52 protein-coding genes, 1 tRNA gene and 1 CRISPR repeat array (2 of these 54 cut by a window edge) are annotated in these 57,671 nt (G+C 63.1%); of the genes, 20 read left to right on the top strand and 33 right to left on the bottom strand.

Annotated elements, in window-relative coordinates; genetic code table 11:
* The 4 genes in view from Clow_RS01315 to Clow_RS01305 are tightly spaced (at most 40 nt apart) and all read right to left on the bottom strand, a layout consistent with a single transcriptional unit that may run on beyond the window.
* A protein-coding gene (locus Clow_RS01315) for an MBL fold metallo-hydrolase (protein ID WP_055175205.1) crosses the window boundary here: on the bottom strand, positions 1-555 show its 5' portion. 258 nt of this gene lie to the left of the window's left edge; the window shows 555 of its 813 coding nt (coding positions 1-555); its start codon is at positions 553-555; its stop codon lies off the left edge, out of view.
* 40 nt (positions 556-595) lie between these two features.
* Positions 596-1,051, bottom strand: coding sequence for a RidA family protein (locus tag Clow_RS01310; RefSeq protein WP_055175202.1), 456 nt, complete (start codon positions 1,049-1,051; stop codon positions 596-598).
* Entirely contained in the window at positions 1,052-1,207 is a 156-nt protein-coding gene (gene sp36, locus Clow_RS11610; RefSeq protein WP_156334520.1) for a Sp36 family protein, read from the bottom strand.
* Between the two features lie 34 nt (positions 1,208-1,241).
* Positions 1,242-1,496, bottom strand: a complete 255-nt coding sequence (locus Clow_RS01305) for a WhiB family transcriptional regulator (protein ID WP_245625681.1) — start codon at positions 1,494-1,496, stop codon at positions 1,242-1,244.
* A 234-nt stretch (positions 1,497-1,730) separates the two neighbouring features.
* Between Clow_RS01305 and Clow_RS01300 the strand changes: the two genes are divergently transcribed.
* A complete protein-coding gene (locus Clow_RS01300) occupies positions 1,731-4,142 on the top strand; it encodes a transglycosylase domain-containing protein (RefSeq protein WP_055176224.1) in 2,412 nt (803 codons plus the stop codon).
* Here Clow_RS01300 and Clow_RS01295 read toward each other — a convergent pair.
* Positions 4,108-4,575 (bottom strand): GatB/YqeY domain-containing protein, encoded by a 468-nt coding sequence (locus tag Clow_RS01295; RefSeq protein ID WP_055175197.1) that lies wholly within the window; start codon positions 4,573-4,575, stop codon positions 4,108-4,110. The genes Clow_RS01300 and Clow_RS01295 overlap by 35 nt on opposite strands.
* A 46-nt stretch (positions 4,576-4,621) precedes the next feature.
* On the opposite strand from Clow_RS01295, the gene Clow_RS01290 reads away from it, so the two are divergent.
* Positions 4,622-5,509, top strand: coding sequence for a metallophosphoesterase (locus tag Clow_RS01290; protein WP_082418453.1), 888 nt, complete (start codon positions 4,622-4,624; stop codon positions 5,507-5,509).
* A 149-nt stretch (positions 5,510-5,658) separates the two neighbouring features.
* A tRNA-Pro gene (locus tag Clow_RS01285) sits at positions 5,659-5,735 on the top strand.
* Positions 5,736-5,819: 84 nt separating this feature from the next.
* On the opposite strand, the gene Clow_RS01280 is transcribed toward Clow_RS01285, so the two are convergent.
* Genes Clow_RS01280 through Clow_RS01265 form a run of 4 tightly spaced genes read right to left on the bottom strand, consistent with a single transcriptional unit; the run spans position 5,820 to position 8,650 of the window.
* A complete protein-coding gene (locus tag Clow_RS01280) occupies positions 5,820-6,845 on the bottom strand; it encodes a tyrosine-type recombinase/integrase (protein WP_055175193.1) in 1,026 nt (341 codons plus the stop codon).
* A 2-nt stretch (positions 6,846-6,847) separates the two neighbouring features.
* The gene (locus Clow_RS12200) at positions 6,848-7,045 is read right to left on the bottom strand and encodes a helix-turn-helix domain-containing protein (protein WP_169786557.1); all 198 of its coding nucleotides are present in this window, start codon (positions 7,043-7,045) and stop codon (positions 6,848-6,850) included.
* Between the two features lie 4 nt (positions 7,046-7,049).
* Positions 7,050-8,306, bottom strand: coding sequence for an FtsK/SpoIIIE domain-containing protein (locus Clow_RS01270; protein WP_055175187.1), 1,257 nt, complete (start codon positions 8,304-8,306; stop codon positions 7,050-7,052).
* On the bottom strand, positions 8,306-8,650 hold the full coding sequence (locus Clow_RS01265) for a hypothetical protein (protein WP_055175183.1): 345 nt from the start codon (positions 8,648-8,650) through the stop codon (positions 8,306-8,308). The genes Clow_RS01270 and Clow_RS01265 overlap by 1 nt, the downstream gene beginning before the upstream one ends.
* A gap of 100 nt (positions 8,651-8,750) precedes the next feature.
* On the opposite strand from Clow_RS01265, the gene Clow_RS01260 reads away from it, so the two are divergent.
* On the top strand, positions 8,751-9,641 hold the full coding sequence (locus Clow_RS01260) for a helix-turn-helix domain-containing protein (RefSeq protein ID WP_082418450.1): 891 nt from the start codon (positions 8,751-8,753) through the stop codon (positions 9,639-9,641).
* Between the two features lie 479 nt (positions 9,642-10,120).
* Here the strand turns inward: Clow_RS01260 and Clow_RS01255 are convergent, their stop codons facing one another.
* The 3 genes from Clow_RS01255 to Clow_RS01245 form a co-directional block, all read right to left on the bottom strand.
* The gene (locus tag Clow_RS01255; RefSeq protein ID WP_307303201.1) at positions 10,121-11,218 is read right to left on the bottom strand and encodes a replication initiator; all 1,098 of its coding nucleotides are present in this window, start codon (positions 11,216-11,218) and stop codon (positions 10,121-10,123) included.
* 492 nt (positions 11,219-11,710) lie between these two features.
* A complete protein-coding gene (locus Clow_RS01250) occupies positions 11,711-12,682 on the bottom strand; it encodes an endonuclease/exonuclease/phosphatase family protein (protein ID WP_156334518.1) in 972 nt (323 codons plus the stop codon).
* A gap of 9 nt (positions 12,683-12,691) precedes the next feature.
* Positions 12,692-14,071, bottom strand: coding sequence for a hypothetical protein (locus tag Clow_RS01245; protein WP_069724545.1), 1,380 nt, complete (start codon positions 14,069-14,071; stop codon positions 12,692-12,694).
* A gap of 109 nt (positions 14,072-14,180) precedes the next feature.
* Here Clow_RS01245 and Clow_RS01240 point away from each other — a divergent pair, with 109 nt between their 5' ends.
* The 6 genes from Clow_RS01240 to Clow_RS01215 are packed head-to-tail and all read left to right on the top strand — an operon-like array spanning position 14,181 to position 20,203.
* Positions 14,181-17,264, top strand: coding sequence for a DUF4040 family protein (locus Clow_RS01240; protein WP_082418448.1), 3,084 nt, complete (start codon positions 14,181-14,183; stop codon positions 17,262-17,264).
* A complete protein-coding gene (locus Clow_RS01235; protein ID WP_055175167.1) occupies positions 17,261-17,731 on the top strand; it encodes a cation:proton antiporter subunit C in 471 nt (156 codons plus the stop codon). The genes Clow_RS01240 and Clow_RS01235 overlap by 4 nt, the downstream gene beginning before the upstream one ends.
* Positions 17,731-19,215: a monovalent cation/H+ antiporter subunit D family protein gene (locus Clow_RS01230; RefSeq protein WP_055175165.1), complete on the top strand. Its 1,485-nt coding sequence runs from the start codon at positions 17,731-17,733 to the stop codon at positions 19,213-19,215. Before Clow_RS01235 ends, Clow_RS01230 begins: the two co-directional genes overlap by 1 nt.
* Positions 19,212-19,583 (top strand): monovalent cation/H+ antiporter subunit E, encoded by a 372-nt coding sequence (locus Clow_RS01225; RefSeq protein WP_055175162.1) that lies wholly within the window; start codon positions 19,212-19,214, stop codon positions 19,581-19,583. The genes Clow_RS01230 and Clow_RS01225 overlap by 4 nt, the downstream gene beginning before the upstream one ends.
* Positions 19,584-19,850: a cation:proton antiporter gene (locus tag Clow_RS01220; RefSeq protein ID WP_055175159.1), complete on the top strand. Its 267-nt coding sequence runs from the start codon at positions 19,584-19,586 to the stop codon at positions 19,848-19,850. It abuts the gene before it with no gap.
* A gap of 5 nt (positions 19,851-19,855) precedes the next feature.
* The gene (locus Clow_RS01215; RefSeq protein WP_055175156.1) at positions 19,856-20,203 is read left to right on the top strand and encodes a Na+/H+ antiporter subunit G; all 348 of its coding nucleotides are present in this window, start codon (positions 19,856-19,858) and stop codon (positions 20,201-20,203) included.
* 46 nt (positions 20,204-20,249) lie between these two features.
* Here Clow_RS01215 and Clow_RS01210 read toward each other — a convergent pair whose 3' ends face one another.
* Both Clow_RS01210 and Clow_RS01205 read right to left on the bottom strand, forming a co-directional pair.
* On the bottom strand, positions 20,250-20,675 hold the full coding sequence (locus Clow_RS01210; protein WP_055175153.1) for an Ohr family peroxiredoxin: 426 nt from the start codon (positions 20,673-20,675) through the stop codon (positions 20,250-20,252).
* 154 nt (positions 20,676-20,829) lie between these two features.
* Entirely contained in the window at positions 20,830-22,386 is a 1,557-nt protein-coding gene (locus Clow_RS01205) for a catalase (protein WP_055175150.1), read from the bottom strand.
* A 173-nt stretch (positions 22,387-22,559) separates the two neighbouring features.
* On the opposite strand from Clow_RS01205, the gene Clow_RS01200 reads away from it, so the two are divergent.
* The gene (locus Clow_RS01200; RefSeq protein WP_055175147.1) at positions 22,560-23,108 is read left to right on the top strand and encodes an RNA polymerase sigma factor; all 549 of its coding nucleotides are present in this window, start codon (positions 22,560-22,562) and stop codon (positions 23,106-23,108) included.
* A 163-nt stretch (positions 23,109-23,271) separates the two neighbouring features.
* Positions 23,272-24,558, top strand: coding sequence for a YkvI family membrane protein (locus Clow_RS01195; protein ID WP_055175144.1), 1,287 nt, complete (start codon positions 23,272-23,274; stop codon positions 24,556-24,558).
* 483 nt (positions 24,559-25,041) lie between these two features.
* On the opposite strand, the gene Clow_RS01190 is transcribed toward Clow_RS01195, so the two are convergent.
* Positions 25,042-26,073, bottom strand: a complete 1,032-nt coding sequence (locus Clow_RS01190; protein WP_055175141.1) for an aspartate-semialdehyde dehydrogenase — start codon at positions 26,071-26,073, stop codon at positions 25,042-25,044.
* An 11-nt stretch (positions 26,074-26,084) separates the two neighbouring features.
* Positions 26,085-27,350, bottom strand: coding sequence for an aspartate kinase (locus Clow_RS01185; RefSeq protein ID WP_055175139.1), 1,266 nt, complete (start codon positions 27,348-27,350; stop codon positions 26,085-26,087).
* Between the two features lie 190 nt (positions 27,351-27,540).
* Here Clow_RS01185 and Clow_RS01180 point away from each other — a divergent pair, with 190 nt between their 5' ends.
* Entirely contained in the window at positions 27,541-28,395 is an 855-nt protein-coding gene (locus Clow_RS01180; protein WP_055175134.1) for a DMT family transporter, read from the top strand.
* Between the two features lie 14 nt (positions 28,396-28,409).
* On the opposite strand, the gene Clow_RS01175 is transcribed toward Clow_RS01180, so the two are convergent.
* Entirely contained in the window at positions 28,410-29,534 is a 1,125-nt protein-coding gene (locus Clow_RS01175; protein WP_245625659.1) for a hypothetical protein, read from the bottom strand.
* 134 nt (positions 29,535-29,668) lie between these two features.
* On the opposite strand from Clow_RS01175, the gene leuA reads away from it, so the two are divergent.
* From leuA to Clow_RS01150, 5 genes are all read left to right on the top strand, one after another.
* Positions 29,669-31,465, top strand: a complete 1,797-nt coding sequence (gene leuA, locus Clow_RS01170; RefSeq protein WP_055175131.1) for a 2-isopropylmalate synthase — start codon at positions 29,669-29,671, stop codon at positions 31,463-31,465.
* A gap of 86 nt (positions 31,466-31,551) precedes the next feature.
* Complete coding sequence (locus tag Clow_RS01165; protein ID WP_055175128.1) at positions 31,552-33,306, top strand: hypothetical protein; 1,755 nt, start codon at positions 31,552-31,554, stop codon at positions 33,304-33,306.
* A 6-nt stretch (positions 33,307-33,312) separates the two neighbouring features.
* Complete coding sequence (locus Clow_RS01160; RefSeq protein ID WP_055175125.1) at positions 33,313-34,338, top strand: exonuclease domain-containing protein; 1,026 nt, start codon at positions 33,313-33,315, stop codon at positions 34,336-34,338.
* Between the two features lie 27 nt (positions 34,339-34,365).
* On the top strand, positions 34,366-35,721 hold the full coding sequence (locus Clow_RS01155) for a Mur ligase family protein (RefSeq protein WP_082418444.1): 1,356 nt from the start codon (positions 34,366-34,368) through the stop codon (positions 35,719-35,721).
* A complete protein-coding gene (locus Clow_RS01150; RefSeq protein ID WP_055175122.1) occupies positions 35,722-36,474 on the top strand; it encodes a type 1 glutamine amidotransferase in 753 nt (250 codons plus the stop codon).
* A 235-nt stretch (positions 36,475-36,709) separates the two neighbouring features.
* Here the strand turns inward: Clow_RS01150 and Clow_RS01145 are convergent, their stop codons facing one another.
* The 11 genes from Clow_RS01145 to cas3 all read right to left on the bottom strand — a co-directional run bounded on the left by Clow_RS01145 (position 36,710) and on the right by cas3 (position 50,115).
* On the bottom strand, positions 36,710-37,966 hold the full coding sequence (locus tag Clow_RS01145; RefSeq protein WP_245625658.1) for an MFS transporter: 1,257 nt from the start codon (positions 37,964-37,966) through the stop codon (positions 36,710-36,712).
* Between the two features lie 42 nt (positions 37,967-38,008).
* Entirely contained in the window at positions 38,009-38,596 is a 588-nt protein-coding gene (locus Clow_RS01140; RefSeq protein ID WP_055175120.1) for a hypothetical protein, read from the bottom strand.
* 84 nt (positions 38,597-38,680) lie between these two features.
* Entirely contained in the window at positions 38,681-39,403 is a 723-nt protein-coding gene (locus Clow_RS11605; RefSeq protein WP_211256907.1) for a hypothetical protein, read from the bottom strand.
* A gap of 406 nt (positions 39,404-39,809) precedes the next feature.
* Positions 39,810-41,179: direct repeats of the CRISPR family, unit length 28 nt; unit sequence GGCTCATCCCCGCTTACGCGGGGAACAC.
* Between the two features lie 123 nt (positions 41,180-41,302).
* The gene (gene cas2e, locus Clow_RS01130) at positions 41,303-41,644 is read right to left on the bottom strand and encodes a type I-E CRISPR-associated endoribonuclease Cas2e (RefSeq protein WP_055175116.1); all 342 of its coding nucleotides are present in this window, start codon (positions 41,642-41,644) and stop codon (positions 41,303-41,305) included.
* Complete coding sequence (gene cas1e, locus Clow_RS01125; protein ID WP_055175114.1) at positions 41,641-42,612, bottom strand: type I-E CRISPR-associated endonuclease Cas1e; 972 nt, start codon at positions 42,610-42,612, stop codon at positions 41,641-41,643. The genes cas2e and cas1e overlap by 4 nt, the downstream gene beginning before the upstream one ends.
* Positions 42,609-43,241, bottom strand: a complete 633-nt coding sequence (cas6e, locus tag Clow_RS01120) for a type I-E CRISPR-associated protein Cas6/Cse3/CasE (protein ID WP_055175110.1) — start codon at positions 43,239-43,241, stop codon at positions 42,609-42,611. The genes cas1e and cas6e overlap by 4 nt, the downstream gene beginning before the upstream one ends.
* On the bottom strand, positions 43,238-43,939 hold the full coding sequence (gene cas5e, locus Clow_RS01115) for a type I-E CRISPR-associated protein Cas5/CasD (protein ID WP_055175107.1): 702 nt from the start codon (positions 43,937-43,939) through the stop codon (positions 43,238-43,240). Before cas5e ends, cas6e begins: the two co-directional genes overlap by 4 nt.
* The gene (gene cas7e / locus Clow_RS01110; RefSeq protein ID WP_055175104.1) at positions 43,939-45,129 is read right to left on the bottom strand and encodes a type I-E CRISPR-associated protein Cas7/Cse4/CasC; all 1,191 of its coding nucleotides are present in this window, start codon (positions 45,127-45,129) and stop codon (positions 43,939-43,941) included. Before cas7e ends, cas5e begins: the two co-directional genes overlap by 1 nt.
* A gap of 12 nt (positions 45,130-45,141) precedes the next feature.
* Positions 45,142-45,753 (bottom strand): type I-E CRISPR-associated protein Cse2/CasB, encoded by a 612-nt coding sequence (gene casB / locus Clow_RS01105; RefSeq protein ID WP_055175101.1) that lies wholly within the window; start codon positions 45,751-45,753, stop codon positions 45,142-45,144.
* Positions 45,743-47,395 (bottom strand): type I-E CRISPR-associated protein Cse1/CasA, encoded by a 1,653-nt coding sequence (casA, locus tag Clow_RS01100; protein WP_055175099.1) that lies wholly within the window; start codon positions 47,393-47,395, stop codon positions 45,743-45,745. The genes casB and casA overlap by 11 nt, the downstream gene beginning before the upstream one ends.
* Positions 47,392-50,115 carry a CRISPR-associated helicase Cas3' gene (cas3, locus tag Clow_RS01095; protein WP_211256906.1) on the bottom strand — a complete coding sequence of 908 codons (2,724 nt, stop codon included), beginning with the start codon at positions 50,113-50,115 and terminating at the stop codon, positions 47,392-47,394. The genes casA and cas3 overlap by 4 nt, the downstream gene beginning before the upstream one ends.
* A 274-nt stretch (positions 50,116-50,389) precedes the next feature.
* Here cas3 and Clow_RS01090 point away from each other — a divergent pair, with 274 nt between their 5' ends.
* Entirely contained in the window at positions 50,390-50,749 is a 360-nt protein-coding gene (locus tag Clow_RS01090; RefSeq protein ID WP_055175096.1) for a hypothetical protein, read from the top strand.
* Here the strand turns inward: Clow_RS01090 and gluQRS are convergent.
* On the bottom strand, positions 50,746-51,693 hold the full coding sequence (gene gluQRS, locus Clow_RS01085) for a tRNA glutamyl-Q(34) synthetase GluQRS (protein ID WP_055175093.1): 948 nt from the start codon (positions 51,691-51,693) through the stop codon (positions 50,746-50,748). The two genes, Clow_RS01090 and gluQRS, sit on opposite strands and share 4 nt — an antisense overlap.
* 270 nt (positions 51,694-51,963) lie before the next feature.
* On the bottom strand, positions 51,964-52,710 hold the full coding sequence (locus Clow_RS01080; RefSeq protein ID WP_055176213.1) for an amidohydrolase family protein: 747 nt from the start codon (positions 52,708-52,710) through the stop codon (positions 51,964-51,966).
* 276 nt (positions 52,711-52,986) lie between these two features.
* On the opposite strand from Clow_RS01080, the gene Clow_RS01075 reads away from it, so the two are divergent.
* Positions 52,987-53,646, top strand: coding sequence for a queuosine precursor transporter (locus tag Clow_RS01075; protein WP_370871884.1), 660 nt, complete (start codon positions 52,987-52,989; stop codon positions 53,644-53,646).
* Here Clow_RS01075 and Clow_RS01070 read toward each other — a convergent pair.
* The 3 genes in view from Clow_RS01070 to Clow_RS01060 are tightly spaced (at most 27 nt apart) and all read right to left on the bottom strand, a layout consistent with a single transcriptional unit that may run on beyond the window.
* Positions 53,624-55,327, bottom strand: a complete 1,704-nt coding sequence (locus Clow_RS01070; RefSeq protein WP_245625657.1) for an MFS transporter — start codon at positions 55,325-55,327, stop codon at positions 53,624-53,626. The genes Clow_RS01075 and Clow_RS01070 overlap by 23 nt on opposite strands.
* A 27-nt stretch (positions 55,328-55,354) precedes the next feature.
* The gene (gene tgt, locus Clow_RS01065) at positions 55,355-56,614 is read right to left on the bottom strand and encodes a tRNA guanosine(34) transglycosylase Tgt (protein ID WP_055175091.1); all 1,260 of its coding nucleotides are present in this window, start codon (positions 56,612-56,614) and stop codon (positions 55,355-55,357) included.
* On the bottom strand, positions 56,607-57,671 hold the final stretch of the coding sequence (locus Clow_RS01060) for an MMPL family transporter (RefSeq protein WP_055175090.1). 1,461 nt of this gene lie beyond the right edge of the window; 1,065 of the gene's 2,526 nt are visible here — the last part of the coding sequence; its start codon lies off the right edge, out of view — the gene reads right to left on this strand; the stop codon is at positions 56,607-56,609. Before Clow_RS01060 ends, tgt begins: the two co-directional genes overlap by 8 nt.

Here is a 57,671-nt window from a genome sequence, read left to right as displayed (position 1 = left end):
TAGGAGTTCCAACGAGGCGAGGTAATCGCGCAGGTTACCGTCGGTCTCGGAGATCATCGTGGTGTGGCGGCCCGCGATGGTGTCGCCGGTGATGATGCCTTCCAAGGTGGATTCACCGGGGGTTCCCGACCACACAAAAAAAGAGGTGGAATCACCCGTGTGACCGGGGGTGTGCACCACCTCCACCTGGGGGGTTACCCCTTCCAGGGAAAGAATCTCACCGTCGCGGAAAGGCTCGCCGCCGTGGCACTGCGCGGGGTCCATCGCCCGGATGGGAGCGCCCGTGAGTTGCCGGAATCGCGGGGCGCCATCGGCGTGATCGTGATGGCGGTGCGTCAGGGCGATGAGCGCCACCTCCCCGGCCTTGGAGTGCACCACATTCAGGTGCCCCTCATCTTCCGGGCCGGGATCCACGATGAGGCAACGCTCATCGTCTGGGCCCTTGATAACCCACGTATTTGTGCCTTCCAGTGCGGCGTAACTGGGATTGGGGCACAGGACAACAGAGGCCGAGGCGGTAACCGGCCGAAGCTGGCTATAGGCGGGATGCTGCATATCTTTTAGCTTAGCGCCCTACGGGTGCGGGTGCCCATACTTAAGCGTGAAGTTCTACGATCACTTCCACCTCAACCGGGGAATCCAGCGGCAATTCCGCCACTCCCACGGCGGAACGCGCATGCACGCCGGCCTCGCCAAAGATCTCGCCTACCAGCTCGGAAGCCCCATTAATCACTTGCGGCTGACCGTGGAAATCCGGGGCGGAGGCAACAAAGCCCACCACCTTCACCACGCGCTTGATCGAGTCGATGCCCACGAGGGCGTCGATAGCCGCAAGTGCATTAAGCGCGCACAACCGGGCGTGACCAGCGGCCTCCTCGGGGGTGACCTCCGCACCCACCTGGCCGGTGGCGGGCAGCGCCCCCTCGACGAAGGGGAGCTGCCCGGAGGTCCATACCTGGTTGCCCACCTGCACGGCGGGAACATAGGCGGCCACCGGGGCGGCCACGGCGGGCAGGGTGATGCCGAGTTCGGCAAGTCGCTCGGAGATCATTTACTGCACCTCACGCTTGAGGTAGGCCACCACATTTTCCGGGTTCGGCCCCGGCATGACGGTGACGAGTTCCCAGCCGTCCTCACCCCAAGTATCGAGGATCTGCTTGGTGGCGTGAGTGAGCAAAGGCACGGTTGCGTATTCCCAAGTTGTCATGCACAACACTGTAGCCGGGACTGTGGCCGGGCGATTACCACCCCGGAAGATCCCCACCGGCCGCAAAGTAATCGGCCCAGCTGGTGATCTCGGGGTTCTTGCGCAAGATCGCGCGACGCTGGCGCTCGGTGAGGCCACCCCATACGCCGAACTCCACCCTGTTATCCAGGGCGTCGGCACGGCAAATGCTCATCACGGGGCAGCCCTGGCAGATATATACGGCCTTGCGCTGCTCGGCCCCCTGTACGAAGAGGGCGTCGGGGTCCACGTGGCGGCACTGCGCTCGCATGACCCATTCATCGCGGTCACGCACGATGTCCGTGGGGCATTTTTCCGCCCCGTAATCGAGGAAAGCATTGTCGCATTCATAGACAAGGGAAGCGGTCATTACTGCACTCCTTTGGTATACCTATGCTTTTCGTTGGGTAAGTGTAGTCACATGGGTGTACCCATGTCGAATGAGTCACACAAAAGGGGGAGGTTGGGGTTCCTGTTTGAGGCCAAAATGCGTAGGGTTGAGCACGTGTCTATCGCTAAATCGCTGACGACGATCCTCAGCACCACCGTGAGCATCGGGGTGGTCTCCGCCATCGCGCTGTCCCCCGCTGCGGGCGTCGCCGGAATCGCCGTACAGCGCACTAGTTCAACGATGGAATCCAACCTCGCGGACCTCACCGATGGTCACGCCCCCGGCGTCACCACCATCACCGATGTCACCGGCGAGCCGATGGCGTGGATCTACGATCAGCGCCGCTACGAGGTCCCCTCGGAGGGAATCTCGCAGTCGATGAAGGACGCCATCGTCGCCATCGAGGATCGTCGTTTCTACGAGCACGAGGGCGTGGATATGCAGGGCACCATGCGCGCCCTGGTCACCAACCTGACCTCCGGCGGCGTCTCCCAGGGTGCCTCCACCCTCAACCAGCAGTACGTGAAGAACTACCTGCTCTTCGTCGCGGCCGACGACGACGCCGAGCGCAGCGCCGCCACCGAAACCTCCATCCCGCGCAAGCTCCGCGAGATGCGTATGGCCTCGGACCTGGACAAACTACTCACCAAGGACGAGGTGCTCACCCGCTACCTCAACCTCGTGCCCTTCGGCAACAACAGCTTCGGCGTGGAGGCCGCCGCCCGCACGTACTTCGGCATCAGCGCCGCCGAACTCACCGTGCCGCAGGCCGCCATGCTCGCCGGAATCGTGCAATCCTCCTCGGTGCTCGACCCCTACTCCAACCCCGAGGGCGTCACCGCCCGCCGCAATACCGTGCTCGATGCGATGGTCTCCTATGGGGCTCTCGACGCCGCCCAGGCCGAGCAATACAAGCTCCGCCCCCTGGGCGTACAGGAGCAGCCGGAATCTCTGCCCAACGGGTGCATTACCGCCGGCGACCGCGGCTTCATGTGTGATTACGCCCTGAACTACCTAGAGGCCAAGGGCCTGCCCAAGGACGTGCTCACCAAGGGCGGCTACACCATCCGCACCACCCTGGACCCGCAGGTGCAAGACGCCGCGCGCAATACCGTGACCGCCAACGTCAACCCCGGCACCCCAGGGGTGGCCGAGGTGCTTAACGTGGTGCGCCCCGGTGAGGACTCCCGCGATATTCTCGCCATGACCTCCTCCCGCAACTACGGCCTGGACCCGGAAAACGGAGAAACGCTCATGCCCCAACCCACCTCGATGGTGGGCAACGGAGCGGGATCGGTGTTCAAGGTCTTTACCGCAGCCGCGGCCATCAATAACGGCATGGGGCTGGAAACCATGCTGAACGTGCCCGAACGCTTCGAGGCCGTGGGCATGGGCGAGGGCGGCGCCGAAAACTGCCCGGCCATGACCTACTGCGTGGAAAACGCGGGCACCTACGCCCCCCAAATGACGCTCAAGGACGCCCTGGCCCAATCCCCCAACACCACCTTCGTGGAACTCATCCAGCAAGTAGGGGTGGCCCCCGTGGTGGACCTCGCCGTGGGACTGGGACTGCGCTCCTACGCCGTGCCCGGCAGCTTTGATGGAGAGGCCTCCATCGCGGACTACATGAAGGATCACAACCTGGGTTCCTTCACGCTAGGCCCCACGGCCGTCAACGCACTGGAGCTCTCCAACGTGGGGGCCAGCATCGCCTCCGGTGGGCGCTGGTGCGAACCCAACCCCATCGCCTCCATCACGGATAGCGACGGCAACGAGATTCCCCTTGAACGTCCCGAATGTGAGGACGTCCTAGATACCCAAACCGCCAATGCCCTCATGCATGGGCTTTCCGAGGACGCTGTTTCCGGCACCGCCTCCCGCGCCGCGCAGGCCGTGGGGTGGGGTTCCCCCGTCGCCGCCAAGACGGGTACCACGGAATCGCATATGTCCTCCGCGTTCCTGGGCTTTAACAGCAATATCGCCGCCGCGCCGTACATCTACAACGACGGCACGCAGAACCTGCCCCTGTGCAGCGGGCCGGTGCAGCAGTGCGGCACCGGCAACCTCTTCGGCGGCAATGAACCCGCCGATACCTGGTTCCAATGGGCCAACGCCGTGCCACAGGCCGTGGGCGGCTATCTGCCCGATTACAACCGCGACCTCGACCGCGGACGCCTACAAAGCGCCCTCGATGAAGCCACCGGGAAAAACGAGAATGAGGCCCGCGCCCTCCTCGAAGAGGCGGGCCTGACCGTGAACACCCAGAGCGTGCCCGGGGAGGGAACTCCGCGCGGCATCGTCAGGGCGGCGCGCACGGAAAACCCCGAGGGGCTGCGGCCCGGCAGCCTGGTCACCCTGGACGTCTCGGATGGTTCCCGACCCACCAGGCAGCCCGAGCCCACTTCCCAGGCCCCCACCGCCTCGGTCACCCCTCAGACTTCCGAGCGCCCGGCTCTGCCCACGGTGGATACCTCGGATCTAGAGGAACTAACTAATCGCCTGCGGGAGCGCTTAGGGCAGCTTTAACCGCCCCAGAAAGGCGCTTACCATCGGCGCGGCCCGCGGCCTCGGCGGTGGCGGCCTTCATCACCTGGCCCATGTCCTTCATAGTCGGGGCCGGGTCCATGCCCGCGATGACCTTGGCTACGAGGTCTTGCAGGGCGGCGTCGTCAAGCTGCTCCGGCTGGTAGCTCTGGAGCACCTCTACCTCGGCCAGCTCGGCGTCGGCAAGCTCCTGGCGGCCATTGGTGGCGTAGACCTCGGCGGACTCGCGGCGCTTTTTGATTTCGCGGGCGATCACCTTGAGCACGTCCTCATCGGTGAGTTCGTGCTTGGTGCCCTTGGTTTCCTCCTCCTGGATGGCGGCCAGCAACATGCGGATGGTGCCGGTGCGGTTTTTATCCTTGGCCTTCATGGCTTCCTTGAGATCCCCGCGCAGGGTCGTTTTCATATCACTCATGCCTTCCGAACCTACCCCTACAGGTAGGCTCAGGTGGGTGCACACGATGAGAAAACTTGCAGCCATCCTCGGCGGCACCGGCCTGGCCACCGCCGCCTGGGGGTATACCGAACTCAACCGTTTTCAACTGCACCAGTACACCCTCCCCCTGCTTCCCCCCGGCACCCTGCGCGGGGCCGAGGAGTTCCGGCTGCTGCACGTCTCTGACCTCCACATGATCCCCGGCCAGCGCGCCAAAATCGCCTGGGTCAGCGCGCTCGACGCCCTCAACCCCGACCTCGTGGTGAACACCGGCGATAACCTCTCTGACCAGCGCGGCGTCCCCTCCGTGCTCGCCGCTCTCGGCCCGCTGCTGCAACGCCCGGGGCTCTTCGTCTTTGGCACCAACGATTACTGGGCGCCGCGCCCCGTCAATCCGCTGCACTACCTCATCGGCGGCAAGCGCACCCCCTCCTACATTGATCTGCCCTGGAAAGGCATGCGCGCCGCCTTCCTTGAACACGGCTGGCGCGACGCCAACCAGGCCCGCCACGAGTTCCAGGTGGGGCACGTGCGCATCGCCGCCGCCGGGGTGGACGACCCCCACCATGACCTCGACGACTACGAAGAAATCGCCGGGCCACCCAACCCCGAGGCCGACCTCACCCTCGCGCTCACCCACTCCCCCGAGCCCCGCGTGCTCAGCAGCTTTGCCCGCGATGGCTACCAACTCAGCCTCTCCGGGCATACCCACGGCGGCCAGATCTGCCTGCCGGGGGGCCGCGCACTGGTGACCAACTGCGGTATCGACGCCGCCCGCGTCTCCGGCCTCCACGACTTCGAGGGCATGGCCATGCACGTCTCCAACGGCCTGGGCACCTCCAAATACGCGCCGGTGCGGCTCTTCTGTCGCCCCTCGGCCACGCTGCTGCGTATTACCGAGCGCGGTGCTTAGTGGGGTACTGGGTGCGGTGCTGATCGTGGTGCCGAGTATGTTGCCCGAGCATGCTACCTGAGTATGTTGCCGAAAATGCGGGGTGGCCGGGCTTTTTCCTGGTGTTTTGCCGAATCTCGTGGGGCTGCACTAGAGTGTTGTGAGCACCGCGGGATATGGCGCAGCTTGGTAGCGCGCCTCGTTCGGGACGAGGAGGTCGCAGGTTCAAATCCTGTTATCCCGACCAATTCGATTAGACCAATGACCAGCAGCTTTCTAGTTTGCAGGTTGTTGGTCTTTTAGCATTCCCGGGCACCTTGTCACCCGCTTGTCACCCGTTGTTCATTTTCTCGTACGCCCCGAGGTCGATCCCCATCCCCAGGTAGGTCGTGTAGATCGCCGTAGTTTCGAGGTCTGCGTGTCCAAGCCATGCCTGGACGGTATTCACAGGAACACCCCTTCGCAACCAGTTGCACGCCGCACTATGCCGAAGGTCATGGATGGTGCGACCGGCTGAAATCTGTGGCCAGCTCGTGGACCTCACGAACCTCCCGCGCCAAATCTGACTACGTCCATCGCGAGAAATCAGGTACGCATCGCGTCCCCGACCAACTGCCAGTTTCTCGACTATCGGCAGCAGTCTCTGGGCAATGGGCACGATCCGCATACGTCCCGACTTCGGCGATTTCTCCTTCGCTCCCTCAGGCTGCGACCGACGCACCTGAATCCGCGGAGGTTGTTCCTTCAACTGGACATCACCAACACGCAGCGCACGGGCTTCGCCCCAACGCAATCCGGTGTACGCAAGAAACAGCACAACCTCCGCATTGAACCCGCCGATCTCCAGAGCGATTTCTTCGACTTCGGCCTCGGTGAGTGGACTGATCTGGTGCACCTTGTGCTTCCGTTTCGGTGCCTCCACCCCATCCATAGGGTTCATTGGCACATAGCCGCGTTGAGCAGCCCAGCGAAAGAAGGCACCCAGGGTATCGCAATACCTACGAACAGTCGCTGGGGACTTACTCCGCCGCCAACCATCCAGGATAAGCTGCACATCTTGAGGCTTAATGCCCCGCATCTGTCGATTCAATAACCGCGAAGGCAACTGCCCGATGACCATTTTGTCCGTGGAATGGGTGGATTCAGCGACCTCGTCCTTGCGGATCTCCAGCCACAACTCCGCCACCGTGTTAACCTTCGACACACCAAGCTTCCTAGAGAACGTAGTGTCTGCATACTTCAAACGCTCTCGTTCTTCCCAAGCTTTGGCCTCCTTCTCGGTGTCAAAGGTGGCGGAAAACTGCTGGCCACGAACCTTGACCAACCCTTGCCACTTATCACCCCGCTTTCGAGACATGGCTACCTACTCTCAAGCAGGCGGCGCACATCCGCCCGGGAATACCTCACGACACGCCCCTGAGCGATGACCGGCTCCAGAGGAGGGAACGCTAGCCGCCGCCACGAGGAGAGTGTCGAGCGGGAGATCGATAGAATCTCCGCGACCTCTCGAGGAGTCAACACCGGACCGTAGTCTGCCCAGCGAATCGGCACCTTCATTGCGCTAGCACCCATGAGATGTCCCTTTCTTAGCTTCGATACCCTCCACCCAGTGGAGGATGTCTTCATCACTGACATAGGGCGCACGCACCCGCACAGGAGCAGGCTCACCGTCAGTGCGCACATACGCCAACCCCGCAGTTGAATAACCATTGGACTCAGTTGCCGGAGCAATCTGATGTGCGACCGCTCCCATCTCAACAGCACCCACCCCGAGCACCATGTCGACCTCCTGTGCGGACTCCACACGCAAACAAATGCGGTTCATGAAATGCGGCCGATAAGCACCCAGAAGCTCCTTCTGAGGCTGCTGTGCCGCAGCCAGCACATACACCCCCGCCGAGCGCCCCTGGGACAAGATCTGCTGCAACGCGGACTTCACCGCCGCTTGCCACTTCCGGTCTTCCATGACACCCAGCGCATTGAACTCATCAATAACCAACAGCACCAAGGGGTGCTCTTCATCATGGACAAAAGAACGCCGTCCCTCCTGCTGGCGCTGCTTCATCACCCCGAGCACATCCTCGAGAACCTCTAGGATGTCCTGCCCATCAAAAGCCACCCGCTCGAAAGCCCCGTCAACACCTGCAAGCTCTGCGCGCTTCGGATCAATACCGAACAGGCGTACTCCCCCACCAGATGCAGCGAAGACATCCACAGCACTCATGACGTAACGCCACAGCACCGACCCCTTGCCAGATCCAGTTGCACCGACCACCAACGTGTGGCCGAGATTGATCCACCGCAAGGCACCCGAATCATCACGCCCCAAAAGCAACCGTCCCGAATGCACTCCAGCAGCTACCCCAGAATCGAGTCCCCCATAAGCACCCGACAGATCCGCTAGACCGAACTTCTCGGGCTCGGCACCCCGTCGATAAACCTCCACCCGAACGCGACCGCCACCCAACGGCACAGCCTTGACCTCTTGAACGCGCAACGCATCACGAATGGCATCAGCACACCCCACAATATCCTCAACGGTCATCCCTGGATTCGGGCGGACGATAAACGACAGCGCCTGTCCATCTAGCTTCTTCAGCCCCGAGACGCTGGGACGATGCCGCACCGTGCGGCGCTTGTCACCGACACCGACAACCTCAGACTTCGTGACACCAGCCCCATCCCATACGGGACGCAACCGTCGTACCAGACGTTGCGTGGGCGACATCTGAAACACCACCATCAGCACAGCCATCACAGCCAACAATGCCCATACCGCGAGCAGTGGTGCCGGCATCGAAACCCCAGCGCCGGACATTACTTACTCCCCGCAACCTTCAGACCGTCAACAACCACCACGGCCCGGACGCTGTACTGATCTTTGGGAGACACACGGAGCCGCGCTTCACCCTCACCGAGCAAAACAGTGCCAAAGGGAACCTCCGGCAGGGACTCCAGAGGCGACTCGACCTGAACCGAATCCAGGCGTTCGCCATCGATTGCGACAGCAGCCGTGAACCCGAACACCGGACGACCATCATCAAAGCGCACCGCCTGATCAGTTCGCTCACCGTTCTCGTATTTGAACTTCGGACGAGTCTCCCCCGTGGGAACCATCTGCACACGCTGGGCGTTACCCAACTTCACCATCAAACCGGCCATCACAACCTCCTTTTAATCGTTTCCGTTACCTGTAACAGGTACCTGTTACAGACATTACATGCCGGTCCCCGTTCTGGCAATAGTTCGGTAAAATAGCCCCATGTCTCCAGCTAGACGCACCGAACGATACGAAGCAGAGCACACGACCACACAGGCCTATCGCACTAACTTGCGCCGCATTAGAGAAATGCTCGGACTCACTCGTGACGAAGCCACCGCCCGCATCGAACCCCCCAAGCTCACATCCGCGATGCTTGCGCGTATAGAGACTGGCGAGCGTGGCCTATCCGTTGAAGAACTAGTGCAGCTAGCAGTGGCGTACCAAGTCCCCCCAGCAACTATCCTGATCCCCTGGTCACAGGAAGATATAGCCAAGCCCCCAGCTCTCTCCGGCGCGGATTACAAGCTCCCCCTCGAAGGTGCTCAGAACTGGACACTGAGTTACGAGTACCCCCCATACCCGAGCGCCATCACCCGCTTCGGTTCCGCCATCCAGGGCGCAATCAATGCACGCCTCTACGCGAACCCGGCCACACTCCTAGCACTCTCGAACGACCCCACACCCGACAACTACATAGCTCGCACAACGAAGGAACTTGACGCCTTCCTTGAGCCACTCACACAAGCCATCGAGAACTTCTATACGGAGGTCGCCGACTTCTGCCGATTCGACCCACGCCCCCACTTCGAAGGCTTCGAAGAGAGCGAGCAGAACGGCTCCTGGCCAGCAAGCCTCGACCCCCTCCTGCTAAAAGCGATCACCGAAGATCCCACCACAGCATTAGCCAAACTCGAGGAGAAGAGAGCTAAGGTCGCCGAGCTAAAACACGCCTACTTGAGCGGTTACGGAAAAGACGCGGTTTACTCTACCATCGGCCCTTTAAGGAACTTTCCCGAAACCGTAGAACAGCGATGTGCAGCTCTCATCTACTACCCCAAAATCTCAACGGCAATTACGTACGCCTATAACCAGCAGACAAAAACACGGTAAGGGGATCAACCCATGAACGCACTTGCCCCAACCAACCGAAGCGCAGCGTAAAGTGCCGAAGACCATCAAGCAGCAGCCTGCTAACACAGCATCACTCTTCGAGGACTAGCTCTACCGACGTAAAACCATAGCCCCTCGAAGGGGGAACTATGGAACGAACACCGTGCTGGCTGGCCCACAGCTACAGGAGCGTCTCCTGGCTATCCAGATATGTGTCAGCCCCATAGCTGCCTGGGGCACTGACCGGCGCCTGCTTGTTTGAGATTTTCTCTACTTAATCAAGGCGACACCCGCGCTGCGGGTGTCGCTGGAGGTACCGCCTGGCTTTTGTCTGACGACAAAGCCGTCGGCACCTCCCGAAGGCGCGGAGGTGGTGCCGGATCCGCTGCGAAAACAGCCCCATCGGGCATCGTTGCAATACCTGGGCATGCAAGAGAGGCGGAGCACCCCTCTCCGCCTGTGTAACGTTCCGCGCCGCACTACAACAGCATGACCTCGCTCCTTGATTGCTCCGATGCGCTACAGCTGTCTTCCCCTATGAACGCCTCCTTTAGGTGACGTTCTGCCATCTCAGCTCGTTCCATCAACTGAGCGTACCAGCGCCGCCCCGCTTGAAGATCCATACGGCGAAGCTTGCACCAACCCCACCTTTTCTTTCCCCCTCGGCTTTTTGACATTGTACTGCTCCTGGCACCCCACCGACGGTGGCACAAACTCCCGCAGGCCATCGCACCCCCTTCGCAGTGGTTACACACCATATCGCGAGCAGCGCAGTCCAAACGCTCGACGTGATCACGAGCCTCCGGACGAACAGGATGTTCGCGATCATGCATCACGTCCTTGGTCACGTATTGCAGAGCCTTCGCCAAGTAATGAGCGGTCTTCGTTTGGTCTTCCCCCGGCTTAATCTGGCGAACATCAATGGCTTTGTCACCCCAACGCCATTTGTTGCCTACAACAATGCCGGTAACGACATCGGCAATGACCTCCTCAAAACTTCTACCATGAGCCTGTGCGCTGGCCACCTGCGCCAGCCATTCCTTCCGAGAAATTCGCAGGATGACGTGGAGGTGCAGGGAGCCACGCATCTGCCACTCCGCGACCTTCACATAGTCCATCCCCGGCAGCAGCTTAGAGAGCCGCACATTGGTAGCGTTCCAGAGCTTGCCAAGGTGGTAGTTCCACTCAACGACCTCCTCATAACGGTAAGAGTCCATATCGACCGGCACCCCACGAAGACCCGTGTCCTTCACCGCATCGTGGTAGGCACCGCAAGCGCACCTGCGAGCCTGTCCCGGCTTCTTGGGCACAAAATGCACCTTCCCGAACGAGGGTGCTGTCAACGTCATGAGAAAAAAGACGCAGTCCCCTATCTCAGCCAGCTCCTTACATCCCTCCAGCAGCAGACGCTTGTAATCCCGGTAGGCAATCTGAGCACAGCCCTCACACTGAGCCTTTCGCCGAGTGCCACACCGAACGTGTTGGACACCCTCCGAAGTCAGCACCCGCACCGGACGCTGGCACACGCTCCACCGAGAAGGATCTGCGGGCTTCTCGCCCTGTTCCGAGGAGGTCATTCTTTGTCACCCGCTTGTCACCCAGTGGGGACTAAACGAGGCGTACACGGTGCACGGAACTGCACTAGTTGGACGCAAAAGAGCAGGTTAACACCTCGCTGCACCTCTTCGACTTCATTCGGGACGAGGAGGTCGCAGGTTCAAATCCTGTTATCCCGACCAGTTTTAGCAGTCTCCCCCTCACCAGGTTTTTGGTGAGGGGGAGGTTTTTGCGTGGGGGTGAGGTGGGCGGCGCGACAGCACTTAGGGGTGCCACTGGCGGGTTGGTGCGGCCTGGTGATGTGGAGGTGTCACCCCTTGGGGTTGGTGCAGCACGGTGGCGGCGCTTTGGGGTGCCGCCGTGGGGCTTATCGACGCCCCCACCCCTCCTATTGGCACCCCTTGGGGTGGGCGGCCACCCCACCCACCACACCCCGCGGCGCTAAAGGGTGCCGCTGGCGGGGCGTCGATAAGCAACCACCCGGAACTGGCACCCCTTAGCGCACGCAGCCCTCACCCCGGCAGGCGGAGAGTGGCCACGTAGGCGCGGTGGTCACCGGCGCCCACTCGTCGCACGGCGCAGTCGAGCACCTGAATATCAGGGGTCACAAACACGTGGTCAATGGGGGTGCGCAGCAGCGAGGATCGAGAAGCGGGCCAGGTGCCCTCGGGGGCGGCGGCACATTCTTGGGCGGTGTCCACCAGGCGCGTACGCGCCGCGAGCGGGCCGTGGCGCAGGGTGGCGTTGAAGTCCCCGGCGAGAATGAGCGGGCCGCGGGTGGGGTCCTCGCCAAAGGCCAGCACGCTATCGAGGTCTGCGCGCCAGCCCTCCATCGCCTCGGGCACCGGGGGCAGGGTGTGAATACCGATGATGTCCACCCCCGCAGGCAGGGCCAGGCTCGGTGTGTTCAGCGTGGTGGTTGGGCCATCAGCAGGAGTGAGTTCCCCCAACCTCGGGTGTAGGAGCATGGTGGTGGGCTCCGCGTGAATCTCTCCCAGCTCACCGGCGTAGGCAGTGCCCTCGTACTCCGTACCCTGCGCCGCGCGGGCGGCCCTGTCCGGGGAGGCATCGGGGAGCACGATCACGTCGGGGGAATAGTGCTGCGCTAATTCCTCGATGTCGCTCTGGGCCAGCGTGGCCTGGCTGTTCAGGGTGGCCACGGTGAGGGTATCTCCGCTGGCTTCCGACGCCCCCGTGGGCACCCCCACCCACGGCACCGTGGAGGGGAAGGCCGCGAATATCACCCCGGCGGCCACGAGGAACGCCCCACCGATCCTGGCGGAGCGGAAGAAAAGAGCCGTGACCAGCCCAAAGAGTACTATCCCCAGGCCCAGGAGGCGGGGAAAGGCAATGATCTGGGCGCCGAAGAGCAGAGTGCTCGCCCAGCGCGAAAACCCCGTGGAAGGCAGGGCCGCAATGGTGAGGGCAACCACGCCCACCGCGCAGAGGAGCCAACCCACGAGATTCCTGAGTGCAGCAGCCATATGGCCACTCTAATCGGCTTGAGATACCCGCGTGTTCCTCCACAGCGGTGCGCTCAGCACCGTCACGGCCCCCAACACGGCCACGGCGGTCCACAGGAATACCGCGCTGCCTCCGTTGCCCAGGGTGCTCAGCGCCCCGGTGGCATAGTGCAACGGCAGGAGTCCCGCGCCGATATTCCAGGCGGCGGGCAAGTCGGCGGTCATGGCGCTGTGCCAGACCCAACCCACCACACCGATCTGGACGAGGAAGTATACGGCCACCATCACTATGCCCCCGCGGGAGCCACCGAGCGTGCGCAGTCCCACGGTGATTCCCGCCGAGGCCGCTGCCAGAAGCGCAATGATTCCGATGCCTCCGAGGAGAACGGCTGCGTCAAACCCGGAACTCAGCAACCAGAGGAGCATCCCTCCGGCGGCCACCACACCCACGTAGGCCACGGCGCGGTCGAGCCAGCGGCGCAGCAGGCCCACCCCGGTGCCGCCGATGAGTGCCAGCGCGGCGATCAGCAGGGCATAGGTGGGTAACAATTCGCGGGCGGTGGTCGCCTCTCCCTCCGCGTTCGCCTGTACCACGGGCAGCGCGCGTTGAATGGCCTGCACCTGCGTGCGGTTTTCCTGGGCCATGTCGTTGAGCTGGCGCGCACCGTCGCTGAGGTTCCCCATGCCATCGAGGGCGCCGCCTACTTTTCCGTTCATCTCTTCCATGCCGCTGGCCAGGCGCTTGGCCCCATCGGTGGCGCTATAAATACCGTCGTGAAAACCATAGCCGGGCACGGCCAGTTGGTTGGCAAGGTCCCGGGAGCCATCGCGCAGGCGGGTGAGTTGCGTGGTGGTTTCCTCTCCAAGGCCCGCGTTACCAAGTTGGGCCTTAAAATCCGCGAGTTGGCCGCACAGGTCGGCGGCCCGCGGGTCGGTGGACTTTTCTAATTCCTTCTCTAGGGTGGTGGCGGCCTCGTTGAGCTGCCCCTGAATCACGCCCAGGGCCAGCACGCGGTCAATGGCGCCGCCCACGCCATCGGCCAGTTCAGTGGCTCCCTGGCCCATTTGTCCGGTGGCGGCCTGGAGCTGAATCATGCCCTCACGCAACTGTACGGCACCGTCGGTGAGCTGCGCGGCCCCCTCCGTCACCCCGCCGGATTCAAACTTTTCCACGCCGCTGAGCAGCTGGGCGGTGCCGTTGGCGAGGAAGCTGGCGTTGCTTCCGGCGTCGATAGCGGCGCGGCGGGCGTCGGCAAGCTGTGTGCTTTGCGCGGCGGGGGCGGCGTGAGGTTCCTCTCCGCTGGACCACGTGGACTCCGGCCCCTGGGCGCTCACGCCGAGGTACACCGCACCCGCGAGCAGCGGCAACAGAGCGAGGGAGATAAGGAGAAGGGAACGCACAGACCTCATACCCTGCCAATTTATCCTGTTAGCGGGCTGATACCGCGCAGACTCACCGTGTCACCCCCTGCTGGTAACCTTGGTTCGGACTTACAAGCTACGAAAGAGTGTGTCACACGTGACGTTAGCTATTGTTATTGCCTTGGCGGTGGGGGCCGTGATTCTTGCTCCTCCGTTGGTGAGCGTGGCTGATCGCGGCGCCGGTTGGGGCCTCGCCGCGCTCTTCCTCACCGCGGCCGCAGCCCTCGGGATCAACCTACCCGGCATCTTCGACGGCGAGCCGCTCACCTGGAGCGTAGTGTGGGCCCGGGACTTCCTCGCCCCCGGCGTGGACGTCACCTTCGCCCTGCGTGCCGACGCCCTCAGTGCCTTCTTTGCCCTCCTCGCTCTGTGTATCGGTGCGGTGGTGTTCATCTACTCCGCAGCGTACCTGCCCAAGAAGCAGGGCAACACCAGTTTTTACACCATCATGACGGCCTTCACCCTCGCGGTGCTACTACTCGTGCTTGCCGATGACGTCGTGGTGCTGTTCATCGGCTGGGAACTGGTGTCCATCGCCTCCTTCCTGCTCATCGCGCGCTCGGGTTCCAGCGGCGAGGCGGGCGCACAGCGCACCCTGCTTTTGACCTTTATCGGCGGGCTCACCCTGCTCGCAGCCATCGTGGTGGCGGCCACGCGCACCGGCACCACCAGCGTGCAGGGGATTCTCGATTCCTCGGTGTGGGCCGATAATCCCGGCCTGACCTCCACGGTGGCAGTGCTCGTGGCGGCCTCTGCCTTTACCAAGGCCGCGCAATTGCCCTTCCACTTCTGGCTCCCCGAGGCGATGGCGGCGGCCACGCCGGTATCCGCCTTCCTCCACGCGGCCGCCGTGGTCAAGGCCGGTGTGTACCTGCTCATGCGGTTCTCCGCGATCTTCCACGACGTAGCAGTGTGGAACTGGCTGCTCATCGGTGTGGGCCTGACCACCGCCGTGGTCTCCGCGCTCTTTGCCGTGCAAAAGACGGATTTGAAGAAGCTCACAGCTTATTCCACCGTGAGCCACCTGGGCTGGATCGTGGCCACCATCGGTGTGGGTACTCCCCTGGCCCTCTCGGCTGCGCTGGTGCACACCCTGGCGCACGCCCTCTTTAAGTCCTCCATCTTCATGCTCATCGGCGTGGTGGACCACGAGGCCGGCACCCGCGATACCCGCCGCCTCGGCGTGCTGTGGCGCTCCATGCCCTTTACCTGCACCGGCATGGTGGTGGGCGCGCTTTCTATGGCTGCCATTCCTCCCACCTTTGGTTTTATCTCCAAGGAGGGAATGCTCGGCGCCCTCTATGAGGTGGAGGGCTACGGCACTTTGCTGCTGGCGGTGGCCGGTATCGGTGCGCTGCTCACCTTTACTTATTCCGCCAAACTCGTCTTTGGTGCCTTCTTCGACCCCGCCACGGAGCACCCCACCCGCCACATGGAGGGCGTGCACGAGGCCCCCGTGGCCCTGTGGCTGCCTGCGGCGCTGCCGGGATTACTTTCCCTGCCGCTGGGTTTGGTCCCGATGTTCCTGAATCACCCGATGGATTCCATCGTGGCGGCCATCGGACTCAGCGAGGTTGCTGGCTCGGGCGCGGCTGCCGATTCCGCCGAAACCACGGCGATTTCCGAGGCCGTTGAGGCCCACACGCACCTGGCGCTGTGGCACGGAATCAACGCCCCCTTCATCGTTTCCATACTGGTCATCGCCCTGGGTATCCTCGGCGTCACCCAGCGCCATCGCATTTGGCCCGCCCTGGAATCCCGATTCTTCCTGCCTTTCAACGGCAACGGCCTGCTGGCCGCCCTGCAACAGGGCGCCACCCGCCTGGGGCACTTCTTTGGCCACATGGCCAATTCTCAAAGCCCCTCGCGTCACCTGGTGTGGCCGGTGCTCAGCGTTATCGCGCTCATGCTCTTTACCCTGTTGGGGAGCACTGGTATCGACGGCACCCCCCTGGCTCCGCGCGCCGAGGGTCTGGATAACTGGCTCGACCTCGCGCCCTTCCTTATTATTCTGCTCTCGGTGGTGGGCCTCATGCGCAGCACCCACCGGCTCACCAGCGCCGTCCTGGCGGGAACCGTGGGCGTGGGAATCACCTTCCAAATGCTGATTCTGGGTGCCCCCGATGTGGCTCTCACCCAGTTCCTCGTGGAAGCCTTGGTGGTGGTCATCATCATGATGGTGCTGCGCTACCAGCCCGCGCGATTCCCGCGCTCTGACCGTAAACGCACCATCCGCTCCCTGGTGATCGCGCTGCTGGCGGGCCTGGCGGCCTTCCTCGGCGTATTCACTCTCATGGGCCGCAATGACCGCTCCGACCTCGCGGAATGGTATATCACCAACGCCCCGGAGATCACCGGCGGCAAGAACATCGTGGCCACCATCATCGTGGAGTTCCGCGCCCTGGATACCCTGGGTGAGCTTTCCGTATTGGGCATGGCGGCCATCGTGATCGGCTCCGTGGCGGCCTCCTTCCCCCGGCACCCCTTCGCCAAGGGCACCCGCCCCGCACCCTTTGGGCAATCTCAGCTGAACTCGCTTCCGCTGCGGGCGGCCCTGCGTCTGGTGGCGCCGTTGCTGGCAGTGCTCTCCGTGGTGGTGTTTATGCGTGGTCACATGGACCCCGGCGGCGGCTTCGTGGCCGCCCTCATCGCGGGCACCGGAATCATGCTCTTCTATCTCTCCCGAGGCCGCGATTCCATCGTGGCGCACCCCTCCACCCCGTATTGGCTCACGGGCATCGGTATCGTCACCGCCCTGGCCGCGGGCCTCGTGGGGCTGGTGGAGGGTTCCTTCCTGGCTCCCCTCCACGCGGAGATTCTGGGCCAGCACTTGAGCACGTCCCTGATCTTTGACGGCGGTATTTACCTGGCGGTGCTGGGCATGCTCATGGCGGCGGTGAATTATCTGGGTAATTATGAAAAGCCCGGTACTGCCACCACGCAGGAGCTTCCCTTTGCCCGCACGGAGGAGGGGCCGCTGGCGCCTACCCCGGGGGTTGGTGCCTCGGGGGGTGAGGCTCACGCTGTTGGCGCGTCTGCTGCCTCGGGGACCACTGAGGCGGCCCAGGCTCAGGACGTCGAGCCCCAAGCCGACGCCACCAGAACCCGCGCTCAGGCTCCAGCCCACGCCGCCGGAACCCGCGAAAACGCTGCCACCCGAACTCAGGAGGAAGCACGATGATTATGGCTCTGACGATCGCCGTTCTGGTCACCGGAGGCGTATATCTGGTGCAGCAGCGCGGCATGGTGCGCATCGTTTTTGGGATGCAGCTCATCAGCCATGCCGCCAACCTCATGCTCCTGGCCTCGGGGGTGGGTGCATGGCGCGGCGAGGTATTCCTTGACCGCGTGGATGCCGCCGATGTGGCCGATCCCCTCCCCCAGGCTTTCGTGCTCACGGCCATCGTGATCTCGATGGCCACCACCACGATTCTGCTCACCCTGGCGGCCCTGGGCCGTTCCGATGACACCGCGAATGTCGATCCCGTGAGCACCGGGGAGGAGCCGCTTTTGTCTCCGGTTTCCACCCTGGGGCGAGCCACCCAAAGTCACGAGGAGTTCCGCTCCGGGGAAGAAGCACGCCAGCGCGCCCACGCCTTCCTGCTCGCTGAGAAGGATACGCAGAAGAAAAAGGAGGGCCAGCGCTAATGGATATTGTGCTCCCGTTCTTTGTTGTTATTCCCCTCTTTTCCTCCGCCCTAGCGGTGATGGCCCCGTGGAAGTGGGGCCGCGATCTGCTGCACCTTCTCATCCCGGCGCTGAGCCTGGTGGGCGGTGCCTGGTTGTTCTGGTACACCACCGAGCACGGCACCCTGGGGCATAACGTGGGTCTCTTCCCCGGTGGCGTGGCCATTCCCTTCGTGGCGGATGCCTTTTCTGCCGTGATGATGGTGACCACCTCGCTGGTCATGCTGTGCGCCAATTGGTTTGCCACCGTTTCGGGAGAAACCCGCGCCCGGTATTACCCGGCGCTCACTTTGGTGCTGCTCACCGGCGTTAATGGTGTTCTGCTCACGGCGGATCTCTTTAACTTCTTCGTTTTCATCGAGGTCATGCTGCTGCCCTCCTACGGGCTCATCGCCATGACGGGCACTTGGTCGCGCCTGGCCGCCGGGCGCACCTTCGTTCTGGTTAACCTCACCGCCTCCACATTGCTGGTGGTGGGCGTGGGCTTTGTGTACGCCACCACCGGCACGGTCAATATGGCCGCGCTGCGCGGTGCAGCCGAGGGCAACGGCCCCGCCGTCGTAGCGATGGGCCTGGTGCTCATCGCCATCTCCGCCAAGGCCGGTATCGTTCCGGTGCATACGTGGCTGCCGCGCACCTATCCCGGTACCTCGGCGGCGGTGATGGGTCTCTTCTCCGGCCTGCACACCAAGGTGGCCGTGTACATGCTCTACCGCATCTACGTGGTGATCTTTGATCTCACCGACCGCTGGAACACCCTGATCGTGGCACTCATGGTGATCTCCATGCTCATCGGCGGGTTCTCGGGCCTGGCGGAGAACTCCATCCGCCGCGTGCTGGCCTATCAGATGGTCAATGGCATGCCGTTTATCCTGGTCATGCTGGCCTTTACCACTGGCGACGCCCAGCGCGCCCTCGCCGCCGGTCTGCTCTACGCCCTGCACCACATGGTCACCGTGGGCTCCCTGGTGCTCACCTCGGGCGCAATTGAGGAAACCTACGGTACGGGGCTGCTCACCAAGCTCTCCGGCCTGGCTCGCCGCGATCCCTGGGTGGCGGCGGTCTTTGCCGCGGGTGCCTTCTCCGTGGTGGGTTTTCCGCCCTTCTCTGGCCTGTGGGGCAAGGTGGCCGTGGTGATGAGCGTGGCGCGGGGTGGCGACTGGGCCTCCTGGCTCGTCATCGCCACCATCATCGTGGCGAGCTTTGCCGCCCTGCTCGCCATGTTCCGCGTGTGGCGCTCGGTATTCTGGGGCCGCCCCATGCAGCAGGTGCCCAGCGATCTGCGTATCCGTGGCCGCCTGCTCGCCCCGGCGGCCACGCTGTTGGCCTGCTCGGTCCTGATGTTCTTCGCCGCGGGCCCGCTTATCGACGCCCTCCAGACCGCCACCGGCGCGCTCCTGGACGTCGATAGCTACCAAGAATCCGTGCTAGGAGTGACCCGATGAACGCACTGATCTATATTCCCTGGCTCATCAAGGAAATCGTGGTGAGCTCGGTGAGCCTCGCGGCCTCGGCGCTGCGGCCGCGCACCGGCTTCGATCCCGTGGTGGTGGCCTATCCGCTGCGGGTGAGCAGCCAGTGGCAGATGTTCTGGTTTTCCACCTCGATTACCGTCACCCCAGGTACCCTCTCCCTGGGATTCCGCGCACCGGTGGAACCGGGTGCGCCCACGACGTTGTTGGTGCAGGCGGTCCACGGTTCCGACCAGCGCGAGGTCATCGAGGGCCTGGCCGATATGGAAGCCCGCCTGGCGCCGAGCGTGAAGGGACAGGAATTGGAGTTGGCCGAGAACTATTACTGGAGGGTGAAGTAGATGTTTCAGACAATACTCTGGGGTGCCGGGGCCATCATCGCGGCCTGCCTGCTGGCCGGGCTGGTGCTGATTCTGAGCACCCGCGATGTGCTCACCCGCGTGGTGCTTTCTGACCTCGCCTTTTACGCCATGATCGCGCTGTATCTGGTGTGGTCGCTGGATAATCAAACGTCCATTAATTACGAGATTGCCCTACTCGCGGCACTGGTGGGCGGAGTGCTGCCCACGCTGTCTATGTCCCGCATGGTTTCCCGAGGCCGGAGGTAAAAGCGATGTCCCTTGCAGAATACGTGGTGTGTGCCCTGGTGATTGCCGCGGTGCTGCTCATCGTGGCTACCACCGTGGCGCTGTGGCGCGCCCCCGGCGCGCTCACCCGAGTGAATCTCCTTGGCCCCACCGTCTCCCTGGCGATCCCCCTGCTGATCGTGGCGAATCTGCTGCGGGATTGGAGCACCACGGGCTTTGACCCTAATAATGCGGTGCGCGGGGTGCTGGCTATTGCCGGACTGTGGATCATTGGCTCAGTGGGGAGTTTCTATATGGCTCGTTCCGTGTATGGGGTGACTCTCGAACAGCAAGCAGACCAGCAGCAACAAGAAAGCGAGGCCTCCCCGCGATAACGCGGGAGCCTCGCTTTTGGCGGCCTAGCAGCAGGCCGATAAAGAATTAGCCCAGCACGGCCTCGGCGTCAAACTGGCCAGCCAGAGCCTTGGAGAAGGGGCAGAACTGGTGAGCCTTCTCCACGAGCTCCTGGGCGCCTTCCAAGGAATCCTGATCCTTGAAACGGGCCGTGATGCGCCCGGAGAGGCGGAAGCCGCCATCGGAGGGATCGCGGTTGAGGGCAACCTCGGCGTCCACCTCGGGGGCGTGAGCGGCGGTGTCCACGCCGGCCTCACCCATCATCTTCTGGAGGGCACCGTTAAAGCAGGCGGACCATGCGGCGGCCAGCAGAGACTCCGGGTTCACTCCGGCGGAGGGGCCGTTGAGCTTGGGCGGGCGCACGTCAAAGTCGATGCCGCCATCGCCCTGGACGCGGCCATCGCGGCCCGCGCCGGTGGCGGTGACTTTCTGGGTATAGATCGTGTCAGCCATAGGGGTATTCCTTTCTACAAACCTGGTGCAGTACCTCACCCACGGTAGCCATATTTTCCGGTGTGGGTATGAAAAAACTCCTGAACAGCGATAATGCCGTTCAGGAGCCGGGGAGTTCTACCAAGAACTCGATCGGTGGGAAACCGTAAAGATACTAGGCGTTCTTCTTCTGAGTGAAGAGCTCCTTGACGCGGGCGCCGAGGTTCTCATCCACCTGGGACCAGTACCAGTAGCAACGCTCCTCGGTCTCGGGGGAGACACCGGCCATTGCGTCGGTGATGTTCTCTACCAGGCGCTGCTTTTCCTCATCGTTGTACACGTCACGGTAGAGGGTGCCGGCCTGGCCGAAGTCGTCGTCCTCGGGGTGCTTCACATAAGCGGAGCGGGTGAGGTCGGTACCGTGCGGGTCCGGGTTCACAAACACGTCCCCGGCCTGGCCGTAGGAGGTGTGGTTGGAGGAGGAGGTCTCGCCGTCATCCAGGTAGCCCGCCTTCAACGCCGTCTTGTTGGGCGAGTACACGGGGTGGCTGGCCTCGTTGAAGAGATAAGCCATGTTGCCCTCGTGCTGGTAGGTGTGACGGGGGGTCAGCGGCTGGTTCACCGGCAGGTGACGGTAGTTCGGCCCAATGCGGTAACGGTGAGCATCCGCGTAAGCGAACACGCGGCCCATGAGCATCTTGTCCGGGGAGAGGCCCACGCCGGGGACGATGTTCGAGGGGTCCAGAGCCATCTGCTCGATCTGAGCAAAGAAGTTCTCCGGGTTCCGGTTGAGCACGAAGTAGCCCACGTCAATGCGCGGGTAATCCTTCTTGGACCAGGTCTTGGTGAGGTCGAAGGGGTTGAAGCGGTAGTTCTCCGCCTCCGCGAACGGCATGATCTGCACCTTGACGTCCCAGATCGGGTAGTCGCCGCGCTCGATGGCGTTGTAAAGGTCCTCGCGCAGGTAGTCGGCGTTCTTGCCGGCCATCTCCTCGGCCTCGGCGGCGGTGAAGTTGTGCACGCCCTGGCGAGAGATGAAGTGGTACTTGATCCAGAAGGCCTCGCCCTCCTCGTTCACCCACTGGAAGGTGTGGGAGCCGTAGCCGTTCATCTCGCGCTCGGAGCGCGGGGTGCCGCGGTCACCCATGAGGTAGGTCACCTGGTGGGCGGACTCGGGGGTGCGGGTCCAGAAGTCCCACTGCATATCCGCATCGCGCAGGCCGGAGCCGCCGACGCGCTTCTGGGAGTGGATGAAGTCCGGGAACTTCATCGCATCGCGCAGGAAGAAGGTGGGGGTGTTGTTACCCACGATGTCGTAGTTGCCCTCGCTGGTGTAGAAGCGCAGGGCGAAGCCGTGCACGTCGCGCCAGGTATCCGGGGAGCCCTGCTCGCCGGCCACGGTGGAAAAGCGCACGGCCATCGGGGTCACGGTGCCCTTCTGGAACAGCGCGGCCTTGGTGTACTTGGATACGTCCTCGGTGATGTGCAGTTCACCGAAGGCGCCGTTGCCCTTAGCGTGGGGGTTGCGCTCCGGAACGCGCTCGCGGTTAAAGTGCGAGAGCTTCTCGATGAGGTGAATGTCATTGAGCACGGTGGGGCCCTGCGGGCCAGCCGTCACCGAAAGGTTTTCGCTGGGAACCGGAGCGCCGTTCTCGCGGCGGGTGTATCCATCGTGATTCTTCACGCGGCCCTTAGCCAGAACGTCGTCGGCCGCCGACTTCTCGATAGCCATAGTAATAACCTCCATGAAATAGTGGCCATGTCATTGATAGCCTTCAATTGCCGAGCCTAACGCCGCTCCGAGAAGCCCGGCAACCACAAGGGGGTAAAATCAATCTTTTGTACGACTCGCCCAAATCCCGCCCTGAGCAGGGATAATCATTCCTGCTGGTAACGTATATCCGCGTGAAGTATCACTCCGACAGCGACGACGCTCGCGTCACCGACCTCGCCCTGCGCGCGGGCCGGGGCGACCGCGCCGCCCTGACGGACTTCATCCGCGCCACCCAAACCGACGTGTGGCGCCTGCTGGCCCACCTCGGCGGCCGTGATAACGCCGATGACCTCACCCAAGAGACCTACCTCCGCGTCATGCGGGCGCTACCCCGCTTCGCCGCCACCGCCCCGGCGCGCACCTGGCTCCTCTCCATCGCGCGCAGGGTCTGGGTGGATAGCGTGCGTCACGACATGGCCCGCCCCCGCACCGCCGCCACCTACGAGGAACTTGGCACCACCACCGAACCCGCCGAAGCCACCTGGTCCGAGTGGATCGACACCCGCGCGCTTATCGACGCCCTGCCTCCCGAACGCCGCGAGGCCCTCATTCTCACCCAGGTGCTCGGGTACACCTACGAGGAGGCCGCCAAGATCGCAGGGGTGCGCGTGGGCACGATTCGCTCTCGGGTAGCCAGGGCCCGGCGCTACCTCATTGCGGCCACCGATAGCGCCCTTTAGGTCACAAAAAGGTCACAAATTGGCCACAGAAAACAACCTTGCACCCTGCGTATATAACGATTAGCGGGGCGTCGATAAGCAAAAAATACCCCGTGCGCAGTCTCCTTCTCAGATTCCTGGTGTTCAATAGTTAACCGAATCGAGTTCATAGGAGATCATTATTGTGTTTAAAAGAGCTATTGGAATCGCTCTTGCCCTCATCGGATTGATCGTGGGCGCCGGCTTTGCATCCGGCCAAGAAATGCTGCAATACTTCGTCGCCTTTGGCACCAACGGCCTCTGGGGCGTGGCCCTGGCTGCCATCATCATGATTATCGGCTCCATTTCCATGCTCCAGCTCAGCAGCCACCTTCAGGCGCGCGAGCACACCGTGGTTTTTGATCGCGTGACGCACCCCATCGTGGCGCGCTTCCTCGACATCGCCACCCTGGTCACGCTCTTTGGCATCGGCTTTGTGATGTTCGCCGGTGGCGGCGCCAACCTCAACCAGCAGTTCGGTTGGGCGCCCTGGATCGGCACCGCCATCATGATGCTGATGGTGCTGGCCGTGGGCATGCTCGATGTGGATAAGGTCTCCGCCATCATCGGAGCGATCACACCCTTCATCATTCTCATGATCCTGGGTACCGCCACCTACACGCTGTTGACCGCGGACTTTGACCTCACCGCGCTGAGCGAAACCGCGATGGCGGAAGCCAGCAGCAGCCTGCCCAACTGGTGGCTCTCCGCCTTCAACTACGTGGGCCTTTCCCTCATCGTGGCCGTATCTATGGCTATGGTGATCGGCGGCAACAACCTCGATAGCCGCGCCGCCGGAATCGGCGGACTGCTCGGCGGACTCTGCTTTGCCCTCTTGCTGGCCGCCGCCACCATCACCATCTTCCTGCGCGTGGGCGACGTCGCCCACGACGACATGCCCATGCTCAGCGTGGTCACCGACATCCACCCCACCCTCGGCATCGTGATGACCTTCACCATCTTCATGATGATCTTCAACACCGCCCTGGGACTCTTCTACGCCCTGGCCAAGCGCCTGACCCGCAACAACCCCGAGCGTTTCCGCCAGGTGTACATCATCAGCGTGCTCGTGGGCTTCGTCCTCGGATTCCTCCCCTTCAAGGACCTGGTGGCCTACGTCTACCCCGCCCTCGGTTACGCCGGCATCATCCTCGCCATCACCCTTTCGGTTGCCTGGGTGCGCGGACGCTCCACGATCCGCAAGGAATACCGCCGCCGTTCCCGCATCCGCGAGCTACTGACCCGCAAGCTCGACCCCACACAGCGATTCAGCCGCAAGGATGCCGCGGCCCTCTCCAAAGCCACGGCGGCCTCCAACCTGCCCGATGACGAACTCACCGAGGCCATGACCCAGGAGGTCACCGAGGAGCTCGAAAACAACTCCGAGGAGTCCGAGGAAGAAGGCGCTGGTTCTTCTGGGGTTGGTGCGTAGGCGCTACGTAAGCGCTGCCACCCCAAGGGGTGCCACTTCGGGGAGCAACGGCTGCCAACGCCCCCTAGTGACACCCTTTGCGGTTGTTGAGGGGGGAGTTGGTGGCCGGGTGGCAGGAGTCCTCTCTCGGCTGTCCACCTGTGGTTCTTCGGGGGCACCCTAATGGGTGCCATCTCCGTCCGTTTTCACCCACCACCGCACTCAGTGGCACCCCAAAGGAAACTCATCACGCCCCCACAACACGATGGGGTGACACTGGGGGCGTCGGGAGCCGCCCCAATAGCCCACTGGCACCCCTTGGCGCGCCCAGGCACACAACCCAAGACACGGATGGAACAACCCCAAGGGGTGCCACCACGGCACATTCCAAACCCCGACCCGCCCCACTGGCACCCCTAAGTGTTGCCCCGCCCCCCCCCCAAAAAAAGAAGAGCGCGCGAGCCCAAAGCCCGCGCGCTCCTCCCCAAAAGCCAGAGCAGAAACTTACACCAGCAACTCCGCAATCTGGATCGTGTTCAGGGCCGCGCCCTTGCGCAGGTTATCACCGGAGACCACAAGGACGAGGCCGCGTTGGTCGTCCACGGTTTGGTCTTGGCGGATGCGGCCAACGAGGGAGTCGTCAATGCCGGCGGCCTGTAAGGGGGTGGGCACCTCCACCAGGGTCACGCCAGGGGCCGCATCCAGAATCTCCGCGGCGCGCTCGGGGGTGATGGCCTGGGAGAACTCGGCGTGCACCACCATCGTGTGCCCGGTGAATACGGGGATACGCACGCAGGTTCCGGCCACCTTGAGGTCGGGGAGGCCCAGAATCTTGCGGGATTCGTTGCGCAGCTTTTGTTCTTCGTCGGTTTCCCCGGTCCCGTCGTCCACGAGGTTGCCCGCCAGGGGCAGGGCGTTGTAGGCGATGGGGGCCACGTAGGGGCCGAGGTCCTCGGGGGCCAGGGCGGAGCCGTCGTCGACGAGTTCCACGTTGCGGTCGCCTACCTCGGCTACCTGCTTGACCAGGGCCTCTACACCAGCCAGGCCAGACCCGGATACCGCCTGGTAGGAGGCTACGTGGAGGCGTTGGAGCCCGGCGGCGTCGTGAAGCGCCTTGAGCACGGGCATGGCGGCCATCGTGGTGCAGTTGGGGTTGGCGATGATGCCCTTGGGGGTCTGGCGGGCGGCCTCGGGATTGACCTCGGAGACGATGAGCGGCACCTCATCGTCGCGGCGCCAGGCCGAGGAGTTATCCACCACGGTGGCTCCGGCGGCGGCGAATACGGGGGCCCACTGCTTAGAGGTGCCGCCACCGGCGGAGAAGAGGGCGATGTCCACGTCGGCCACCGATTCCTCGGTGACCTGGGTGAGATCCTCTACCTCGATCTCCTCGCCCCGGAAGGTCAGCGTGGTTCCCGCGGAGCGGGGGGAGGCGAAAAACCGCACGCGCTCGGCGGGGAAGTCGCGTTCCTCAAGCAGGGTACGCATGACGCGGCCCACCTGGCCGGTGGCGCCGACGATGGCGATGGTTGTCATGGGGATTCTCCTTAGCGTCCGGTTCCGGCGTACACCACGGCCTCGGTCTCGCCGCCGAGCTGGAACTTATCGTGCAGGGCGCGGGCGGCCTTATCCAGGTCGCCCTCGCGGATGAGCACGGAAATGCGGATTTCGGAGGTGGAGATGAGTTCGATGTTCACGTCCACGTCGCGCAGGGCCTCCATGAAGTGCGCGGTCACGCCGGGGTGAGATTTCATGCCGGCACCGACGAGGGATACCTTGCCCACCTGGTCGTCGTAAAGCACGTTGGACCAGTTGCCCTCCTGCTGCATCTTTTTCATCATCTCGGTGGCGCGGGGGCCGTCGGAACGCGGGCAGGTGAAGGTGATGTCCGTGGTGTTGTCCTCTAGGGAGGAGACGTTTTGGAGCACCATGTCGATGTTGATTTCGGCGTCGGCCAGGGCGCGGAATACCTTAGCGGCCTCCCCCGGCTTATCGGGGATGCCCAGGACGGTGATCTTGGCCTCGGACTTATCGGTTGCCACTCCGGTGAGTACTGCTTCTTCCACGGGAATATCCTCCATCGAACCGGCCACCAGGGTGCCGGCGTCATTGCTGTACGAAGAACGCACCCGCAGGGGTACGCCAAAGGCGCGCGCGTATTCCACGCTGCGCAGAACTAGGATCTTGGAGCCCACGGCCGCCATTTCCAGCATTTCCTCAAAGGAAATCTTGTCGAGCTTCTGGGCATTGGGCACGATGCGGGGATCGGCGGTGTACACGCCGTCCACGTCGGAGTAAATCTCGCAGACGTCCGCGTCGAGGGCGGCGGCCAGCGCCACGGCGGTGGTATCGGAACCGCCGCGGCCCAGGGTGGTCACGTCTCGGGTGTCCTTGTTCACACCCTGGAAGCCCGCCACAATGCAGATCTTGCCCTCGTCCAGGGCCTCGCGCACGCGGGCGGGGGTCACGTCCACGATGCGCGCGTTGCCGTGGCGCTCCGTGGTGAGCACCCCCGCTTGGGAGCCGGTAAAGGACTGCGCCTTAGCCCCCAGGGAGTCAATGGCCATCGCCACCAGGGCGTTGGAGATGCGCTCGCCCGCGGTAAGCAGCATGTCCATCTCGCGGGCGGGCGGCACCGGAGAGACCTGCGCTGCGAGGTCAAGGAGCTCATCGGTGGTATCGCCCATCGCGGAGCACACCACCACCACGTCGTTGCCCTGCTTTTTGGTGGCCACGATGCGCTCTGCCACATGCCTAATGCGCTCGGCGCTCTCCAGCGAGGAACCACCGTATTTTTGAACGATTAACGCCACCGGGACTGTCCACCTTTCACGTCTCTGGTCACGCCTTGAGTGATCTCGCTGCCCAACAATACCTGTCGCCAGGCACGGGTTGAAAGGTTTGCGTTCATCGCCACGCTGCGGCGACACGCCCGCCGCCGTTCACCACGCCCGTGCCACCGCTCCCACCATCACAACCGCCACACAAGTACAATGCAGCCCCGTGCATAACAACCTCCTAGCCATCCTCTTCGCGCTCGCCTCGGCCCTCACGATCGCGTGGGGCACCGTGGTGCGTCACCGGATCGCAGAGGAGGCCCCCGCCGATGGCTCCCTCAAGGGCTCCCCCTTCTGGAACGCCATCTCCCGCCCCCTGTGGTGGGCCGGTACCGGCACCGCGCTGCTGGGCTACGGCCTCCAGGTGGTAGCGCTCGGCTTCGGCACCCTGCTGGTGGTGCAGCCGATCCTGGTGCTCTCCCTCATGTTCACCCTTCCGCTCTCCGCGCGTTACGACGGCCGCCGTCTCTCCACCGCGGAGATGGGCTGGGCCGGGCTCCTTACCGCCGCCGTGGCCGTGCTGGTGATTCTGGGCAAACCCCAGGCCGGTAACCCTCATCCGCCCCTGGAACGGTGGATTCCCGCCTTCCTCGTCGGCGCGGTGGTGCTCATCCTCATCGAGCGCCTGGCGCAACGCCAGATTCGCCGCGAAAAGGCCCTGCTGCTCGGCATCGTCACCGGGGCGCTCTTTGGCTACGTGGCCGTGCTCTCCAAGGCCGTGGTGGACGTTTTTCTTCAGGGCTCCTTCCTCGGGCTGCTCACCAGCTGGGAGACCTACGGCCTCATCGCCGGGGCCACGCTGGGCACCATCGTGCAGCAGTACTCCTTTAACGCGGGCGCCCTGAAAAACTCGCTGCCCGCCATGACCATCACGGAACCCATCGTGGCCTTTAGCCTGGGCTACGCGGTGCTGGGCGAGCACTTCCAGGTGAATACTCCCCTGGGTTGGTCGCTGATGGGTCTGGCCCTACTCGCCATGATCGTTTCCACCGTGGTGCTCTCCCGGCGCGGGGTGGCCTGAGCCCCAAGCAAACCTCAAATCGCCCAGGGGAACACCGCCAGCATGTACCCGGAAAACCACGCCCCCACCAGCACCCACGCCCCCAGGCTGAGGGCGTAGCCACGCCCGCTGGCGTTCTTCTCCCAGTGCAGCACCAAAGGAACCAAGGCGATGGCGGCCGGAAGGAGGAGGCGGGGGCGGGAGTGCATGATGCCGTCGGAAAGCAAAATATTGGCGCTGAGCGCGGCGGCAAAAAGCCACACCGGCAGCGGTGTCTTACCCCAGGTGAGCAGCAGGGCCACCACGGCGGCGATCATCACGGCCACGCTGAGGAAGTAGCCGAGCTCCTGGCTGGTCATCAGCGTTTTCCAGGCAAAGCGCACGCTGGCCACGCCGAAGTCCAGGCCGGTGTGCCAGCCCTCTTTTTGCAGGCCGAAGTAGCCGCCCACCTCGCGGGTATGCGAGGAAGCCCACCACACGTACCCCAGCGCGGAGAGCGGGCTGAGCACCAGCGCCACCCAGGCGCGCCATTGGGTGCGCCCGTAAAGCAGCACCATCACGGCTAGCACGGCCACCAGGTCCACCGCTGTGAGCCGCACGAATCCGCAGGCAAAGATCAGCGCGCCCGCGAGCAGCCAGCGCCGATCCATCAGGGCCACCAGCGCCCAAAAGGCCAGCGCCCCAAAAAGCGCCTCCGTGTACGGCATGGAGAAGGTCACGGCCATCGGCGCGGAGGTCACCACTATCGACGCCCCCACCATCGCCTTCCAGCCCGCCCCCATGCGGGCGGCAATCGCCGCCACACCCGCGGCCATTATCACACCAAAGACCAGGTTAAACACATACCCCACGGTGGTGTAGTCCAGCCCTGTGAGCGCGTGCCCGACGCGCATGAGCATGGGGATGGCGGGGAAGAAGGCCAGCAGGCGCTGTTCGGGAGGCACGCCGTCGATAAGCGGCCCCTCGAAGTAACCGCGCTCCGCGATACGTGTGTAATGCGCGGTGTCCCACTGGGTCATGAGTCCGCCCACGGAGTCGTCGTTGGCGTGGGCGAAAAGCGCCATGACGATCATGCGCACCACCGCCCCGATTCCGAAGGCGAGGGCTCCGCAGAGCCAAACGAGGCGGGTGGGGGTGGAACTGGGACGCAAGGAAGTCACGCGCACATGCTAGATCACCGCCCTCCCCCGCCGCCTGGTGGAAGCAAATGTGATGCGCTACACTCATGGCATGTTCACGCGAGCGAACCTCCTCCTTATTCGCCGCGGCGGGAATCCACCCTGGTCTTAAGCGCATGGCCGGCAGCCCGTCGCGGAGTGTGATCGTGCCGACCGTGCCGCAGCACCCTCCCAAGGAGATTCCCGTGAATACCCAGCAGCCCTCCTCCATGCCCGCCCACCGCTACCTGCCCTATGCGCAGGAGGTGGAAGATTTCACCCTGCCGGACCGCACCTGGCCGGATAAGAAGATCACCAAGGCCCCGCAGTGGTGCGCCGTGGACCTGCGCGATGGCAACCAGGCCCTCATCAATCCCATGAGCCCCGAGCGCAAGCGCCGCATGTTCGAGCTACTGGTGCGCATGGGCTACAAGGAAATTGAGGTGGGTTTCCCCTCCGCCTCGCAGACGGACTTCGCCTTCGTGCGCGAGATCATCGAGCAAGACCTCATCCCCGAGGACGTCACCATCCAGGTGCTGGTTCAAGCCCGCGAGCACCTGATTCGCCGCACCTTCGAGGCCTGCGAGGGGGCCAAGAACGTGATCGTGCACTTCTACAATTCCACCTCGATCCTGCAACGCCGGGTGGTGTTCCGCAAGGACAAGGCGGCCATTAAGAAGCTGGCTACCGACGCCGCCACGCTCATCAAGACCATCGCCGCCGACTACCCCGATACGAACTGGCGCTGGGAGTATTCGCCGGAGTCCTATACCGGCACCGAGGTGGACTACGCCCGCGAGGTCTGCGATGCCGTCACCGAGATCATGGAGCCCACCCCGGAGAACCCCATGATTATCAACCTGCCCTCCACCGTGGAGATGATTACCCCCAACGTCTACGCGGACTCCGTGGAGTGGATGCACCGCAACCTGGCCCGCCGCGACAGCCTCATCATCTCCCTGCACCCGCACAATGACCGCGGCACTGGCATCGCCACCGCCGAGCTGGGTTACATGGCCGGGGCCGATCGCATTGAGGGCTGCCTCTTCGGCAATGGCGAGCGCACCGGCAACGTGGACCTGGTGACCCTGGGGCTGAATATGCTCTCCCAGGGCGTCGATCCGCAGATCGACTTCTCCGATCTGCCCTCCATCCGCGCCACGGTGGAATACTGCAACCAACTGCGCGTACCCGAGCGCCACCCCTACGCCGGCGATCTAGTGTTCACGGCCTTCTCCGGCTCGCACCAGGACGCCATCAACAAGGGCCTGGACGCCCTGGCTGCCACCGTGCGCCCCGGCGCCCGCAATACCGAGGTGGCCTGGGAGGAACTGCGCAATACCACCTGGGAGGTGCCCTACCTGCCGATTGACCCCAAGGATCTGGGCCGCGATTACGAGGCCGTGATCCGCGTGAACTCCCAGTCCGGCAAGGGCGGGGTGGCCTACATCATGAAAACCGACCACGGCCTGCACCTGCCGCGCGCCCTCCAGGTGGAGTTCTCCCAGGTGGTTCAGGCCGTGACCGATACCGAGGGCGGCGAGGTGAACTCCAAGAACATGTGGGACATCTTTGCCGCCGAGTACCTGGAACGCGAAACCCCCTTGGCGCTGGAATCCCTGCACTTTGACGGCGACGAGGAGGTTCGGGCCGCCGCCACAGTGCGCTACCGCGGCACCGAGCACGAGGTGCACGGCTCCGGTAATGGTCCAGTGGCCGCCTTTGCCGCCGCCCTGGAACAAGTGGGCATCGAGGTAGAGGTGGAGGATTACTCCCAGCAATCCCGCTCGGCGGGCGACGACGCCGAGGCCGCCTGCTACGTGCTCGCTCAGGTAGACAGCGAATCCACCTGGGGCGTGGGCGTGGCGGGTTCCACTACGGCGGCGTCGATACGCGCCATCGTTTCCGCCGTCAATAGGGCGCATAAAGACTAGCCCGTGATGTAGCCCCGCGGTCCTTGCCTTACCCTCATGGGTGAATAAAATAGTAGGGACCCTGACGCACGCGAGGAGATTCGTTGATGAGCCAAACCCCCTATCTGCTGCCTTTCTTTGCCGGCGGTGGTGGAGCCACAGTACCGGTGGAGGGCAGCAGCCAGGCGATCCTCTTCTCGCTTCTGGGCTCCCAGGTGGCCCAGGACGGCTATACGCGCACCACCTTCACGCTCCTCCCGGATCGCGTCTCCGGGGGGTTCCTGGTGAACCACGAAAAAACGATTCTCGGGCGGCTGCCGCGTAATCTGCGCGATACCTACCCGCAGCTGGATCACATCATCACCAGGGGCGGCATCCCCGAGGTCCACGCCACTATCTCGCTCACCCAGGGCTCGGGAAAGATCAGCGGCAACCTGTACTTCCCCGCCCCCGTGTTCGTGATGCCCACCAACTTCCCGCCCAAGGAAAAGTGGGCCATGCTCCCCGAGGGCACCCCGCGACCCGTGGATATTTCCCGCGGGGACGCCCAGCGCCTCGTGGATCTCAATATCCCCTCGCACTGGCTTGCCACTCTTAGCATCGTTGATGACCTCGTGGTTTCCGTGATTGATAGCCACGTACTCGGCGTGCTCAGCCCGGAGGATTCCGCCGATATTCGCCCCCTGGTGGAACACTACGACATGCTGGGGCTCGTCCCCGTGGCGCGCGTGTTCTGCTACGACAAGGACGGCGAGCGCTACGTGGTGCTCAACGCGATGGCGGTGCAGGAGATGAGCGACGAGGAGCTTGAACCCATCGTCTCTCCCCTGGCTCCCATCGACCCCTATCAGCCCGCCACGGGCGAGTTCCCGGTGATTAGCGACGCCCCCATGAATCACGCCTGGGCCGTTACCGTCTCCGGGGATCAGGTGGTGGAATCCCTCAAGACCAACCCGGATAAGCAACTGCGGCCCATCACCTCCCCGGCCATGTTCGCCCTCAATCCCGACGGCACCAAAGTGTTAGAGGCCGGGCGCAAAGAGTCCACCGACAATGCCCTGCCCGAGGTGCAAAAGGTGCCCGCGCTCGAATCCGCCGCGCAGCGGAAGCAGGAACCGGAGCCCGATTTTGCCCCGGCGGCGGAGGTTCCTACCGGGAAAGCGGAGGCTCCCACAGCAGAGGCCCCGGTAGTGGAAGTCCCGGCCGCAGAGGTGGTTGAGGTGACAGAGGTTACTGAGGTAGTTGAGGCTGCCGACGTAACCAAGGCCCCAGAACCGGAGCCCCTACCCGAGCTGCCCGAACCCGAGCCAGCAGCGGCAGCGGAGCCCGAGGATTTCCCGCCCCTGCCCTACCCCCACGCCCGCCTGGGCGAACAGTTCCAGGAGGAGCCCGAGGACACTCCACGCCCGGAACCTGCGCGCCCGAACCCTGCTCTCCCGAACTCTCCACGACCCGAGCCGGAACCCGACTTCGCCCCGATGGCAGGCACCTTCGAGGGAGTCGAGGGCTTTGGCGATGCTCCATGGCCCGAGGTGCAAAAGGTTCCGGTTGCCACGAGTGCCGCTCCCACCCCCGAGACCACGGGCACTATCTCTCCCGTGATCGTCCCGGAGGAAGAGGCCCCCGAGGATCAGGATTACTACGACGAGGACGAGGACTACTACGAGGACGGCGAGGGCATCCAGTGGCTGCCCGCCATCGGCGTCATCCTTGGTGCCCTGGCCATCACCGTGGCCGCTCTCGGATACTTTGAGGTCACCCCCGACCTCACCTTGGACGCCACCCCGGCCTTCACCCTCCTGGGCGGCGGAATGCTCGTTGTTCTGGGCAGCCTGTGGTTCATGTTTAGGCCCAGGGACTAAGGCCTTATGTCGGAGCAACAGAACCACGATACGGCACCCTACGTAGCCCTCACCCTGCAAACCACCGGTATTCACCCCTCCACCGGCCGCGTGGTGGCTATCGACGCCCTGGTGTTCACCGAGGAGGGCACCATAACGGAGCGATTCCACGCGGTGCTCAACCCCGGCCCGCATACCAACCTCGGCCCCGTGCACTATCACGGGCTGAGCCACGAGGAGATTGAAGAGGGGCGCCGCTTTGGTGGGCTGCTCAAGAAGCTCGATAAGCTCCTCGACGGCCGCACCCTCATTGCCCACGACGCCCCCCTCACCTGGGGGTTTATGGTCTCCGAGGCGCGGCGCGCCATGAATGCGGCCGCCCGGGCCAATCGCTCCCGCGCCAAGGGACGCCAGCGTGGCAATAACGGGCGGCGTCGTCACCGCGTGGGCCACGTGCCCAAGCCGGAACTCATCGTGGACACCCTGGCCAGCGCGTACCGCAACGGAATAGACGTCCGCGATACCCGCCTGGCGGCCGTGGCTACCGCAATGGGCGTGGCTGCGGAGTCGCCGGTGGCGTCGATAAGCAGGGCGCAGCGCAGCGAGGAGGACGTGACCCGCGAGTCCACGCTGCTGCTCATGGAGCTTTTCTTACATATGCGCCGTGCGGGGACTACCCAGGCCGCTCGCAAGCCGGAGGATCTCAAGCCTGACCCCTTTGGGCTGCAACGCTCCGTGGTGCGGGTGGAGGCGGCGCAGGCTCCGCGGCGCCACGAGAACCCCGGGCCGTATCGGCCGGGCCACACGCTGCTGCCCGGCATGGAGGTGGTGGTCTCCCCGGAGATTGATATGGACCCCAACGAGATTATCTCCGCACTCATGCGCGCGGAGCTGAATTATTCGGAAAAGCTCACCCGGGCCACCTCCGTGGTGGTGTGCAATCGCACCACTGACCTGCGCGGGAAGGCCATGCACGCCCATCGCAAAGGTATCCCGCTGCTCAGCGATACCGCCTTTATGGAGGCCGTGGGGCGGGTCACCGGCGCTGCCTGACGGGCAAGGCTATTAAGGTAAAGGCCCATGAGCCTTGATCTTTCCTCGGCACTGCGCACACTGCGATCCCGCGCCGCCACTACGGCCGCCACGCTGGCCACCACCGCCTCCCGGCTCACCGGGCGCGGGGCGGGCGGCATGATCGGCGGCCTGGTGGCCCAGGCCATCGACCCCAACGTCATGCGCACCCTCGGCGCCGGCCGTCCCACCGCGCTGGTGACCGGCACCAACGGTAAGTCCACCACCACGCGCATGCTGGCGGCCGCCGTGCGTCGCACCAGCACCGTGGCCACCAATTCCGGCGGGGACAACATGGACGCCGGAATCATCTCCGCCCTGCTCGCGGGCAAGGAGGCCGATTCCGTGGTGCTGGAGGTAGACGAACTCCACGTGCCCTCGGTGGCCGAGCGCCTGAACCCCCAAGCGCTCGTGCTGCTCAACCTCACCCGCGATCAGCTCGACCGCGTAGGCGAAATCAACAAGATCGAGCGCGCCCTGCGCTCCTGCGTGGAGGCCCACCCCAACATGCTGGTGGTGGCTAATTGCGATGACGTGCTGGTGACCTCCGTGGCCTACGACGCCCCCAACGTCGTGTGGGTTTCCGCCGGTGCCGGATGGGTGGGCGACGCCGTTTCCTGCCCCCGCACCGGGGGCCACATCGTGCACGAGGGCACCGACTGGTACGCCGCCAAGCCGCTTCCCGACGGCCGCGAGTTCCGCCGCCCCCAACCCACCTGGGCCGTGAACGAAGAAGGACTGACGACCCCCTCGGGCCGCCGAGACCTCAACCTCACCCTGCCCGGGCGCGCCAATCGTGGCAACGCCGCCCAGGCCATCGCCGCCGCCGTGGGAGGATTCGGGGTGCCCCTGGAGGCCGCCATCTCCGCCGCGGAATCGGTGGATAACGTGGCTGGGCGCTACTCCACCGTGCCCTTCGAGGGACGCGACGTGCACCTGCTGCTGGCCAAGAACCCCGCGGGCTGGCAGGAAGCGCTCTCGATGGTGGACCGAGAGGCCGAGGGGTTGGTCATCGCCGTTAATGGCCAGGTGGCCGACGGCGAGGACCTCTCCTGGCTCTGGGACGTGCGCTTTGAGAACTTTGGAGACCTCTCCGTCAAGGCCGCGGGCGAACGCGGCACCGACCTGGCCGTGCGACTGCTCTACGCCGGAATCAACCACGACCTACACCCCGATCCCCTCGACGCCATCCGCGCCTGCCCACCCGGCAAGGTGGAGGTGCTGGCTAACTACACGGCCTTCCGCGACCTCAATAAGGCTTTGAAGAGTGCCGGTTCTTCGGGTTCTGGTTCTGATTCTGCTGGTACCGGTTCTGGCTCTGCTGGCACCGATGCCTCCGCTTCTTCCTCGAAAGGAGACGCATAAATGACCTCCCTCCAGATCGGCCTCATCCTCCCCGACGTCCTAGGCACCTACGGCGACGACGGCAACGCCCTCGTCCTGCGCGGGCGCGCCCGCATGCGCGGCATTGCCGCCGATATTCACCCCGTCAAACTCGGCGAAGCCATACCCACCGGCCTCGACGTCTACACCCTGGGCGGCGGCGAGGACACCGCCCAAATACTCGCCGCCGAACACCTCCTGGCCGACGGCGGCCTGCGCCGCGCCGCCGAGGCAGGCCGCCCCATCCTGGCCATCTGCGCCGGACTCCAAGTGCTCGGAGAATCCTTCCGCGCCGACGGCCGCATCGTAGATGGCCTCGGCCTCATCGACGCCACCACCACCTCCCTCGGCAAACGCGCCATCGGGGAGGTCACCTCCACCCCCACCGGGGCAGGATTCACCGCCGCCCTCACCCAGCCGCTCACCGGCTTTGAAAACCACATGGGCGCCACCATCCTGGGGTCCGCCGCCACCCCCCTGGGCGTGGTCAAACGCGGCGTGGGCAACAGCGATCACCACGGCACCGAGGGCCTTGCCGACGCCTCCACCCAGCGCACCGCCGAGGGCGCCGTGCAGGGCTCCGTGGTGGCCACCTACATGCACGGCCCCGTTCTAGCCCGCAACCCCCAGCTGGCCGACCTCCTCCTCGCACAGGCGATGGGCATTGGCCTGGAGGAACTAGAGCCCCTGGACATTCCGGTGGTGGACCAGCTGCGCGCCGAGCGCCTGGGGTAGGTGGTTTGCTGCGCGGCTTCGACGGCGCTTTGGGGTGCCGCTGCGGGGGTTGGGCGGTGTATTCGGGGTGAGGTGGCACCCCCTCATGTTGCTTGTGCTTATCGACGCCGTTCTATCCTGCCGGCGCTGTTCTGGCATTGCTGCAACACGAAAGGGTGCCACCTCGGGGCCGAGGTTAATTTTCGGACCGAGGTGGCACCCCTTGGTGTCGTTGCAGCGCTATTGTCGTGCTGGGCTAGGCGTTGGCGCGGCGTCGCAAAGTAAAGGCCACGTACCACAAGGCGATGGCCACCAGCGCCAAGGCCGCGCCCGCCAAGGCCGGGGCGGAGTAACCGTATCCGGCGGCGATCACCGCGCCGCCCATCGAGGCGCCGGCAGCGTTGGCGATATTGAGCGCCGAATGATTCAGCGCCGCCGCGAGGGTTTGGGCCTCACCGGCCACATCCATGAGGCGGATTTGCAGGGAGGGAATAAGCGTGGATCCCGACATTCCGATGAGCCCAAAACACACAATGGCCGGAATAACGCTCGTGGACGCGGCATAAAAAGCGAGCAACGTGGCGCAAATAGCACCGAGAGCCACGAGAATACCTAGTTCTAGGTTCCAATCGGAAAGACGACCACCCACCCATGTGCCGGCCACCATGCCAATGCCATAAACCATCAACACAATCCACATGTGCTTAGAATCGAGGCCTGCCCGCTGCGTCATTGTCCAAGAAATATAGGTGTACACCGCGAACATTCCGCCAAAGCCCACGGAACCAATAGCCAAAGAGAACCACACCTGAGAACGACGCAGCGCACCCAATTCCGTCATCGGGCTGGTGGGGGCCATTTCCGACATATGTGGCATAAGGAACCACAGCGCCACAAAAGTGCTCAGACCAATAAGAGAAACAAGCATGTACGCGCTTTGCCACCCCACCGCGTGCCCCAACGCCTGAGCAGCCGGAACACCCAATACCGTGGCAAAAGGCAAGCCCAGACCCACGAACGCCAGAGCACGCCCGCGCTGCCCCTTCGGAGCCATCGACGCCGCCGCCAAACCCGATACCGAGAAAAACGCACCGTGCGGCAGCGCCGCAATAAAGCGAGAAGCCACCAAAACCCCATAAGAATTGGCGTACACCCCGGCGAATACGGTTAAGGCATTACCGATGGTAAAAGCGGCTATCAAAATCAGCAGCAACCGACGCCGCGGTACCGAACCCGTGAGCGCCGCAATCAACGGTGCCCCCACCACCACGCCCATCGCATAAGCCGTAATAATATGCCCGGCGGTGTCCTCCGAAATGCGAAAATCAGCGGCAATATCGCTAAGCAGGCCCATCGACACAAACTCCGTAACGCCAATGCCGAAGCCGCCAAGGGCCATAGCGATCATCACGATGTAGCGGCGGCTCTCCGTAATCTCAGTTTGCCGGGGGAGGCTACGACGCCGTGACGGGCGAGGTGGTGCGATTGTGGGTTCCTGTGGGGTATGAGACACGGCGAGGTACCTTACCCGGTTCGAGGTGGAAGTGCACAGTGTTTATTTGGCTTCGGGTACGTCCGTTACGCCGTGGGCGCGTAGTGCGGCGGTGATCTCCTTTTCCAGCCGAGCGTTGAGTTCGGGGGCGTCGAAGAACGGCAGACTCTCCCCTAAAAGTTCCAGGCGCTGGCAATACGTCGTCGCGTAGACTCTCCACATCGAAGATTTCTCCGGCCAAACGTCGATTACCTGAAGGTTGATTTCGTCGTTGTCGTGAATCTTGTCCAGGTCCGTGATCCAGCCGTCCTCGCTCTCCAGCGCCCAGTAATGCGCTTCCCAGATCTCCTCTTCCTCGTTCTCCAGTTGTGCTTGACTGATCGCCTCCGAGATTGGCCCCAGATACTCCTCGTAGATCTGATCGTGAGCCGTCTGCATCGCGCGCTGGCTGAGCTGTGCCCACTCCTGTCCGCTGGGTGGCCGTCCCATCGTCTCGCGCCACTGCTTGCGCATCATCTGCGCGAGGTTCTCCGAGCGCTCGTTGAGGTCCTCGCGCATCCTCTGGTACAGCCACTCGATCTCCTCCTCGGGCGTTTCTGGATTGAGTGCTCGGAGATGGCTCTCGACGTCCGCGCGGTGAATCATCGTCATGCTGGGTTCCTTCCTGGTTGTCTTACCCACTGGTAGTTGTATCAATCAACCGGGACAGGAACAGAACACCAGTTTGATAATCTCCTAATTTCCCGAATCTGCACGATTAGCAGCCCGCAAAGCGGCGATACTACTCACCAAACCGCAGTATTCCTCCCTGCGATGCATGGCTTCCTCAATTTCATCTAGAAGTTCTTCAGAAATGCGGAGATTATTATGAGCCGCATACCATAGCACATAGTCCATACCATCCCATTGATGATCATAAACCCCATCATCCATCACCCCAGACTGCACCCTTGGAGGAAGATTATCCCACATAAGAGAAACTACCTTCAGAGGAAGTGGATCAATGTCATAGTAGTATTCCATTTTCTCACGGCTACGATCACCTTCAACCGTATACCAGTACCCCTTTTCATGCACTCCAGTATAGGGATGTAGCTTCATTACGCCAGCCGCAATTTCAGCAACCACCTCAACCCCAGACAGAAACGGTTCCAAATCCAAAAAGCTTAAACGGATAGCTTCTATAGTATCATGGAAACTCATACGTCTAGACTTATTAGCGAAAACATAATCACCTTCACCAAAGCGAAATATCCACCACACACTATCCCTTGAATCCCGCGCAGAATAAAATCGTTTGATGATAGAATTATCATTTCCAGTTCGACCGTCGGTATAAATTACTCCACAAATCCCCCCTGGAATACATATTTCCATCATGCGGATCATGCACCATTCATCTCCACGTGCAAAAACCGCCCCCCAAATAACTTCTACATGTTTACGTTTAAACAACATGTCTCCCATTTTTTATATATGCCATTATTAATTCAACAAATATTAGCCACAGACAGTACGCACCTCTACACAGGCAGTACAATCACGTAAGTTATGATTAATTTACCACAATCATGCCATGACTCCATTTCTTTTGAAGTGACTCAATCACTCTGAGATGACTTATCTCTTCGAGCACAAACGCAAATGATTAGTGACGACATAAGCGGAGAACACTGACTAGGCATGGATTACGCTCTGTGGTACGCAAATCACGACGATCTCCATGTTTCCGACAATCTCCTCGACAAAGTAGAAGAAGAAATGACTCGCACTAAAGATTATCGCGGTTTGGCCACCAGTATAGCGACGTTGCGCGCAGCGAACGCAAAGACTACTTGAACCACAGTGCCCTCTCCCCAGCTGGGGCTCATCCCCGCTTACGCGGGGAACACGTTGTTCCAGATCAAGGAGACCACGGTGGTGCAGGCTCATCCCCGCTTACCCGGGGAACACTCTGGGTAGAGTCTCCGTAGACTCTTAGCAGCCGGCTCATCCCCGCTTACGCAGGGAACACGCGACGGCTAGACGGCCGGCAAGAACGGCTGGGGGCTCATCCCCGCTTACGCGGGGAACACTTAGGTAGGTCACTAGAAAGTGCGAGGGTAAAGGGCTCATCCCCGCTTACGCGGGGAACACTTTACGGGCAGGTTTTCCGATGGGTGCGCGGGCGGCTCATCCCCGCTTACGCGGGGAACACTATTCGATTTGACAGACCGCGCCGGTATCGTGCGGCTCATCCCCGCTTACGCGGGGAACACTGCCTCGGTGGTAAGGGGGTTAGTGGCTCAGGGGGCTCATCCCCGCTTACGCGGGGAACACAGCTTTTTGAGCGCTCCTACCCACTTGGCGATAGGCTCATCCCCGCTTACGCGGGGAACACCAGTGGGCACATTGAAGATGGCGTTCCAGGGCCGGCTCATCCCCGCTTACGCGGGGAACACTGCCTCGGTGGTAAGGGGGTTAGTGGCTCAGGGGGCTCATCCCCGCTTACGCGGGGAACACAGCTTTTTGAGCGCTCCTACCCACTTGGCGATAGGCTCATCCCCGCTTACGCGGGGAACACCAGTGGGCACATTGAAGATGGCGTTCCAGGGCCGGCTCATCCCCGCTTACGCGGGGAACACAAACCCTCAACGAACAGGCTGCAACGGAACCTGGGCTCATCCCCGCTTACGCGGGGAACACACTTTGGACATGCGGTACCCTCTGCCCTTTGTGGGCTCATCCCCGCTTACGCGGGGAACACCACCGTGGAGTACGCAATATCTTCACCTCGTTCGGCTCATCCCCGCTTACGCGGGGAACACAGTCGGGGTGGGGTTCTTCCTTGCGGCGGCTTGGGCTCATCCCCGCTTACGCGGGGAACACGAGAACTTCCATTTCCGCAGTCAGTATCACATGGGCTCATCCCCGCTTACGCGGGGAACACGCCCGGCAGATACGCGCCGCTGGCGGATGGGTAGGCTCATCCCCGCTTACGCGGGGAACACACCGCGTGGGGAGCGATGACCGGACGAATCGTGGGCTCATCCCCGCTTACGCGGGGAACACGGACTGGTCCTTTGTGCGTGAGGTCTATGGTCGGGCTCATCCCCGCTTACGCGGGGAACACAAAGACGGATGGTCCGCGCTTCTACGCACGCACGGCTCATCCCCGCTTACGCGGGGAACACTCCAGGGACTTTCTCTACGAGAACGTCCAGTACGGCTCATCCCCGCTTACGCGGGGAACACACTTGCTGACCAGCAAGAATAAGAGCCGAAAACCCATTCTAGCTACAACTTCCCCCACACCTCACCCCGCGCACCCCCATTCTCCCCTCAACATCCCCCCCAAAAAAATCACCCCACCCAATCTCACCGTCTCCCCCGCCTCACATTCCGCGCCATACTCCACCCCGTCCGCCGCCGATTCTCCACCGGCTTGGTCTCGGGCCGCAGCATCAACGTCAGCCCCTCGTAGTCTGTCGGTTGCCAGTCGTGCCGGTGCGTCTTGAACTCCATCCCCTGTTCATTCGCCGCGCTGTACACCAGCAACGCCCGCCCATCCTTCACCAGCGTTACGGTTCGGTCCCAGAGTTGTTCTCGCATCCTTGCCGTGGGCCGCCCTACGAACACACCGGGCGATATTTCCATGAGCCATTTGGTGAGGTCACCACGCAGACCCGCGGGGCAGGCTGTCACTACGAGCACCATCATTGGTGTTCCTCGATTTCCTCGCCCCAGTTCATGCCCGCGGCGATGACCTCCAATTCGCTCCACAGCATGAGTTGCACGTCCAGGATGTCCTCTTCTTCCGTGACACCCATGAGCGCGTAGAGGTCTTTGACTATGCGTTCCATGAGACGCAGGCGCACCACACTGTCGCGCACTAATCGACGCACCCCGGTGCTAATGTTCGCGCTATCCACCTCCCCTCCAGCGGCTTCCGACGCCGCTCCGGCCACGGCGTCGAAAGCTGCCGGGATGGTCACTTCCGCCTTGTAGAGGTCTGCGATGTCGTACACAAAGGAACGGTCGGTTCCCGTGTGCACCACCCCGAGGGCGGGGACAAATCCCAACCCCACGATCACGGCGTGCACGATTCCATACAAAGCGGCGTTGGCAGAGGTGAGGGCCTTGTTGATGGGATCTCCGGCATCGAAGTCGTTGGGGTTATAGCTCCGCCTGTTCCAGGCCACGCCGGTGCGCTGGGATTCCGCAGCGTAAATGCGTTTCATGCGTGCGCCCTCGCGCCCACGTAATTGGGCCATGCTTAGGGCGCTGACGTCCTCGCCGGGAAAGCGCATGGCGTACATGGCTCGGGCGCAATTGAGTCGGGAGCGCTGGTTGCTCACTATTCGGGCTTGGCGTGCAGCCATGCGCGCCGTTTTGGCCGGTGGGCGGCCGTGCGCGTAGTAGCGCACTCCCCTTTCGCCCACCCACACGATCGAGCAGCCGGCGTCGCCAAGCAGAGCCATCGCCTTGTGGGTGACGCGGGTGCCGGGTCCGAGCATAAGCACCGCCAGGGCGGTAGCTGGCACATGGGCCACACCGCGCTGGTCGGTGATGGTGAGCGCGTTGGCGGCGCTGTGGAGGGTAGCGCGCTCCACGTAGAGGAAGGAGATGCGGTCCTCCATGCGGGCGAGTTCCTGGCGCTCCAGGGGCACCTCGCTGGGATTGGTCATGGCCGCGCCAGGGTCAGCAGACCGCAGCCATAGGCGCGGGCCCGGCCAATACCGTGGGTGAGGGTGCTGCGCAGTTGTTCGGCGTCCTCCACCTCCAGCACTCCGGTGAAGCGCGCGGTACGCAGGCTCACCTGGTTTTTCCCCTCCCCTCGGCGGAAGCGGAGGTTCTCCTGGCCGGTGGTGGAGGCGTCGATAAGCGAAAAACCTGCTGCCTGGGAGCGTTTCAGCAGCCAGTCCACCTGTCCCTGGCCCACCAGAGGGGTGATACGGCCGCGCTTGCTGTCCTTCACCGCCTTGGACTTCACGGGGTTGGCCACGAGCTCGAATCGCCACTGCTGGCCGCGCATGAGTTTGTCCAGGAAGGGCTGGTAATCGGCGCTCTGCGCGGGGCGGGTATCCCACCCGGCCTGTTCGATAAGGCCGGAGGCGTCGGGCTTTTCCGGACCCACGATGTAGAGCGTGTGCTCATGGCCGCGATGGTCCACGCGCCAGAGCACACGGGTTTCCGATTCGTCAATGTCCGGCGGGAAAGTGGAGCGCACGGCGGCGTGCATGGCCTGCGGGTTGAGCAGGAGTTTGCGGGCGCCACGGCGCTGCGGGTTGAGCAAGACCTTGGTGAAAGTACTCATGCGGAGACCACCGCCTCCCAGAAAGAATCATCGGAGCGGCCCTCGGGGTTATCAATCTTCACACCCGGCTCCTCCACCACCGTGCGCCAGGCATAGCGGCGGTGCTCCTGAGAAAAGGAAAGAGGGACGTCCCGCTGATCCACGCCCACTTCACCCGGCGCTCCATCGCGGTAAATCGGCAGCGTAACCTGCTTGCTGCGCTCCTCTTTGTGCTGATCGCTGGCCTGCCAGTCCAGGGCTCGCAACTCTTCCACCGCACTGCCCTCGCGTACCCCGATTACCAGGTCCGGGGGCGCGGGGCAGGAACGACGCCCCAGGAACAGCGGGAAGCGCGGACGACGCAGCGCCTCCTCCAGCCCTTCCAACACCTCCCGACGCGGGCTTTCCACGGCGGCGACGAAGAGGGCGTCGCTAAGGTAGTAGCGGGTGACAAGGCTGGCCGCAGCCTTGGGGTTTTCCTGCCACCGCTGCGCCGTTTGGTAATCCTTGAGTAGGTTGCCCGGCTGGTCCACGCGCACCGCGAAAGTGAGTTCCGCAAGGTCCTCCACGGGGTCCGTGCGACGCCGTCCCTGCGCGGCCGCCAGCAGACCGATCACGCCGGACTTGGTGGGCACCTGGCCGGTGGCGCGGATCTTGTAGCGGCTGCGGTCACCCCAGGATTGCATGGGGCCTTTCAGCTTTAAGAGCAGGGAGGGCATTAAGCCTCCCCGGCGGCTTGGGTAGCCTCGGCCGGGCTGGTTTCACCCTGATCTGCTCCGCCTTCGAGAGCACCGCGCAGGGCCTCGCCCAGCTCCGGCAAGGTGACCTTGGTAGCCAAATCCTCGAAAGACTCCGGCAGGTTGCCCAGCCCCATCACAAAGGACGCCAGCGGCTTGAGGCTATAGACCTTCTCAATCTGGCGGGCCTCCGCCGCCAGGCGGCGCGCACCCTCCTCGCGGCGGCCCGTGGCCTCCTCACCATTGGCCTGCACCGGCTGTTCAAAAGCATTCACCAGAGACACCGAGCGGGTATCGCGCACCACCACGTACACCAACTCCGGCAGGGTATTGTGCGCAAAGGTGTTCTGCTTGCCCGTAGGCAAGGATTCCACGAAGCTCTTAAGGAACTGCACGGAACTAGTCACGGCAGCCGCGCGGTCACCCAGGTTCTCCGCCAGGGAATCGAAGTCGATGGTGGCAAAGCGATAGAGCGTGGAACTCATCATCTGTACCGTGCCGATCATGCCCGCACCAGTCTCCTGAGCGTCCTCCACCAGATCGTCCACGGCGGTGAAGTAATCAAACTCCGGCTCCGAGGGGTGAATACCCAGGGCGTGAGCCACCTGCACAGAAGCATCCACGTTATAGGAAGCATCATCGGCTACCATGCGGCCGAACATGGCGATGTCCACACTGTGCTCCTGGTTGAATAGAGCCACGGCGTCGTTCTTCTTGATCTTCTCGCCATCGGCCTCAATGATGGCGGCCGCGATGTTTTCCACCTGGCGCGGGCTCACGAAGAGCAGGTAGCCCGTCTCCGCGAGGCGCTTGCGCTCCTGCTCATCGGCGTTTTCCGGATCCTCCTTGGGCTCGGTGAGCTTAATCTTGAGCGTCTTGAATACCTCTTGCACCGCCTTTTCGGCGCGCTCCACAGGCCAGGCCTCCGCGCCACCCTGCTCCTGGATGGCTTCGATGATCTTGGCTACCACGCGCTTGGTGCGGTAGCCCACCTTGGAGGCGTCCCAGTTGTCCTCGAAGTCCTTACGAATCGCGCGCTTCCACGACTGGGAGGAAACCCGCTGGCGCGGCACGCCACCGAAGATCGCGGACTTAGGTGCACCCGTGTCATCGCGGTTGATGAGGCTAGGCGGCAGGGATTGCAGGGCGTGAATATCAATGGTGATGGACATGGGTGTTCCTTTCTAAGAGTTTTCAGAGGTGGGTTCCTGGGCCGGGATACGGGAGAAGTCCCGGCCCCAGCGCAGCAGCGTTTTTTGTCGATATTTCGGGTTATCCAGGGCCCGCAGATCAGCGGCGAACTGCCCGTAGTCAAAGCCCAGCTTCTCGCCGCGCAGCAGGGTAATAATCGAGCGCATGTGCTCCAGGCGGGACCGGGAATGCTGCGCCAGCACCAGGGCATCAAAACGCGGCTTAAACGATTCCGATTCCGTGCGCTGGTACAACTGCCCACAGGCCCGCGCGAAGGAATGATCCCTCACGTGCATGGCAGCGCGCGTACCTTGCATGTGCAGGGCAAAAAACGTCAGCGCGTGATAGGCCGCGCTTTCCGACGCCGTAACGGCATCGCCCTTGCCCAGCAGCGACTCATCCAGGGGTTTTTCCAGCGTGAGCAACACCCGAGACAATCCCAGGGGATCGCTTTCCGGCGGCCGGCCCGCGTTGCGCCGCAACTGCGCCAGCACCCCCCGGGCGCGGGCCTGATCCCTTTCACCGCGCTCCCCAAATATCTGCGCCTGGAGCACCGTAGTGGTCAACCCCACGGCCTGAGCCAAATTATCTTCCTTATTCTCCATCTTTCCTCCTTTCCCGCTGGGTGGCGGGAAGAGTCTCGTCGAGCTTTTTATGCAGAGCCCGCCAAGCCGTAGCCGCCGAGCGGATATAGGGCTTCCCGCCCTCCGAGGCCGGGGCGGCCTCCCGCCCAATCAACGTTTGCGGGCTCACTCCCTTGAGAAACACCAAGGCATTCTCCTCCACCCGCGCCCGCACGTACTCTTGCCACTGCTTTTCGTGTTCAGCCACGTCTCCATCGGCCAACTTCCCCAGCCACTGCCTAAAGGGAAGTTCCAGGCGGCTGAGCAGAGTATCGGTGGGTGCACTCTGGAACTCGTATTCTCCCCCCGCAGCCACCAGGAGCTGCCCAGCAAAGGAACCTAGGGCGATGGCGGCGTCGGCCGTGGCTTTGGCGTTATCGAGCAACAAGCGGCGTTGTTCGCCTGCCTCGAGGCGCAGCAGGCTCACCGGAATCTCAATCCGGCTGCTCACCACCTCTGCCGCCGAGGAGGCCTGCGGCCCATAGGCCACGGAGACCATCTGGAGGTTCGCCCATTCGGGGGCTATATCCAGATTGTTTAACTCCGCCAATTGAGTCAGCGTGCCCGGACGAACAGGAGCCACGTTCTTATCATCAAAGCCGGGGTCTCCTTCCAAGGCGATGAGGGGTTCTAGCGAGCGCCACATGGTGCGGGTGACGTCGAAAGGCCGCGGATAGTGCACCGTATGGCCCTTCTTAGACTTGTTGGCGCTGTATCGGTAAGGCGTCATCGGATCGCCCATGATGTTCGCCCCGGCCTCCGGGATGCGGTCGCCGTTGCTCACCAGCACTTCGGTCACCCGCTCGCCGTCGTGGAAGAGCCGCACCCGGCGCGCCTGCCAGGTGGCGAGGTCGGCGGGACCGGTGGGGTACACGGCGTCGGCCTCGGGCTTGCGCTGAGCGGCGTTATCGGGGCGTCGTTCCCAGGCGGCGGAGTCCCCCTCGGTGAGCAGACATTCCTCGGTGGTGTTGAGCACCAGGGTTTCGCGCAAAGTATTTCCCAGCAGAACCGTGCCGCCGGTCATACCCGTCCAGCCGGTGCCGATGGGATAGCCCTTACCACCCTTCACGCGGGGATCGCCCACCGCGCCGGACTTGATGCCGGAGTAGTCATAGGCCTGGGTGTAGATGAGCCAGCGAGCGGCCTCGGCAAAGCTCAGCGTGGTGCGAGCCTGGCCGGCCCTCATGGTGAAGTACTCGTCCTCGGCCTCGGGCACAATGCGGCGGGCCTCCAAGCGCGCGTTCTTAGAAGTATGGAGGCCTGCCACCTGCATAAAGGGGGTCTCCGGGTGAAGGAGGTCAAAGCGATCTCGGTGGCGCTCTAGGTAGTCGAGCACCACCTCATCAACCCCACCCTCTGAGGCCTCCGGCCAGGCTTCCTTAAACCACTCATCGTGTTCATGGGATTGCCCACGCGCCACCGTGACCTTCTCACGATGCGCCCGCCAATAGATCGCCAGGAGCACGCGCAGCACGGCGTAGTCCTGAGGAGGGGAATCGCCCCGCAGGTTAGCCACCGCGTGTTCCCCGTCGAAGATCTGCCTGATGCTCAGCAGCGTTTCCGTACCATCGCCCAGCACGCAGGCGATCCAGGGTTCATCGAGCAACTGAAAAGTATCCGTCACCGGCCCTGCCCCTCCTTGTCACGTTTTTCCTCCAAACCCAACTCCGTGGAATAGCGCAGCCGGGTACCTGCCAGGTCCGCCTCGCAGTTCTCGTTCAGCACCAGCGCCACCTGCCCTTTGAGCAGATAACTCTGCGCCCAACCCACCGGAGTCTCCTGCTCTAACTGGTCAATCACGCGAGTAAAATCCCTCTCGCGCTTGGTTAATCGCCCCGGAAGCCTTACAGTGTTACCGGCCAACCTTCTGGATAGGGGGTAATCGGGGGTATCCCCTTCAGCTATGTCGGCCCCCTCATACCCCAGGGGCCGGTAGCCATATTCCGTACCGATAATCGGAATGACCTCTACGGTGGGGGCGGCATCGCGCACCTGAGCCAGACCCGCCTCCTCTTTCTTGCGCGCCCTATTCTTGGCATAGCGAACAAAAAGAGAGTGATACTTTCCAGCCAGGGCAATCCCCGGCACCTGATAGGTACCAGCCCGGCCCTCCGAGCGCTCGCGCTCCGCCTCACTCTCCCCCACCGCCTTCTCCCAGGCCTCCCGCCACACCTCCGGCACCTCAAGGTCCGCAGAGTAGGTGGCGTGCACCAACGGGGCGATGTCGTCGGGGCGTCGCAAGCCGTGGGCGAGCACACGATCTTCCAGCACGGCCATCGTGGCCAGCAGAATCTTCGAGTCATAAATCGCCGCCGTGCCGCGCTCGAACACGGGCACCGGGGAGCGCTCTTCAATGCCACGGATCAGAACCCGCGGCTCGCGCAGGTGCTCCGGGCGATCCTCCGCCGGGCGACCGTGGCGATGCAGGCGCCCCACACGCTGAATGAGCAGGTCCATCGGAGCGACGTCGGTAATCAGCAGGTCCACATCAATATCCAGGCTCTGCTCCACCACCTGCGTAGCCACCACAAAACGCCGCTCAGGCCGCCCCTCACCCCGGTGTGCCCGCGGCCCAAGCGCGGCGCGCAGCGCATCCTCCTTCTCCGCGCGATCCGAGGCCATAAAGGCCGCGTGATGGAGTTCCACCTCGCCCGGAAAATGCTCACTCAGCAGCGAATACGTCTCCTGCGCGCGCCGAATCGTATTGCACACCACCAGCACACACCCGCCACCCTCCAGGTGCGGGATAAGGGCGGCCGGGGCGTCGTCGATAAGCTCCACCTGGGCGTGCAGCTCCGTGGGGCGCGCGGGCACCTCGTACTCCCGCATGCCCCGCTTATCGACGACCGTGAGCAGCGGGTATCCCGTCCCCTCCGCCGGGGTATCGCCATAAGCGCGGGCGAGTGCGCTCTTCTGCTCGACGGGGAGCGTCGCACTCATCAGCACCACCGAAGCCCCGTAAGCCTGGAGCCATTCGAGGGCCTTGTGCAGATAGGAGCCCATATATGCGTCATACGCGTGCACCTCATCCACGATGATGACTTTGCCCGCCAAGCCCAGGTGACGCAGCATAGAGTGCTTAGCCTGAAGCGCGAGCATGAGCACCTGATCCACCGTGCACACCACGAAGTTAGAGAGCACCCCGCGCTTGTTGCCCTTGAGCCACTGGGTAGCCACCACCTCACCGTGACCCCCGGCCTCCTCCTCGATGCTGTGCAGCGGCAGGCGCTGATACTCCGCCGAGAGCGCGCTCTTGGAATGGCCCAGATACATGGAGGTGACCTCGCCGGAAACGGTGCCCGCCCAATCCAGCACGCGCTCGAAGAGGCCATTGGCCGTGGCCATCGTAGGCGCAGCGAACACCGCGCCCTGAGCACCCGTGCGGGCCGCGATGATGTGCGCGGCGGCGAGCGCGGTTTCCGTTTTCCCCTCGCCCGTGGGAGCCTCCACGATGATGAGGCACGGGCCGTCTACCTCGTCCAGCGCCTGTACAATGGCCTTTTGAATCGGGCGCGCCCCGAAGTGCTCGGGCCAGCCGAAGGTGGCGCGATAGTAGGCGTCAATGAGGTCCTCACTACCCAGTTCCGGAACCTCACCCCGCCACGGGCCGGTGAGAACCACAGCCTCCATGCCGTTATTAACGCGCTCCTCCTGGGTGGTGGTGATGGCCATAGGGAAGGCTTCGGCGTTAGAGGCGATCCAGTCCGCCATAATCACCAGGCCCGTGATGAGCTGCTGGGTGCGGGTGTCCAGGCGCTTGGTTTTGGCCAGGATCTCCGTAGTCATGCCCGTGGCCTGGGTCATGGCCTCCATGAGTTCATTCTGGGCCTGGTGCCAGGGTTCGGGATGTCTTTCTATGATGCCTTTGGCTGCTTGGAGCGTCACAGGGTCGGTGGCGATGCCATGGTGGGCGCCTGGGATCTGGGCTAGGGATTGGGCTACTTTTCCGTCTATCCCCTGCTCCCACAGCCAACGCCCCACGATCACCTCGGAGGCCAGGGCGTGCGGGAGCTTCTCCTTTGTGCTCCGTTGAACCGGCAAGAAACCCGCCTCGCGGACACCCTCCACGATGTGTGCACACTCTGGGCGGGGTTCGATTTGGTATTGGAAAAAACTTGTCGCCTTGCCAAGATCATGACATCCAGTGAGCCACGCCACAAGAATCTTGACTTCTTTCCCCGCAAGCCCCGTCCCCTCCGCAATCCGAGCTTTGAGAACCGGAGCCAGCCACCCTTCCCACAGGCGCTCCGCTACACACGCGGAGTCAAGTAAGTGCTGCGGGAGGCTGAGCCAGCCGGTTTCATCACCAGACTTGGCCCAGAGGGCTGTGACCTGTGGATTCATTACCTGTATGATACTATCATAGTCCATACCATCGTTCATCATGTGGCACAGCATACATTAAATAGATGCCGGGGGCAACTTCGTATCAAACAGCAAAAAATCGACATTTTTATTGCTCTTAACTTGACTATTAAATAGAATGACTTAACGCCCGGGTCCCGGACCGTCCGGGGTGAGCCTAGTCAAGTTCTTGAGCAGTCAAATTGTCGAGAACGCTCCCCGCACCAGCGGGGCTTCCCAAAGGCTCCCCGGGCCCCTCTTCAAGGATTTCTCTATGAAAGTCACGGAACAACAACCCGGTCTCAGCCGGGTCCCCACCGATAAGGAAGAAGTCTCTCCCTCCTACTACGTGTTCTTCTGGGAGCGCGAGGAATATTGGGAGCATGACCCCTTAGACGAGGTTTCCTACAAGCGCACCTCCTACCTCATCGAAGGCGCCCGCTCCATCATCGAGGCCGAGGATTGGCGCCGCACCAACGCCAAGGGCAGAATCTCCGCACTCCTCCTTCCCGTGAAGCACACGTCAGACTACGACAACCGGGAATACACCCGGCTCATTCTCCTCAGCGGGGCATATGTGAGCACCCCGGAGTACACCGGTGGCTTCACAGCCGAGTTCCATCCACCCCATTAACTTCCCCACACCCACGCCTCCCGCGGCACCAACCCCGGCTCGAACTTCTCGGCCAGGCCCGCCAGGGAATCACAGCCCTCTACCCCCACGGACTCCGCAAGGCGCGTGACTACCTGGGCCACGGGGGCGTCGGCAAGCATCTCCCGGAGGGTCACGGCGCCGTCGCGTTTAGCGAGCCGTTTACCCGTGGGGCCGAGTACGAGCGGGACGTGCACGTACCCCGGCTGCGGCAGCCCCAGCAGGTGCGCCAGGTAGGCCTGGCGCGGCGCGGAGGAGGCGAGGTCATCGCCGCGCACCACCTGGTCGATGCCCGCAGCGACGTCGTCCACCACCACGGCGAGGTTGTAGGCCCAGTCCGGCTGCTGGCCGCCGCGGCGCAGGATGAAATCGTCCACCTCGCCGGTGAAGGCGCCCAGGAAACCATCGTTTACCTGCCATTTCTCCACCTCGGCGCGCAGCCGCAGCGCGGGCACCCGCCCCTGCGCCAGCAGCTCCCTGCGACGCCACTCCCGCTCCCCCTCGGGCAGGTCGCGGCAGGTGCCGGGGTAGCGGCCGGGGATGGCGTGCGGGGCGCGGGCGGCCTCCTGAATATCCTTGCGCGAGCAATAACACTCGAACACGCGCCCGCGCTCCGTCAGCGCCCGCAGCGCGGCCTCATAGGCGCTGGTGTTATCGGACTGGTAGGTGGGCGCGGCGTCGAAGGTCAGCCCCAGCGCCGCAAGGTCCTCGATCTGCCGCTGCGCGCTCTGCGCCGAGGAACGCTGCGTATCAATATCCTCCACCCGCAGGTAGAAGCGCCGCCCCGTGTGCCGCGCATACAGCCACGCCAGCACGGCGGTGCGCAGGTTGCCAAAGTGCAGGTCCCCGCTTGGCGACGGCGCGTACCGCCCCGCCCCCCGCTCATGGTGCTCCAGGGGGCCCGGCTGTGATTCCTTGGCTGCCATATCCGTGAGGATACTGGGTTCCTTTTGTTGTGTTCCTTGTGTGGTGCCGGGTGCGGGGCTGGCGGCCCTGTTTTGTCCTGCGGCGTCGGCACCGATCCCGGCACCAAGGGGTGCCAGTGGCGGGGTCGGGACGTCGATCGTGGGGGCAGTGGCACCCCTTGGTGCTGTGTCGGGTGATTCGAAGCGTGCTTTCGGTGTCCCCTCCAACACGTAGGGGTGTCATTGCGGTCCGAACAGCAAAGTAAACCCGTCTAACGGCACCCCTTGGTGTTAGCGCAGGTACCAATCTGCGGCGTTATTCCAGAACACGTCCTCCACCTGCTCCTCATCAAGGGCATCACAGATCAATGCAAAATCGGTGTCCTGGAAAGGGCGGCGGGCACGGGTTGAGGGAAGATCGGTGCCAACCATCAACGCGTGAGGATTGGCCTTCACTATTTCCTTGATTGCTTTCGTGGGATCGAGCTCAATGCGTCCAAAACCAGTCGCCTTCACCTTCATTCCCCGTTCCACCAAGGCGAGCAAGGAGAGCAGCCCCTCCTCGTGTAGACCCAGATGATCCACGCTGACCGCAGGCAATGCTGACACCACGGGCATGATCTCCGGCAATTCTCGCGCGTCTATGTACAACTCCGTGTGCCAACCCACCAGGTCGTAGACGCGCCTCGCCAAACGATCTAAGTCCTCCAACGACGCCGAGCCTCCTCGACGCACATTGAAACGCACTGCTCGCACACCGTGCCGATGGAGTTCAAGAATCTTCTCATCCTCAGTATCGGCCGGTATCTGCGTAACACCCACATAATGAGGTCCCAAAGCCTCCAGGGCTGCAATCAAATACCCCTGGTCAAAGCCCTGGAACGAGCCCGAAACCACCGCACCACCACTCACCCCAAGGTCAGCAATGCGCTCCTGATATTGGGTCACCCCAAAGGGATCAGGCAAATAACCGTTATTCTCCTGTAGCGGAAAATCGGGGTCAATGATGTGAAAATGAGCATCAAAAACGCGCTGGATCTTCATTTTTCTCACCCTACAGGGTGCCAGTAGGAGGGGTCGGGGCGTCGATAAGCGGGAAGTGGCACCCCAACGTGCCGCTGCCTTGCTGCGCCCAACCCCAAGGGGTGACACCTCCGCCCCACCAGACCACATCAACCCGGTAGTGGCACCCCTAAGCGCCACCAGCCCCCAACAACACACACCACCCGCCTCTCCCAACCCCAAAGGGTGCCACTACCCCCTCGCAACCCATTCATCCCCCACCACTGGCACCCCTATGGCAGCATGAGAGCCGTGACAGACTCAACAAACCCCAGGTTCATTCCGGTGCAGCGCTCGCTGTACCCGGTGATCGTGACGCTCTTCGTCACGGTTTTTCTCATCTCCAACATCACCGCCACCAAGGGAGTGGCGCTCGGGCCGCTCATCACGGACGGTGCGTTTTTCCTCTTCCCCCTGGCCTACGTGCTAGGCGATGTCCTCGCGGAGTGCTACGGGTTCCGGGCCTCGCGGCGGGCGATTCTCACGGGGTTTGGGGCCACACTGTTAGCGGTGATCTCCTTTTATATCGCCATCGCGCTACCGGCGGCGGAGTTCTACGAAAATCAGGAGGAGTTCTCCCTGGTTCTGGGCCTGGTGCCGCAGATCGTGCTGGCCTCCCTAGCGGGTTATCTGGTGGGCCAGTTGCTCAATTCCTATGTACTGGTGGCCCTCAAGCGCCGCACGGGGGAGAAGAAATTGTGGGCGCGGCTGCTGGGCTCCACGGTGGTGGGAGAGTTTGGCGATACATTGCTGTTTTGCCTTATCGCCGCCCCGGTCATTGGCATTAGCACCTGGGGCGATGGGTTGAATTACCTCATCGTGGGCTTTGCCTGGAAAACCGGCCTGGAGGTCATTCTCCTGCCGGTCACGTATGCCGTTATCGGGTGGATTAAACGCCGCGAGAATTATTAAGGCGCTGGCGAGCGCGGGCCACCAATTCCGCGCGGTCCACGGGGGCGATGCTCGCGGGAACGGGCACCGAGGGAATCTCCACGGGCTCAAGCTCGGTGGAACCGGAAGTGGAACGGGAGCCCGCTTCCTCCACAGAATCACCCTCCACCCGAATATCCTTTTCCCGGATAAAGAGCACGCAGGCCAAAGCCCCCACCACGGCAAAAACGGCCGCCATGATGAAGATACCGTGAAGTCCCTCCACAAAGACCTCGCGGGCAAGGTCGCCTAATTGCGGGGCAAACTGGTCCACCAGGTCAAAGCGCCCGCCCTCGGTGGCGGTGATGATCTGCTCGGGGGCACCCTCCATGCCGTCCTCGATGTGATTGGCCAGGTAGGCGCCGTAGAGGGCCACGCCAAAACTGGTGCCCAGCGGCAGGGAGGTATTGGCGATACCGGAGGCGGTACCCGTCTTTTCGCGGGGCACCACGGAAACCGCCAGGTCCATGAGGTGCGGCAGCATGATACCGGTGCCAATACCAATGACCACGTAGGAGGGCACCAGGGCGGGCCAGCTGGAATCGGGCTGCACCATGAGCCCCAGGAGCAGGCCCCCTGCCACGATAATCATGCCGAGCGCCTGCACGAAGCCCAGCCGCATGACCTTGCCCAGCGCCAGACCCACGGCGGAGAAAATCACGATCGGCCCGGCTAGGGTGGTGGATACGTAGCCCACTTCCAGGGCGGAAAGGCCCACGTGCCCGGAAAGCCAGAGCACGATAAAGGGCATCATGCCGAAGCTGAAAAGGCGCGCCGCAAAGGCGGAGAAGGCCACGGTGGAGAAGGAGGGAATGCGGAAGAGGCGAATATCAATCATCGCGGAATCGCCCTTGGAGGTTTGAATCCAGGCGAGGATCACCGCCAATTGCGCCGCCGCCGCGAAGCTCAGAATTACTAGCCAATCCGTCCAGCCTCGCTCGGGGCCGGAGATAATGCCGTAATTAAGGCTAAAGAGCATGCCCGCCGCGATAATCGTGGAGGGGACGTCGATGGGCGGCATTTCTGTATTTCCGGCCTCGCGTTCCCGCTTGTGAAGATCGGGAATGAAAATCAGCGTGGCCAGCAGCACAAAAACGCCGATGGGAATGTTAATGGCAAAAATCCATTCCCATTGGCCGTGCTCTACCAGCGCGCCGCCCACCAGCGGCCCCACCGCCGAGGCCGCCGCGGAAAGGCCCATCAAAATGGCGATGGCCTTGGTGCGCTGCTCCTTTTCCGCAGGGGAGAAGGCGTCGGAAAGCAAGGGCACCGAGGTACCAAAAACCAGCGCGCCACCGGCGCCCTGCACCGCGCGGGCGGCGATGAGCATGGTTTCTGAGTCCGCGCTCATACAGGCTATCGACGCCCCCAGGAACAGCACGTGACCGATGAGGAAGATGGAGCGCCGCCCGATGAGGTCGGAGATGCTGCCCACGCTGAGCATGAGCGAGGCGAAAGCCAGGGAGTAGGCGTTAATCACCCATTGACCGCCCGAGAGGCTCAGTTGCAGGTCCTCCGAGATGGCGGGCAGGGCGACGAGCACGATGGTGATGTCCAGGGTCATCATCACCGCGGAGATGGTGGATACCGTGGTAGACCACTTCTTCGGTGACGCCGCCGGGGCACCGGAGCGGCGGTGCTTACCGCCCTGGACTGTACTCATTGTCTGGTTGGCCACCTGCGCATTTTCTCACACGGCGCGGGTTCCTTGGTAATAACGGCCCAGGAACTCATCGCGGTAGGCCTCATAATCCCCGGCCTGGATCGCGGCGCGGATATTATCCACCAGCCCTACCATGAAGGCGAGGTTATGCATGGTGCACAGGGTTCCGGCTAGGAACTCCTTGGCCTTGAGCAGGTGGTGGATATAGGCGCGGGAATAATTCTGGGAGACGTAGCCGCCGAACTCCTCGTCAATGCCCTTGAAGTCGCGCTTGAAGCGGGCGTTGGTGAGGTTCAGGCGGCCATCCAGGGTGTACACGCCACCGCGCCGCCCCAGGCGGGTGGGGGCCACGCAATCGAAGGTATCCGCGCCCGCCTCGATGGCGGTAAAAAGGTCGTCTGGCTCGGAGATACCCAGCAGGTGCCGGGGTTTGTGCTGGGGGAGCTCGTCGCAGACCCAGCCCACGATAGTGCCCAGGTTCTCCTTTTCCAGGGCGCCGCCAATGCCAAAGCCCCCGAAACCGCGCTTACCTTGGGCCTCGGCGGCGTCGGAAAGCGACACCAGATCGCGGGTGGCCTTGCAGCGCAGGTCCTCGTACTGCGCGCCCTGCACCACGCCCCACAGCGATTGCTTAGGCTTGTCCGGACGGGCCAGGGTGAGGCGATGGTGTTCATCGAGGCAGCGCTGCGCCCAGCGCGTGGTGCGCACCAGGGATTCCTCCTGGTAAGCCCTGCTATCGACGAGCGTCGTGAGCTCATCGAAGGCAAACATGATGTCCGCACCCAGGTGGTGCTGGATTTGCATGGAAACCTCGGGGGTAAAGCGGTGCGCCGAGCCGTCGATGACGGACTTGAAATCCACGCCGTCCTCATCCACCTTGGCCAGGCGCTCCTTCTTGGCGGCGCGCACGTCCTCCTTGGTGAGGTTGGCCACGTCCATCGCCAGTACCTTTTTAAAGCCCACGCCCAGGCTCATCACCTGGAATCCACCGGAATCGGTGTAGGTGGGGCCGTGCCAATTCTCAAAGGCCGCCACTCCCCCGGCCTCGTCCACGATCTCCGGGCCGGGCTGCAAATACAGGTGGTAGGCGTTGGAGAGGATCGCCTGGGCGCCCGTCTCCCGAATCTGCTCCGGGGTGAGCGTTTTCACCGTGGCCTTGGTGGCCACCGGGATGAAGGCCGGGGTGGCAATATCCCCGTGCGGGGTGTGAATCACGCCCGTGCGGCCATGCTTGCCCGGCTGGTCATTATCCAGGCGGGTACCCACCTCAAAGAAAAGATCACTCATGCTTAGCCAATACCTTTTTCTCTAGAGCCGAACCCTCCACGTCCAAGGAGGGCATGATCCTATCCAACCAGCGCGGAATCCACCAGGTAGCCCGCCCCAGCACGAACATCGAGGCGGGGGCGAGTGCCATGCGGATAAAGAAGGCGTCAAAAAGCACGCCCATGCCCAGCGCAAAGCCGAAGATCTGAATGAACGGCAAGGGCTGGTCGATGAAGGCCACGAACACCGCGATCATAATGAGCGCCGCCGCCGTGACCACGCGCGCGCCCTGGGCAAAGCCCTCCACCACGGACTCCTCCACCGCCGTGTACTCCGAGTGAGAGACCCCGCCGGAATGGGTGTAATGCTCGCGCATGCGGGTGACCAAAAAGACCTGATAATCCATCGCCAGGCCGAAGGTGACACCGATGAGGAAGATCGGCATGAAGGAAATCAGCGGCGCCGGAGTGCCCACCAGCCCCCACAGACCCTCCTGCCACACCAGTACCGTCACGCCGAAGGCCGCACCCACCGAAAGCAGGAATCCCAGGCCCGCCACCAGCGGCACCATCAAGGAACGGAACACCAAGAGCAACAGCACAATCGCCAGGCCCACCACAATGCTCAGATAGAGCGGCATGGCCCCAGCCAAGGTCTCCGTAATGTCCATCTGCACCGCGGTCAATCCCGTGAGACCCACCGTGGTGCCCGTAGCACCGGCGATCTGCTCCGCGCGCTCACGCAGCGCGTGGGAAAGCTGCACCGTCTCCTGATCCGCCGGGCCCGTGTACGGGGTCACCATGATCTGAGCGGCCGTGTAATCCTCATTAGCGCCTACCAACTGGGCATTCTTCACCCCCGCCATGCCATCGAGAGTATCCACCGTATAAATAAAGGAACTCAGCGCGGCGGCCCGCTGCGGATTCTCCTGCGCGGACTCCCCCTGCGCCGCCATGAAAGGCTGGAGCGCGGCGGACTGCGTGGACACCTCGTGAGCATCCACGATCATCAAGAAGGGCGAGTTCACGCCAGCGCCAAAGCCCTCCGCCATGAGGTCCGCGGACTTGCGCTGCGTGGT

This window comes from Corynebacterium lowii, from assembly GCF_001412085.1.
Taxonomy (GTDB): Bacteria; Actinomycetota; Actinomycetes; order Mycobacteriales; family Mycobacteriaceae; genus Corynebacterium; species Corynebacterium lowii.
Note: the sequence above shows the minus strand (reverse complement) of the source record. Positions and strands in the feature narration are given on the sequence as shown.

What these genes read in the sequence shown, in the direction of transcription:
- Clow_RS01310 (WP_055175202.1), bottom strand. Translation starts at nt 1,051, where the DNA reads ATGATCTCCGAGCGACTTGCCGAACTCGGCATCACCCTGCCCGCCGTG.
- sp36 (WP_156334520.1), bottom strand. Translation starts at nt 1,207, where the DNA reads ATGACAACTTGGGAATACGCAACCGTGCCTTTGCTCACTCACGCCACC.
- Clow_RS01305 (WP_245625681.1), bottom strand. Translation starts at nt 1,496, where the DNA reads ATGCGAGCGCAGTGCCGCCACGTGGACCCCGACGCCCTCTTCGTACAG.
- Clow_RS01295 (WP_055175197.1), bottom strand. Translation starts at nt 4,575, where the DNA reads ATGAGTGATATGAAAACGACCCTGCGCGGGGATCTCAAGGAAGCCATG.
- Clow_RS01290 (WP_082418453.1), top strand. Translation starts at nt 4,622, where the DNA reads ATGAGAAAACTTGCAGCCATCCTCGGCGGCACCGGCCTGGCCACCGCC.
- Clow_RS01280 (WP_055175193.1), bottom strand. Translation starts at nt 6,845, where the DNA reads ATGTCTCGAAAGCGGGGTGATAAGTGGCAAGGGTTGGTCAAGGTTCGT.
- Clow_RS12200 (WP_169786557.1), bottom strand. Translation starts at nt 7,045, where the DNA reads ATGAAGGTGCCGATTCGCTGGGCAGACTACGGTCCGGTGTTGACTCCT.
- Clow_RS01270 (WP_055175187.1), bottom strand. Translation starts at nt 8,306, where the DNA reads ATGTCCGGCGCTGGGGTTTCGATGCCGGCACCACTGCTCGCGGTATGG.
- Clow_RS01265 (WP_055175183.1), bottom strand. Translation starts at nt 8,650, where the DNA reads ATGGCCGGTTTGATGGTGAAGTTGGGTAACGCCCAGCGTGTGCAGATG.
- Clow_RS01260 (WP_082418450.1), top strand. Translation starts at nt 8,751, where the DNA reads ATGTCTCCAGCTAGACGCACCGAACGATACGAAGCAGAGCACACGACC.
- Clow_RS01255 (WP_307303201.1), bottom strand. Translation starts at nt 11,218, where the DNA reads ATGACCTCCTCGGAACAGGGCGAGAAGCCCGCAGATCCTTCTCGGTGG.
- Clow_RS01250 (WP_156334518.1), bottom strand. Translation starts at nt 12,682, where the DNA reads ATGGCTGCTGCACTCAGGAATCTCGTGGGTTGGCTCCTCTGCGCGGTG.
- Clow_RS01245 (WP_069724545.1), bottom strand. Translation starts at nt 14,071, where the DNA reads ATGAGGTCTGTGCGTTCCCTTCTCCTTATCTCCCTCGCTCTGTTGCCG.
- Clow_RS01235 (WP_055175167.1), top strand. Translation starts at nt 17,261, where the DNA reads ATGATTATGGCTCTGACGATCGCCGTTCTGGTCACCGGAGGCGTATAT.
- Clow_RS01230 (WP_055175165.1), top strand. Translation starts at nt 17,731, where the DNA reads ATGGATATTGTGCTCCCGTTCTTTGTTGTTATTCCCCTCTTTTCCTCC.
- Clow_RS01225 (WP_055175162.1), top strand. Translation starts at nt 19,212, where the DNA reads ATGAACGCACTGATCTATATTCCCTGGCTCATCAAGGAAATCGTGGTG.
- Clow_RS01220 (WP_055175159.1), top strand. Translation starts at nt 19,584, where the DNA reads ATGTTTCAGACAATACTCTGGGGTGCCGGGGCCATCATCGCGGCCTGC.
- Clow_RS01215 (WP_055175156.1), top strand. Translation starts at nt 19,856, where the DNA reads ATGTCCCTTGCAGAATACGTGGTGTGTGCCCTGGTGATTGCCGCGGTG.
- Clow_RS01210 (WP_055175153.1), bottom strand. Translation starts at nt 20,675, where the DNA reads ATGGCTGACACGATCTATACCCAGAAAGTCACCGCCACCGGCGCGGGC.
- Clow_RS01205 (WP_055175150.1), bottom strand. Translation starts at nt 22,386, where the DNA reads ATGGCTATCGAGAAGTCGGCGGCCGACGACGTTCTGGCTAAGGGCCGC.
- Clow_RS01190 (WP_055175141.1), bottom strand. Translation starts at nt 26,073, where the DNA reads ATGACAACCATCGCCATCGTCGGCGCCACCGGCCAGGTGGGCCGCGTC.
- leuA (WP_055175131.1), top strand. Translation starts at nt 29,669, where the DNA reads ATGGCCGGCAGCCCGTCGCGGAGTGTGATCGTGCCGACCGTGCCGCAG.
- Clow_RS01165 (WP_055175128.1), top strand. Translation starts at nt 31,552, where the DNA reads ATGAGCCAAACCCCCTATCTGCTGCCTTTCTTTGCCGGCGGTGGTGGA.
- Clow_RS01160 (WP_055175125.1), top strand. Translation starts at nt 33,313, where the DNA reads ATGTCGGAGCAACAGAACCACGATACGGCACCCTACGTAGCCCTCACC.
- Clow_RS01155 (WP_082418444.1), top strand. Translation starts at nt 34,366, where the DNA reads ATGAGCCTTGATCTTTCCTCGGCACTGCGCACACTGCGATCCCGCGCC.
- Clow_RS01150 (WP_055175122.1), top strand. Translation starts at nt 35,722, where the DNA reads ATGACCTCCCTCCAGATCGGCCTCATCCTCCCCGACGTCCTAGGCACC.
- Clow_RS01140 (WP_055175120.1), bottom strand. Translation starts at nt 38,596, where the DNA reads ATGACGATGATTCACCGCGCGGACGTCGAGAGCCATCTCCGAGCACTC.
- Clow_RS11605 (WP_211256907.1), bottom strand. Translation starts at nt 39,403, where the DNA reads ATGTTGTTTAAACGTAAACATGTAGAAGTTATTTGGGGGGCGGTTTTT.
- cas2e (WP_055175116.1), bottom strand. Translation starts at nt 41,644, where the DNA reads ATGATGGTGCTCGTAGTGACAGCCTGCCCCGCGGGTCTGCGTGGTGAC.
- cas1e (WP_055175114.1), bottom strand. Translation starts at nt 42,612, where the DNA reads ATGACCAATCCCAGCGAGGTGCCCCTGGAGCGCCAGGAACTCGCCCGC.
- cas6e (WP_055175110.1), bottom strand. Translation starts at nt 43,241, where the DNA reads ATGAGTACTTTCACCAAGGTCTTGCTCAACCCGCAGCGCCGTGGCGCC.
- cas5e (WP_055175107.1), bottom strand. Translation starts at nt 43,939, where the DNA reads ATGCCCTCCCTGCTCTTAAAGCTGAAAGGCCCCATGCAATCCTGGGGT.
- cas7e (WP_055175104.1), bottom strand. Translation starts at nt 45,129, where the DNA reads ATGTCCATCACCATTGATATTCACGCCCTGCAATCCCTGCCGCCTAGC.
- casB (WP_055175101.1), bottom strand. Translation starts at nt 45,753, where the DNA reads ATGGAGAATAAGGAAGATAATTTGGCTCAGGCCGTGGGGTTGACCACT.
- cas3 (WP_211256906.1), bottom strand. Translation starts at nt 50,115, where the DNA reads ATGAATCCACAGGTCACAGCCCTCTGGGCCAAGTCTGGTGATGAAACC.
- Clow_RS01090 (WP_055175096.1), top strand. Translation starts at nt 50,390, where the DNA reads ATGAAAGTCACGGAACAACAACCCGGTCTCAGCCGGGTCCCCACCGAT.
- gluQRS (WP_055175093.1), bottom strand. Translation starts at nt 51,693, where the DNA reads ATGGCAGCCAAGGAATCACAGCCGGGCCCCCTGGAGCACCATGAGCGG.
- Clow_RS01070 (WP_245625657.1), bottom strand. Translation starts at nt 55,327, where the DNA reads ATGAGTACAGTCCAGGGCGGTAAGCACCGCCGCTCCGGTGCCCCGGCG.
- tgt (WP_055175091.1), bottom strand. Translation starts at nt 56,614, where the DNA reads ATGAGTGATCTTTTCTTTGAGGTGGGTACCCGCCTGGATAATGACCAG.